General features: G+C 70.9%; 44 protein-coding genes and 6 pseudogenes (1 of these 50 running past the window's edge). 20 read left to right on the top strand and 30 right to left on the bottom strand.

Translation table 11 applies throughout. From position 1 onward, the window contains the following. Positions 1-32 precede the first annotated feature (32 nt). From ABZ924_RS19855 to ABZ924_RS19870, 4 genes and pseudogenes are all read right to left on the bottom strand, one after another. Positions 33-275 carry a protealysin inhibitor emfourin gene (locus ABZ924_RS19855; RefSeq protein WP_361911101.1) on the bottom strand — a complete coding sequence of 81 codons (243 nt, stop codon included), beginning with the start codon at positions 273-275 and terminating at the stop codon, positions 33-35. 775 nt (positions 276-1,050) lie between these two features. Next, positions 1,051-1,895: pseudogene (locus tag ABZ924_RS19860) on the bottom strand (IS5 family transposase). A gap of 277 nt (positions 1,896-2,172) precedes the next feature. Beyond that, complete coding sequence (locus ABZ924_RS19865; protein WP_361911104.1) at positions 2,173-2,343, bottom strand: hypothetical protein; 171 nt, start codon at positions 2,341-2,343, stop codon at positions 2,173-2,175. Positions 2,344-3,076: 733 nt separating this feature from the next. Beyond that, on the bottom strand, positions 3,077-3,535 hold the full coding sequence (locus ABZ924_RS19870; protein WP_361911107.1) for a MarR family transcriptional regulator: 459 nt from the start codon (positions 3,533-3,535) through the stop codon (positions 3,077-3,079). A gap of 63 nt (positions 3,536-3,598) precedes the next feature. On the opposite strand from ABZ924_RS19870, the gene ABZ924_RS19875 reads away from it, so the two are divergent. Then, positions 3,599-3,967, top strand: a complete 369-nt coding sequence (locus ABZ924_RS19875) for a VOC family protein (protein ID WP_361911110.1) — start codon at positions 3,599-3,601, stop codon at positions 3,965-3,967. Between the two features lie 454 nt (positions 3,968-4,421). On the opposite strand, the pseudogene ABZ924_RS19880 reads toward ABZ924_RS19875, so the two are convergent. From ABZ924_RS19880 to ABZ924_RS19895, 4 genes and pseudogenes are all read right to left on the bottom strand, one after another. Continuing rightward, positions 4,422-4,622 (bottom strand): annotated as a pseudogene (locus ABZ924_RS19880) (hypothetical protein); the annotation flags it as partial. A gap of 104 nt (positions 4,623-4,726) precedes the next feature. Then, on the bottom strand, positions 4,727-5,233 hold the full coding sequence (locus ABZ924_RS19885; protein WP_361911113.1) for a hypothetical protein: 507 nt from the start codon (positions 5,231-5,233) through the stop codon (positions 4,727-4,729). Between the two features lie 195 nt (positions 5,234-5,428). Next, a complete protein-coding gene (locus ABZ924_RS19890; RefSeq protein ID WP_361911116.1) occupies positions 5,429-5,992 on the bottom strand; it encodes a hemerythrin domain-containing protein in 564 nt (187 codons plus the stop codon). Positions 5,993-6,460: 468 nt separating this feature from the next. Continuing rightward, positions 6,461-6,742 (bottom strand): hypothetical protein, encoded by a 282-nt coding sequence (locus tag ABZ924_RS19895; protein WP_361911119.1) that lies wholly within the window; start codon positions 6,740-6,742, stop codon positions 6,461-6,463. Between the two features lie 317 nt (positions 6,743-7,059). Between ABZ924_RS19895 and ABZ924_RS19900 the strand changes: the two genes are divergently transcribed. Both ABZ924_RS19900 and ABZ924_RS19905 read left to right on the top strand, forming a co-directional pair. After that, positions 7,060-8,034, top strand: a complete 975-nt coding sequence (locus ABZ924_RS19900; protein WP_361911121.1) for a cytochrome c oxidase subunit II — start codon at positions 7,060-7,062, stop codon at positions 8,032-8,034. 402 nt (positions 8,035-8,436) lie between these two features. After that, on the top strand, positions 8,437-9,141 hold the full coding sequence (locus ABZ924_RS19905) for a DUF2071 domain-containing protein (RefSeq protein ID WP_361911124.1): 705 nt from the start codon (positions 8,437-8,439) through the stop codon (positions 9,139-9,141). A 238-nt stretch (positions 9,142-9,379) separates the two neighbouring features. On the opposite strand, the pseudogene ABZ924_RS19910 reads toward ABZ924_RS19905, so the two are convergent. Next, a pseudogene (locus ABZ924_RS19910) lies at positions 9,380-9,451 on the bottom strand (hemerythrin domain-containing protein); the annotation flags it as partial. Between the two features lie 228 nt (positions 9,452-9,679). Between ABZ924_RS19910 and ABZ924_RS19915 the strand changes: the two are divergent. After that, entirely contained in the window at positions 9,680-9,874 is a 195-nt protein-coding gene (locus tag ABZ924_RS19915; RefSeq protein WP_361911127.1) for a hypothetical protein, read from the top strand. Positions 9,875-10,407: 533 nt separating this feature from the next. Further along, positions 10,408-11,733, top strand: coding sequence for a hypothetical protein (locus ABZ924_RS19920; RefSeq protein ID WP_361911129.1), 1,326 nt, complete (start codon positions 10,408-10,410; stop codon positions 11,731-11,733). Positions 11,734-11,755: 22 nt separating this feature from the next. Here the strand turns inward: ABZ924_RS19920 and ABZ924_RS19925 are convergent, their stop codons facing one another. Then, on the bottom strand, positions 11,756-14,626 hold the full coding sequence (locus ABZ924_RS19925) for an AAA family ATPase (RefSeq protein ID WP_361911132.1): 2,871 nt from the start codon (positions 14,624-14,626) through the stop codon (positions 11,756-11,758). 205 nt (positions 14,627-14,831) lie between these two features. Between ABZ924_RS19925 and ABZ924_RS19930 the strand changes: the two are divergent. The 3 genes and pseudogenes from ABZ924_RS19930 to ABZ924_RS19940 all read left to right on the top strand — a co-directional run. Next, a pseudogene (locus tag ABZ924_RS19930) lies at positions 14,832-15,282 on the top strand (SDR family NAD(P)-dependent oxidoreductase); the annotation flags it as partial. Positions 15,283-16,068: 786 nt separating this feature from the next. Then, the gene (locus ABZ924_RS19935; protein ID WP_361911136.1) at positions 16,069-17,028 is read left to right on the top strand and encodes a helix-turn-helix domain-containing protein; all 960 of its coding nucleotides are present in this window, start codon (positions 16,069-16,071) and stop codon (positions 17,026-17,028) included. Further along, a complete protein-coding gene (locus tag ABZ924_RS19940; protein ID WP_361911138.1) occupies positions 17,025-17,201 on the top strand; it encodes a phosphatase PAP2 family protein in 177 nt (58 codons plus the stop codon). The genes ABZ924_RS19935 and ABZ924_RS19940 overlap by 4 nt, the downstream gene beginning before the upstream one ends. A 204-nt stretch (positions 17,202-17,405) precedes the next feature. Here the strand turns inward: ABZ924_RS19940 and ABZ924_RS19945 are convergent, their stop codons facing one another. From ABZ924_RS19945 to ABZ924_RS19985, 9 genes and pseudogenes are all read right to left on the bottom strand, one after another. Continuing rightward, positions 17,406-18,185 (bottom strand): TIGR03943 family protein, encoded by a 780-nt coding sequence (locus ABZ924_RS19945; RefSeq protein ID WP_361911141.1) that lies wholly within the window; start codon positions 18,183-18,185, stop codon positions 17,406-17,408. After that, entirely contained in the window at positions 18,182-19,228 is a 1,047-nt protein-coding gene (locus ABZ924_RS19950) for a permease (protein ID WP_361911144.1), read from the bottom strand. Before ABZ924_RS19950 ends, ABZ924_RS19945 begins: the two co-directional genes overlap by 4 nt. Before the next feature lie 161 nt (positions 19,229-19,389). Further along, a pseudogene (locus ABZ924_RS19955) lies at positions 19,390-19,567 on the bottom strand (ATP-binding cassette domain-containing protein); the annotation flags it as partial. Between the two features lie 242 nt (positions 19,568-19,809). Continuing rightward, on the bottom strand, positions 19,810-20,373 hold the full coding sequence (locus tag ABZ924_RS19960) for a hypothetical protein (RefSeq protein ID WP_361911147.1): 564 nt from the start codon (positions 20,371-20,373) through the stop codon (positions 19,810-19,812). 843 nt (positions 20,374-21,216) lie between these two features. After that, entirely contained in the window at positions 21,217-22,029 is an 813-nt protein-coding gene (locus ABZ924_RS19965; protein ID WP_361911150.1) for a phosphatase PAP2 family protein, read from the bottom strand. An 81-nt stretch (positions 22,030-22,110) separates the two neighbouring features. Continuing rightward, complete coding sequence (locus ABZ924_RS19970; RefSeq protein ID WP_361911153.1) at positions 22,111-23,091, bottom strand: YihY/virulence factor BrkB family protein; 981 nt, start codon at positions 23,089-23,091, stop codon at positions 22,111-22,113. A gap of 24 nt (positions 23,092-23,115) precedes the next feature. Further along, positions 23,116-24,861 carry a diacylglycerol kinase family protein gene (locus ABZ924_RS19975; RefSeq protein WP_361911156.1) on the bottom strand — a complete coding sequence of 582 codons (1,746 nt, stop codon included), beginning with the start codon at positions 24,859-24,861 and terminating at the stop codon, positions 23,116-23,118. Positions 24,862-25,497: 636 nt separating this feature from the next. After that, positions 25,498-26,331, bottom strand: coding sequence for a PIG-L family deacetylase (locus ABZ924_RS19980; protein ID WP_361911158.1), 834 nt, complete (start codon positions 26,329-26,331; stop codon positions 25,498-25,500). 543 nt (positions 26,332-26,874) lie between these two features. After that, positions 26,875-28,278, bottom strand: coding sequence for a hypothetical protein (locus ABZ924_RS19985; RefSeq protein WP_361911161.1), 1,404 nt, complete (start codon positions 28,276-28,278; stop codon positions 26,875-26,877). Positions 28,279-28,886: 608 nt separating this feature from the next. Between ABZ924_RS19985 and ABZ924_RS19990 the strand changes: the two genes are divergently transcribed. Both ABZ924_RS19990 and ABZ924_RS19995 read left to right on the top strand, forming a co-directional pair. Beyond that, the gene (locus tag ABZ924_RS19990; protein WP_361911164.1) at positions 28,887-29,273 is read left to right on the top strand and encodes a hypothetical protein; all 387 of its coding nucleotides are present in this window, start codon (positions 28,887-28,889) and stop codon (positions 29,271-29,273) included. Positions 29,274-29,556: 283 nt separating this feature from the next. Beyond that, entirely contained in the window at positions 29,557-30,534 is a 978-nt protein-coding gene (locus ABZ924_RS19995; protein WP_361911167.1) for an L-threonylcarbamoyladenylate synthase, read from the top strand. A 210-nt stretch (positions 30,535-30,744) separates the two neighbouring features. On the opposite strand, the gene ABZ924_RS20000 is transcribed toward ABZ924_RS19995, so the two are convergent. Continuing rightward, positions 30,745-31,386, bottom strand: coding sequence for a carbonic anhydrase (locus tag ABZ924_RS20000; protein ID WP_361911170.1), 642 nt, complete (start codon positions 31,384-31,386; stop codon positions 30,745-30,747). Between the two features lie 135 nt (positions 31,387-31,521). On the opposite strand from ABZ924_RS20000, the gene ABZ924_RS20005 reads away from it, so the two are divergent. Both ABZ924_RS20005 and ABZ924_RS20010 read left to right on the top strand, forming a co-directional pair. Further along, entirely contained in the window at positions 31,522-34,467 is a 2,946-nt protein-coding gene (locus tag ABZ924_RS20005) for a tetratricopeptide repeat protein (RefSeq protein WP_361911173.1), read from the top strand. 434 nt (positions 34,468-34,901) lie between these two features. After that, positions 34,902-35,540, top strand: coding sequence for a hypothetical protein (locus ABZ924_RS20010; protein ID WP_361911176.1), 639 nt, complete (start codon positions 34,902-34,904; stop codon positions 35,538-35,540). Between the two features lie 150 nt (positions 35,541-35,690). Here the strand turns inward: ABZ924_RS20010 and ABZ924_RS20015 are convergent, their stop codons facing one another. The 4 genes from ABZ924_RS20015 to ABZ924_RS20030 all read right to left on the bottom strand — a co-directional run bounded on the left by ABZ924_RS20015 (position 35,691) and on the right by ABZ924_RS20030 (position 39,632). Then, complete coding sequence (locus tag ABZ924_RS20015; protein ID WP_361911179.1) at positions 35,691-37,109, bottom strand: DUF1266 domain-containing protein; 1,419 nt, start codon at positions 37,107-37,109, stop codon at positions 35,691-35,693. A 120-nt stretch (positions 37,110-37,229) separates the two neighbouring features. Next, positions 37,230-37,919 carry an SMI1/KNR4 family protein gene (locus ABZ924_RS20020; protein WP_361911182.1) on the bottom strand — a complete coding sequence of 230 codons (690 nt, stop codon included), beginning with the start codon at positions 37,917-37,919 and terminating at the stop codon, positions 37,230-37,232. Positions 37,920-38,121: 202 nt separating this feature from the next. Beyond that, positions 38,122-38,769, bottom strand: a complete 648-nt coding sequence (locus ABZ924_RS20025; RefSeq protein WP_361911185.1) for an NAD(P)-binding domain-containing protein — start codon at positions 38,767-38,769, stop codon at positions 38,122-38,124. 50 nt (positions 38,770-38,819) lie between these two features. Next, on the bottom strand, positions 38,820-39,632 hold the full coding sequence (locus tag ABZ924_RS20030) for an inositol monophosphatase (RefSeq protein ID WP_361911187.1): 813 nt from the start codon (positions 39,630-39,632) through the stop codon (positions 38,820-38,822). A gap of 120 nt (positions 39,633-39,752) precedes the next feature. On the opposite strand from ABZ924_RS20030, the gene ABZ924_RS20035 reads away from it, so the two are divergent. From ABZ924_RS20035 to ABZ924_RS20045, 3 genes are all read left to right on the top strand, one after another. Then, entirely contained in the window at positions 39,753-40,697 is a 945-nt protein-coding gene (locus ABZ924_RS20035) for a LysR family transcriptional regulator (protein ID WP_361911190.1), read from the top strand. Between the two features lie 146 nt (positions 40,698-40,843). Further along, positions 40,844-41,527, top strand: a complete 684-nt coding sequence (locus ABZ924_RS20040) for a hemerythrin domain-containing protein (protein WP_361911192.1) — start codon at positions 40,844-40,846, stop codon at positions 41,525-41,527. Positions 41,528-41,609: 82 nt separating this feature from the next. Further along, positions 41,610-42,521, top strand: a complete 912-nt coding sequence (locus tag ABZ924_RS20045; RefSeq protein WP_361911195.1) for a TIGR03619 family F420-dependent LLM class oxidoreductase — start codon at positions 41,610-41,612, stop codon at positions 42,519-42,521. 10 nt (positions 42,522-42,531) lie between these two features. Here ABZ924_RS20045 and ABZ924_RS20050 read toward each other — a convergent pair whose 3' ends face one another. The 3 genes from ABZ924_RS20050 to ABZ924_RS20060 all read right to left on the bottom strand — a co-directional run bounded on the left by ABZ924_RS20050 (position 42,532) and on the right by ABZ924_RS20060 (position 47,170). Beyond that, positions 42,532-43,725 (bottom strand): hypothetical protein, encoded by a 1,194-nt coding sequence (locus ABZ924_RS20050; protein ID WP_361911198.1) that lies wholly within the window; start codon positions 43,723-43,725, stop codon positions 42,532-42,534. 86 nt (positions 43,726-43,811) lie between these two features. Next, entirely contained in the window at positions 43,812-45,986 is a 2,175-nt protein-coding gene (locus ABZ924_RS20055; protein ID WP_361911201.1) for a BTAD domain-containing putative transcriptional regulator, read from the bottom strand. Positions 45,987-46,231: 245 nt separating this feature from the next. Beyond that, positions 46,232-47,170 (bottom strand): pyridoxamine 5'-phosphate oxidase family protein, encoded by a 939-nt coding sequence (locus tag ABZ924_RS20060; RefSeq protein ID WP_361911204.1) that lies wholly within the window; start codon positions 47,168-47,170, stop codon positions 46,232-46,234. Positions 47,171-49,102: 1,932 nt separating this feature from the next. Here ABZ924_RS20060 and ABZ924_RS20065 point away from each other — a divergent pair. Further along, positions 49,103-50,014 carry a cytochrome P450 gene (locus ABZ924_RS20065; protein WP_361911207.1) on the top strand — a complete coding sequence of 304 codons (912 nt, stop codon included), beginning with the start codon at positions 49,103-49,105 and terminating at the stop codon, positions 50,012-50,014. Between the two features lie 60 nt (positions 50,015-50,074). Here ABZ924_RS20065 and ABZ924_RS20070 read toward each other — a convergent pair whose 3' ends face one another. After that, positions 50,075-50,632 carry a GNAT family protein gene (locus tag ABZ924_RS20070; RefSeq protein WP_361911210.1) on the bottom strand — a complete coding sequence of 186 codons (558 nt, stop codon included), beginning with the start codon at positions 50,630-50,632 and terminating at the stop codon, positions 50,075-50,077. 358 nt (positions 50,633-50,990) lie between these two features. Between ABZ924_RS20070 and ABZ924_RS20075 the strand changes: the two are divergent. Both ABZ924_RS20075 and ABZ924_RS20080 read left to right on the top strand, forming a co-directional pair. Continuing rightward, positions 50,991-52,361 (top strand): annotated as a pseudogene (locus tag ABZ924_RS20075) (FAD/NAD(P)-binding oxidoreductase); the annotation flags it as partial. A 132-nt stretch (positions 52,362-52,493) separates the two neighbouring features. Continuing rightward, positions 52,494-53,615, top strand: a complete 1,122-nt coding sequence (locus tag ABZ924_RS20080; RefSeq protein WP_361911254.1) for a cytochrome P450 — start codon at positions 52,494-52,496, stop codon at positions 53,613-53,615. 201 nt (positions 53,616-53,816) lie between these two features. Here ABZ924_RS20080 and ABZ924_RS20085 read toward each other — a convergent pair whose 3' ends face one another. Next, on the bottom strand, positions 53,817-55,325 hold the full coding sequence (locus ABZ924_RS20085) for a DUF4246 domain-containing protein (protein ID WP_361911212.1): 1,509 nt from the start codon (positions 55,323-55,325) through the stop codon (positions 53,817-53,819). Between the two features lie 356 nt (positions 55,326-55,681). On the opposite strand from ABZ924_RS20085, the gene ABZ924_RS20090 reads away from it, so the two are divergent. Next, complete coding sequence (locus ABZ924_RS20090) at positions 55,682-56,077, top strand: hypothetical protein (protein ID WP_361911215.1); 396 nt, start codon at positions 55,682-55,684, stop codon at positions 56,075-56,077. Between the two features lie 859 nt (positions 56,078-56,936). On the opposite strand, the gene ABZ924_RS20095 is transcribed toward ABZ924_RS20090, so the two are convergent. After that, positions 56,937-57,560, bottom strand: coding sequence for a DJ-1/PfpI family protein (locus ABZ924_RS20095; protein ID WP_361911218.1), 624 nt, complete (start codon positions 57,558-57,560; stop codon positions 56,937-56,939). An 88-nt stretch (positions 57,561-57,648) separates the two neighbouring features. Between ABZ924_RS20095 and ABZ924_RS20100 the strand changes: the two genes are divergently transcribed. Next, positions 57,649-57,671 carry the 5' portion of a PLP-dependent aminotransferase family protein gene (locus ABZ924_RS20100; protein ID WP_361911221.1) on the top strand. 1,315 nt of this gene lie beyond the right edge of the window, so only the first 23 of its 1,338 coding nucleotides appear in the window; its start codon is at positions 57,649-57,651; the stop codon falls past the right edge of the window.

Genomic DNA, 57,671 nt, shown 5'->3' on the forward strand with positions numbered 1-57,671 from the left:
CCGTGGATGGCCCGGCCCTCCCGCGAGTACGATCAGGCGCCCTCGCCGAGCACCCCGCGGATCAGTTCCCTCTGCTCCTCGGACAGATAGGGGTCCTGGACGTCGACCGCCCGGCCGTCGACGGTGATGCGGTAGTGGTAGCCGTCCGCCGTGGACGCGACGGCCCGGTGCGCCAGTTCCTCCCACCGCGGGGCGTCCTTGCGGCCCGTGGTGTCGAGGGCGCGCTCCTTCTCGCCCCCGGCGAAGCCCCCGGAACGGGTGACAGTGATCAGCACGGTCCTCTCTCCTTCCTGGTCGGGTCCTCGCCGCGCGACCCCGCAGGGGGCCGCCGCAGCGACGGCGGCACGGCGGCCGCCACCACCGCTGCTGCCCCGCATCCCGGCCGTCTCCCGGCCCGAAGCCCCGGACACCCCGAAACGTCCGGAAACCGCCACTGCGTGGCTGGCAGACGCGGTGTCGGCGGCCGCACCGCCGATGACCGGCGGCTCGATGCCCTGACAACGAGGCTCATCCCGCACTAAAGCTTCGGCAGCAGCACCCGACTGGTGCGTGGGGTCTGCGCGACCACGGCGAGTAGGTCGTCCCCCTCGACCCCTGCCGGTGCGGCGCCGCAGATCCGACTCCAGGCCTGTGTCGCCCGTACGGCAAGCGCAAGAATCGCCTCCGGGGAGATCAGGTAGAGATGCGGCACCGCGGCGGTTACCCCCTTGTCGAAGACGATGCCCCTGGGTGAGGCGATGACGCTGATGCTGCCGGCCGGCGGCTCGTCGGCTTGCTGGTCCCCAGCGCCTATTCGAGACACCGTACGCGGTGGAGCTACCACCTCCGGGTTAAAGCCGCCGAGGCAGGCCACGTCGAGGCCTTGGCCGCGGTCGCGCGAGTACGGGGGGGCGCGCAGGTGACCTGCACGGCGCCGAAACCCTCGCCCACCAGGCGGCTCCGAGGTCGTATCGGTGCGCACGGCTGCCGGAGACTGGCAGGGCGCGGAAGAACTCGCTCTTGAAGCCCTCGACGCAGGCCGCAGCTCCGAGCTAGGCCGTTTCTTAGCGATCACCTCGCGGCCCAGATGTGGATGGCTGCGAGGTGCAGGGCCGCCCGGTAGATGGTTGCCGTCTTGTCGTAGCGGGTGGCCAGGCCACGCCACTGCTTGAGCTTGTTGATGCACCGTTCGACGGTGTTCCGCTGCTTGTAGGCGGTCCTGTCGAAGGCCGGGGGCCTGCCGCCCTTGCTGCCGAGGCGTTTGCGGTTGGCGATCTGGTCGGCGGGTTGCGGGATCACCGCCCGGATTTTGCGCCTGCCCAGGTGCTCGCGGATCGCGCGGGACGAGTAGGCCTTGTCGGCCAGCACGACCGTGGGACGGGTGCGAGGTCTGCCTTTGGGCCTGGCCACCCGGATCGCGGCCATGACCTGGGTGAACGCCGGCGCGTCACCGGCCTGGCCGGGTGTGACGATGAAGGCCAGCGGCCGGCAGAGGCCGTCGGCAGCGAGGTGGATCTTCGTGGTCAGTCCGCCGCGGGACCGTCCGAGGGCATGGTCGGTCGGCTCACCGGCCGGGGCCCCTTTTGACGGGCCCCGGCGGCGTGCTGGTGGGCGCGGACGATGGTTGAGTCGACGGCGACGACCCAGTCGAGGTCGCCTTCGGCGTCGGCCTGGGCGAGCAGGGCGGCGAAGACGCGGTCCCACGTGCCGTCGATCGCCCACATCCGCAGCCTGCTGTAGGCGCCCTTCCACGAGCCGAACCGCTCGGGCAGGTCCATCCACGGCGTCCCGGTGCGGTACTTGAACGCGATCGCATCGATCACCTGCCGGTGATCACGCCACCGCCCACCCCGCTTCGGCGTCCGGTCCGGCAGCAACGGCTCGACCCGCGCCCACTGCGCGTCAGTCAACGACACACATCAACCAACGATCCGATGATCCGAGAGAAACGGCCTAATGCATCTGGCCCTGCACGTGGACGAGGCCGGGGACCATCATCGCGCCGAAGCCCTGGCCCGGAAAGCCGTCGCCGCGGACGAGCCCTGGCTCTTCAACCGGCTGTCCTGGGCGCGGGAGGACGCCGGGGGCCGAGAGCGTGCCGAAGCCTACGCCGGCGAGGCTGCTGCCGCTGGACGCACCCAAGCGCTGACCGAGCTTGCCATGCTGAGGAAGCAGCAGGCCAACGACTGCAAGTCAGCTGAGGCCCTCTTCCGAGAGGCTGCCGCTGCCGGTGAGGTCCGCGCGCTGGACGAGCCGGCGCGGCTCCATGAGGAGGGTGGTGACCGCGAGGGCGCTGAAGCCCTCTACCGCGAGGCCGCCGCTGCCCGTGAAATCCGCGCGCTCACCGAACTGGCGGATCTTCACAAGAAGGACGGTGACCACGAGGGATCGGAAGCCCTCTATTTACCGGGAGGCCGCGGACACGGGCGGTCTGGATATGGGCACGTCCATGGCGTCACGGGCTGGGTCCGGACGGTACGACCACCGCACCCTGGGATCCGAGCACGGAGTAGGCGGCCGATGCCCGCCTTGCCCCGACTTGCCCAGCAAGCTCATCCGCCATATGGAGTGCACAAGCCCACCCGAGGGTGCCTGAGCGCCGTACCTGGCCCGCCTGGCCAAGTAGGCGCTCAACAACTTGCCGGGGAGGAGAAGCGCGCCAGGCCCTTCGAGGTAAGGCGGGCAGTTTCAAGCTCGGCAGTGGATTTTCGCAGCGTCCCGTCGGCCGGTGCCTGGTGCGCCTGCTGCCTGAGGCATTCGAGCTCTGTGTCGGCCGAGAGCCCGAAGGCACCGCCACGATGGGCGGCATGTAGGACGCGCGGCTCTGGCCGCCTGCTTCCGGCTCGCCGGCTTGAGAAGAAGCGGCTGGCGCCCTTCCGCCGCGGGGCGGGTGGCAAGGGCGCCGGCCTACCGAGAACACACCCCGAAGTGAGACTCGGCCGGGATTCTGTCGGGGACGCGCTCCAGCGGGGAGTTCGGTGGCTCATCGCAGTAGAGGGTGCAGTCGGGACCTGTCGGTTTTCGAGGTCGCGGACACGGATTTCAGGCTCGGCTGCATTCCTGTCCGAGCGCGACGAGACGTGCGCCGCGGAACGAGCTATGCACCCTCGTTGTCACCGCGCAGGGAATGGATCATGCTCTGGAGGATCCGAAACGCCTCTGACTGCTCCGTCTCGGTCAGGCCGGCCAGCATTCTGGCCTCGACGGACCGGACGGCTGCGCTCGCCTTCTCGAGGCTTCGTCGGCCGCGAGGCGTGAGCCGCGTGGGAAGCGCCTTCCCGACGGGTGCCTCCGCAGGCCTGGTCACGTAGCCGTCTCGCTCCAGGGCCTGGAGTAGCACGTTCATTGTCTGCCGTGTCACGAAGGCGCCCCGCGCGAGCTCGGAGTTCGACAAGCCCGGTCGTTGCGCCAGCAGCTCGAGGCAGGAGTAGTGCGTCACGCTCATCCCGAGCGGCCGCAGCACTTCCTCCATGGCCGCGCGCAGCGCGCTCGACGCTTCTTTGAGCAGGTAGCCCAGTGACGTCTGCAGGTCGACGCCGACACCTTCTTGACTCATGTCAGCATTCTGACATAGGTTGCTGCATGTCAGAAAACTGACACGCAAAGAAGGAGTGCCATCATGCCCGCAACCGGCCCCGACTTCATCTCGCTCCAAGTGCGCGACCTCGACGCTTCGCAGGCGTTCTACGAGCAGTACCTGGGCCTCGTCCGCTCGCCGGCCGGACCTGCGCACGCCGTCGTCTTCGAGACGAAGCCGATCGCGTTCGCACTCCGCGACGTCATTCCCGGCACCGACCTCGCATCCGTCGCTCAGCCCGGCATCGGTGCCGCGATCTGGCTCCACGCCACCGACGTCCAGGCCATCCACGACGCGCTCGTCGCCGACGGTCACACCATCGTCTCGGCACCGATCGACGGTCCCTTCGGCCGGACCTTCGCCTTCGCCGACCCCGACGGCTACCACGTCACGCTCCACGACCGCGCTTGATCGACCAAACGCCACCGGACGCTCACGGACGGTTGCGCCCCAGACTCGTGGGACGCCACCTTCTGCTCTGCTGACCCGACGATGTTCTGCCAGCGGGATGACCTCGGCTGGGAAGTGGCCTGCCAACAGTGCGGCGATTTGACTTGGCCATCCGCAGGGCCGGGATGAAGTGCCGCTGCGCGATTCATGGTGTCCGGTGTCCACGGCGCTCCATCAGGCGACGCGGGAGTTCGGCGGTGACCGCGAACAAGCCTCGGCCGACCTCGTCGGTGTCGGGATAGGAGCCGTGCGGGAGCGGCACGGCCCGGCGGGTCAGGCAGCGGGCGACCGAGGAGGCCCGTCAGGTCCCGCCGCCGTACTTCGCATCCCATCGATGTGTTTCGTCGGCGGCCTGCGGTCATCGCCGCCGGCGCACCGCTTCGCGGTCCACGCACTGGCACCTTGATCCACCCGCGTCGGGGTCATGCTCGTCGTCGACTGCGACGAGGGCGTTCGCTGGGACGATCCCGTCGAAGTCCCGGCCCAGCGCCGCCATCCGCGTCAGTGTGTCGGCACGGTCGGCTGCGAGGTGCTCGCGGAGGGTCGCACGGTCTCAAGGGCCGTGCTCGGCATAGACGCGCAAGACGCGCGAGACGCGCAGGGGAGCATCGCTCATGTGTTCGACGTTATGAGTGCGCGATCCGGCGAGTCCCCGCATCTGTTTCGGAATTCGGCAGATGTGGCGGGATGCCCGGGTGCCGCCGGCCGGCTGGTCCGGCTCTACCCCAGGGCGGCGTTCTCGTTGTCCAGCAGATTCAGCAGCTGCGCCCGGTGGAGGGCGGCGACCGGCTCGAGCAGGTCGGGGTGGCGCAGCAGGGGCGCGGCATCGTGTTCGCGGTCGCCGGGGCGGGTGAGACGGGTGGTCTCACCGGCCTGGCCGTGGTCGACGAGGTGCTGGGCGTCGACGGCGAGGGCGGGGGTCGCGAGGAGGCAGGCGGCCCAGCTGACAATGGTTTCGTCCACCCAGGTCCGCCAGCCGCTCTCGGTGTCGTCGGCGCCGTGGTCGGCGCCGGTCAGCCAGTCCAGCCTGGCGCTGCCGCCCGGGCCGAGGAGGTGGAGGAGCTCCGCGTCGAGCGGGGTCGGGTACCGCAGCGCGGCGGCGACGGTGACGGCCTGCCGGGCCTGGGCTTCGGCCAGGGCCTGGCTGAACGCGCCCGGGGCGGGTGGGAAGGCGGTCAGCAGCCAGCGGGTGCCGGCGGCTATGACGGGGGTGAGATCGGCGGACACAGCGGTTTCCTCGGGGGCGTGCTCGCCCTGGCCCGTGCCGGGTCCGCGAGCTGCGGCGCGAAGCTGCGCCGCTCCGCTCGTAGGGCGACCAGCGTAGCCGGAAGCGACAGGCGCGCGGCATGACGCACGTCACCGTCCTTCCCGGGGCGGCGGGCCCGGACGCGTACCCGTGGGCCCGCCGCCCCGGACGGGGGTTCAGGACTTGCCGCGGCCGGTCACGAAGTCGCGTGCCCGGTCCACCAGACCGGCGCCTGGTGCGAGGAGTTTGCTGGCCATGGGGGTGCTCGGTGCGGCGGGGTGCGGGCGGGTGGGTGCCATGGATTTGGCGCGGCGGATCTTGTCACCGAGGTCGTCCAGCTGCTGCGGGGTACAGGCCCTTCTCAGCATCGGGAAGAGGTTGGTCTCCTCGTCCTGGACGTGGGAGGCGACCTCGTCCATGAGCTGCCGGATGAGCGGGCTCATCTGTGCGTCGTCGGGGCCCATCTTCTCCAGCTGCTTGAGCATCTTCTCCACGCGGCCGTGGTCCTCGATCTCCTTGTCCGCCATCGCTCCGCCGCCCTCGACGTGCTCGCGTACCGCAGGGTAGAGGTACTGCTCCTCGGCGACCGAGTGCCGCACCAGCTCGATGGTCATCTCGTCGATGAGATTGCGGAGCTCCTGACCGCCGCCGGTCATCATGCCCTGGATACGGCTGAACATCTCCTCCACCTCGCGGTGGTCGGCCATCAGCTCGTCGATCACATTTCCGCCGTGTCCCATGTCGCCTCCGTGTGTGCTCGGGGTCGGGCCGCTCCGGCCCGATCCGATCGGTTCCCCGCCGGACCTCGATGCGCCCGGCCGCGCGGGGCGTCTCACCCACGTGGAGGAGGCAGTCCGCTTGGGTGGGCGCCCAAGCGGCCAGGTCGTATGACGGTCGCATGACGGCTCCGCCCGGTGTGCTGACCGCCGTAGGAGGACTTCTGGGTGCGCTGAAGCCCTGCCTGCTCGGCACGGTCAGCCTGCGACGGCCGGCTGGAGAGGGAAGATCACAGCCGTGCCGGTCAGGTCGAGCAGTCGCAGCATCCGGTGGCTGGGAGCGGCGAGGCCGAGCGTGTGGCCGAAGGCAGATACAGGCCGGTCAGGGGCTTGATCACGCTCGTTTCCACCCGGACGCATCCGTCCAGGACTCCAGCCACTCCCGCGCATTGACCAAGTCCGTCGTCATCGGCACGAGCTTCCACGGAGCCGTCAGAGCATGGTCGGCAAACAGCTGCTCCAAGAGGTCACGCCGTCCTGGTACGGGCGTTGCAGCAGCTCCTCGCCTTCCTGCTGCAGGACGTCGAAGGCCGGGAAGTAGGCCGGCCACCGGGCACCCAGGGCCGCCCGGGCGCCGCGGGCGCGGGCAGCGGCCCGGCGCTGCAACGCCTCGAACGACATCCGGCCGGCCTTGACGTCCCACACGACCAGTTCGCCGTCGAGGACCAGGCCGTGCGGCCACTGTTCCTCGCCGGCGGCCACAGGTCCGGCCACCGCTCCTGGACCAGCACCCCGCGGCGGGTCTGCACCAGCACAGTGCCGCCGGGCCGTCGGCGCCCGGCCCGGCAGACGGGGCGGGGCCGAGCGGGTGAGAACGGCGCGGCGTGGTCACTCTGTGAGGCTGGTCGGCCGCGGGCGTGCCCACAATGGCCGCTGCACTGTGGTCGGCGGGCCGCCCGAGGGGTCCTGTTCCGCCTGGGCGCCGCCCTTGTCCGCAGAGCAGTCCGTACTCATGTCCGGGTCAGGTCGGGAAACGGCGAGCGGCCGCGGTCACGCGCCCGGCCTCCAGGCAGGCCTTCGGGAGGCGCTACGTGAATGGCAAGGGCTGGACCCGCGAAGGACGGGGCGCGACGCGGCGCAGAGCGGGGCAGGTGGTCCTGGCGTGCCTGGTCCTGTCGACGGTTTCAGGCTGCGAGTACACGTGGAAGAGCTTCCCCCGTCTGGGCATGCCCGCCCCCGCCACGGAGGAAGCGCCCAGGATCCTGTCGCTGTGGCAAGGGTCCTGGGCGGCGGCGCTCGTCGTGGGGCTCCTCGTGTGGGGGCTGATCCTCTGGGCAGTGATCTTTCACCGGCGCACCAGGACCACCGTCGAGATCCCTCCGCAGACCCGGTACAACATGCCCATCGAGGCCCTGTACACCGTGGTTCCTCTGATCATCGTCTCCGTCCTCTTTTACTTCACCGCCCGTGACGAGGCCAAGCTCCTGAGTCTCTCGGCCAAACCGGCCCACACCATCAACGTGGTCGGCTTCCAGTGGAGCTGGGGTTTCAACTACATCGAGGACGTGGACGGCAGCGCAGGCACCGGTGACGCGAAGGCCGACCACAACCTGAGGGTCATTCCTGCCAGGTACAGCACCGCCTTCCCGCCGGGCGCCGAGGGTGTGTACGACGTCGGCATCCCCGGCAGCCGCAACCCCCAGACGGGCAACCCGGGGCCCACCCTCTGGCTTCCCAAGGGCGAGAAGGTCCGCTTCGTCCTGACCTCCAGGGACGTCATCCACTCCTTCTGGGTGCTCCCGTTCCTGATGAAGCAGGACGTGTTCCCAGGGCACAACGTCAATGTCTTCGAGGTGACACCCAGCGAGGAGGGCACCTTCAGGGGCAAGTGCGCCGAGCTGTGCGGCGTCGACCACTCCCGCATGCTCTTCAACGCCAAGGTCGTCTCACCGGCGCGCTACCGGCAGCACCTCGCGGAACTGGCCGCCGCGGGCAAGCGCGGCTTCATCCCCGCAGGCATCGAGGTCGCCGAACCGGTCAAGAACTCCGAACCGCGCAAGCTGTAGACAGCCGGGGCGGCGGCGCATCGGGACCCGGCACGGGCGGCGCGGCGCCGCCGTCACCCCCCTGGCCGTTGGGCCGACCGCGGCCAGGCCCCGGCCCTTCCCACGCCGGGCGGGACACCGGCCTCCTCCTGGGCGGCGCGCAGCGACTTGCCCGCAGGGCGCCGGCCATCGCCGACGATCACGCTGCGGAGCGGAGCCTGCAGCCACAGGGCCGATCGACCGGCCGGGTCGCGGTCGAGGCGGTCAGCTTCGGCACGCCAGGCGTGCTGGTGGTCGCTCCGGGGAGGAGTCCGAAGCGCTCGCAGGAGCGCGGCAGGCCGTGTGTCGCGGGCACCGATGCCCGGTCCGCCGGTCCATCGTGGTCCCATGACCACCACGCGCCTCGCCTGCCTCTGAACGCCCATGCGTGAAACTCGGTACGGAGCTCCGCACGTCACCCCGGCCTTGCTGACCATGCACTGGCGGCAGCAGACGCTGGTGCACTGGCGCTATCCGCCCGAAGCCGTCCAGGCTGTGCTGCCGCCAGGGTTGCTCGTCGACCTGTTCGACGAGGCCGCGTGGGTCAGCCTCACGCCCTTCGTCATGCGGTCCGTCACAGTGCTGCGGGCTCCTCTGCCGCCTCCCGTCTTCCCGGAGACGAACCTGCGGACCTACGTCCGCCTGCCCGACGGCCGCCGCGGTCTGTGGTTCTTCTCGCTCGACGTCACCAACCCGCTGATGCTCGCGGCCCGTGCGATCGGGATCCCGTACCACGTGGCCGCCCTGTCGATCGAGTCCCGGGGGTACGAGGTCGGCTATTCCGGGCGGCGCCGCTACGGCGACGCCTCCTACCGGCTGCGCGTCCGCGCAGGCGCGCCCTTGAAGGCACTGGACCCGCTTGACGACTGGCTTACGCATCGGTGGGCCGCGTTCTCCCGCCGCGCCGGGCGCCTGTGGCTCACCCCGGTGGAGCACGAGCCCTGGCCCCTGCGCCGAGGAACGATCCTGGAACTGAGCCAAACCCTCACCCGTAGCGCGAAGCTCCCCGACCCCGACAGCGAAGCACTGGTTCACACCTCACCCGGGGTGGGACCGGTACGCATGGGGCTGCCGCGGCTCGTGGGATGACACCGACAACGCGGTTGGTCAACGCGGCTGCGCATGGGCGTCCTGCGGGACGTGGCCGGTCATACCGAGGGCCCTGTGTGCTGCTCAGCTGGTGCGTCCGCCCAGGTCGCCGCCCGTCGTCCCGTTCCCTGGCGTCTCCGGTGCGCCTGCCACCGCGGCCGGTGATCATTGAGACAACCCGCGACCAGCGTTCTCTTGAGTGGTGTCCTGCCCGCCAGCGCGGATTCGGCCACCCCGGGAGATAGGGGTGCACGACCTCTTCCTCGGCGGTCTCGGGTACGGCCAGCAGGTGGACCAGGCGCCGGAAGGCGACCGGTGCGTACATCTGCCGGTGCTGTTCGATGACACGGTCGCTGGGCGGCCTCTCACCGTCGTGCAGGCGCTGCTGCATCTGCTCGAACCGCTCGGGGGCCTCGCGGACGTAGCCCCCCAAGAGTGGTCAGATCGATCTGCGTGTGGTCAGGTTCACAGGGCCCGCCAGGCGGGCCGTCCCCGCAGTCCGAGACGTCAAGCTACACGTGTGTGCACTCTCCCGCGCATGAACACCACCAGGGACGGCGAGCCCTGCCCCCTCTGCCACGCACCGCTGCTCCTGGACCTGCTGCAGGTGCGCTCTGCGCAGTCCGACTTCCCCGTCGCCGAGCGCGTCACAGGGCGCCGGTGCTCCGGCTGCCAGGCGGCCCGGTCCGAGCAGTGGGTGGAGGTCATGCGAGACCGCTACGGCGACAGCTGATGGTGCCGTGCGAATGCTGCGCCCGCCCCGTCCCCACGAGCCCGGCCCGCCCCGGAGTTCCACTCCAGCCGACTCCACTGTCATCGAGCGCACATCAGCGCACGACTGCCCCAACCACCCGCCACCGCCGAGCACACCACGTCACCGACGCCCTTCAAGACGAACAGCCACCCTCGCCCCCGGCCACCGGGCCGGGGGCTTCGTGCTTCCCGGAGGAACTCACCGTGCCCACGTACGAGGCCCTGCCCCGCTTCACGGCCGACCTGGACCGCCTCGCCCCAAAACACCGACGCCGCTCCCGCCGGACCGTGACGGCCTTCGTCGGCAACCTGCGTACCGGCCGCTTCCGCGCCGCCTCTGCGAACACGTCGCGTCGATGTGTGCCGTGCAAGGCCCACACGCGCGGCGCGCAGAACGCGACGCCGAAGCGAAGGTGTAGGGGGTTCCCTCATGCTTCGGCCGGTCCGACACCGCACGCTGATCCGGGCAACAGGCTGCCTCGGCGGCGAACAGAACAGAACAGAAGGACACCCATGAGACGTCTCTCCGTAATCCGCAACGCAGGGCGCGCAGTGCTCGCGTCGGGAATCGTCGCGGTGCTACTGCCGGGCGGCGTCGCGCATGCCACGGATGCCGGACCGGGGCCGGCAGGCACGGCACCGATCAGCAACTCCGCCAACGGTGCGCCGTCGATCTCCGCCGACGGCCGCTACGTGGCTTTCGCTTCGCCGGCAAGGGATCTGGTGGCCGGCGACACCAACCGAGCCGACGACGTGTTCGTGCGCGACCGGCAGACCGGCGTCACCACCAGGGTCAGCGTCGACTCCGCGGGCAACCAGGCCAACGACGCGAGCCGGAATCCGTCGATTTCCGCCGACGGCCGCTACATCACGTTCGAGTCCTTCGCGACGAACCTGGTGGCCGGTGACACCAACCGCTACCGCGACATTTTCGTGCACGACCTGCAGACCGGTGAGACGACCAGGGTCAGTGTCGGGAACCACGGTGAGCAGAGCGACAGCGAGAGTTTCCATCCGTCGATCTCCGCCGACGGCCGGTTCGTCGCGTTCGACTCTCCCGCGTCGAACCTGGTGCCCGGCGACACCAACAACATCCACGATGTCTTCGTGCGCGACCGGCAGACCGGTGAGACGACCAGGGCCAGCGTCGATTCGAACGGTCGCCAGGGCGACGGCATCAGCCAACTGCCGTCGATTTCGGCAGACGGGCGTTACGTCGCCTTCTCCTCCGGGGCGAAGACACTGTCCCTGTTCCCCGACACCAACCGAGCGGACGACGTGTTCGTGCACGATCAGCTGACCGGGCACACCGACCGGATCAGCGTCGGTCCGGACGGCAACGAAGGCAATTCCGCCAGTCGCACGGCAACCATCTCGGCCGATGGCCGCTACGTCGCGTTCGAATCCACGGCGTCGAATCTGGTGGCGGGCGACACCGGCGGTCCGATCGACACCGACATCTTCCTCTACGACCGGGTTACCCGGACGACGACGCAGGTGAACCTTGGTCCCGATGGCCTGAGCGACAGCGGAACCCCCGGCCAGGAGCGGACGACGCTCTCCGCCGACGGCCGCTACATCGCGTTCGTGTCCGGCGAGGACAAGCTGGTGGCCGGCGACACCAACTCACGCTGGGACGTGTTCGTGCGCGACCGGCTGACCGCCACCACGACGAGGGTCAGCGTCGCCCATGACGGCTCGCAGAGCGATGGGTACAGCTACAGTCCCTCGATTTCGGCCGACGGCCACCACGTCGCCTTCACTACCGACGCGACGAACCTGGGCGGTGACGGCACCAGCCGGAAGCCCAACCTGTACGTACGCGACCTCGGCAACTGAGGTGGCGGCCGCCGTGGCGTGCTCAATCACGCGCCGCGGCGGCCCAAACGCCGGCCAGAGCAGCACGACCGGAGACGCCGACCTTTGCGTAGACCCGGCCCAGGTGGACTTCGATGGTCTTGGGACTCAGATGCAGCCGGAGGCCGATGTCCCGGTTGGTCAGGCCGTCCGCGACCAGGTTGACGATCTCGACCTCGCGGGCGGTCAAGTCGAACCGCTCGGCTCCGCTTTCGGGCCGGGGGCCGCGCGCGTTCAGGCGCCGCTCCTCGCGCGCGACCTGCGGCAGGAACAGTTGCGCATCACACCGGGTGAACAACGCGCGGGCGGATGCGAGGTGTGCGCGGGCCTGGTCGGTCGCCCCGCTGCGGCCGAACGCCGTCGCGGCGAGCAAGTGCGCCCGCCCGGCCTCCACGGCCACCCCGATCCGGCCGAACATGCCGGCAGCGGCGACAGCGAGCGGTGCGGCTGCCGCCGGGTCCGTCGGCAGCATGGCGATCGCGCGGGCCTGCTGTGCGATGGCGGTGCGCAGGGGAAGCTCAAGCCGGCCGGCCGCGACCTCCGCTCGTCCGGCCCATGCCGCGGCCGCGGCAACCCGGCCGGCCGCGACCTCCGCCTCCGTGAGGATCAGGTACACCAATGGCCTGGTGCGCACGCCCACCGCGGGCAGCTCGGCCCCACCGCCACTGGTGAGCAGCAGCTCGATGCAAGCGTGCGGATCACCCGAGTGCAACATTGCCTGCGCAAGCATCGCCTCTGCCTGGCCACTGCGCCAGGAACTCATGGCCGTCACCTGGTCGTCGGCGACGACGGCTTCCTTGCCCAGGCGGACCGCCTCGGCCAGGTCACCGCGCCAGGTGGTGATCCAGCACCCGAAGGTCAACGCCATGACCCGCAGCTCCTCGCTGCCGGTGAGTTCCGCCGACTCCAGGCTGTCGTCGAAGCAGGTCGTCGCCGCCGCCAGCTCGCCGAGGTAGGCATGCACCATCCCGCGGAGCGCGGTCAGCAGCGCGATCTTGTGGGACTGTCTGCTCGCGCGAGCCAGTTGCAGGCCACGGCTCATGTGCCGGCTCGCCGCCGTGAGCCGGTCGGCGGAGACTTCCGACCAGCTCAGCCAGAACGCCGCATCGATGTCGCGGACCAGGTCGCTGTCGGGCAGCGCGTCCAGGAGTGCGGCCGCCTCGTCCAGCCGGTCCGCCCGCCGGTCGATGAGCGTTGCGGCCGACAAGGCCGTCGCCAGCAGCATCGGATCCCCGACTTTCCGCGCGGCGGCGATCGCCTCGGCCACCCGGTCCTGGCCGTGCTCGCGTTCGACACTTTCACCGGCAACGAGCGCGACGAGCAGGACGGCCGCCGAGTGGGCGTCAACACCTTCGACGCGTTTCCACTCGCTGTGCAGCATCGCCCTGGCCTCGGTGTAGCGCCCGAGGATCTGCTCCACCGTCGCACAGGCCCGCGCTGTCTGGGCCCGTATCCGGGTGAGTTCGGCAGGCAGGAGCCGGAGCACCTCCTGCATGGTTTCCCTGGCCTGCCGCAGATCGCCCGTGGCGCCGAGTACGTGTGCCAGCCGGCCGAGCAGGATCAGGCGCTGCGGCGTGGCCGACTCCGAATCGGGGAGCAACCGGATCGCCGCCCGCAGGAAGTGCCCGGCGGTCGCCGGCGTGGTGTGCATCGTCGCCTCGGCCGCCTCCGTGAGCGCCGCCACCGCCTCGAGGTCACCGCGGACGGCGGATCGCTCCACGTGCCGGGCGAACTCGGCCGGCGGCGCGCCCCGGCTCCGGAGCGCCGACGCGGCCCGACCGTGTGCCTGAAGCCGCCAGCCAGGACCGGCGTCCTGGTAGGCGACGCTGCGCACCAGCGGATGCCGGTAGCGGAACCGGCCGGTCGCGCCGTCCAGCCGGACCAGGTCACGCTCGGCGAGCCGGTCGAGCGCGGCGAGCACGGACCCGGCGTCCATTTCCGCCGTTTCGGCGATCGAATCAGCCTCGAAGTCGTCACCCACGACGGCGGCGGCGTGCGCGACGACTCGCTCTTGCGGGGTCAACGCGGCCAACTCGGCGGCGAGCACCGCGTGGACCGCCACCGGGATCGCCCCGTCGGGGTGGAGCGCCCCATCACCCACGGCGATACCCCGCTCACCGGCCCGCACCAGGGCTTCCAGGTAGAACGGGTTTCCGCCACTGGCCTGGTAAAGCTCTTCCCGCCGGGAACGGCCCAGACCTTCCGGCATGAGGTGGCCGGCATCGGCTTGGCTCAGCGGCCCGAGTTCCAGCAGCTCGACCACCCCGTCGGTCGCGGCGCGGGACAGCGCGTGCCACAGCCGCAGCGACGTCTGCCGGGGCCTGCCTGCCAATGCCAAGAGCAGCCGGGCCTGGGGCGGGTGGCGCAGGAGGTGGTCGAGCAGCTCGACCGAACCCTCGTCCGCCCAGTGCAGATCGTCGAAGACGAGCACCAGCCCGGACGGCTCGGCGACCAGCTCCAGCAACGCCCGAACCGCCCGGTGTAGCCGGTACCGCTCCGCGTCGACCAGGTCGGCGGGGCCGGCGGCGGAAATCGCCGGGAAGACGGTGGCGAGAAGTGCGAGCTGCTGTTGCCCGAGGGTGGCGAGACGCTCCGGACCCAGCTCGGCGAGCTGGTCGTCCAGCGCGTTGACGAACACACCGAACGGGATGTGGGACTCGAACTCCGCCCCGCGTGCGCTGCGGACCGTCCAGCCTGCTGTGCCCGCGAGCTTCCCCAGCTCCGTCAGCAGTCGGCTCTTGCCGATCCCCGGTTCGCCGGTGATCGCGACGCACCAGCCGGCACCTTCGCCCGCCAGCATGGCGCGCAGGAGCGCGACTTCTCGCGCCCGGCCGGGAAATCCTTCGACGGGCTCCCTTCTCGCTTCGTCAGTCATGCTGGCGTCGACTCACTTTCCCTTCGCGACCAGGCGATGGTATCGACGCTCACTCGCCCTCGGCAGGCGGCCCAGCCGATCACCTCGTCCACATCGGACGGATGACGTGCTGGCCGAAGCAAGTTCCCCAACCCACGATCCCGCCAACGACCCACCCGCCGCGGCACATACCGTTGTAGTACCGGCCCCGTCTCAAGGGGAGCATGCGCGGGTGTTCGTGTCAGCGCGTTCTCTGGCAGCGGCGCAGAAGGTGGCCGATGAGGTGGCGGTGGACAGCGGCGCGAGAGTCGGGGCGTCCGCCTGCGATCTGGCCGACCCGGCCTCCATACGGGCCTTCGCGGAGGGGATCGCCGCCCACACGGACCGGGTGGACGTCCCGCTCCCGGGCGGACCCCGCGTTCTACGCGGCCAAGGCCGCCCAGGCCGGCTTTGCCGATGTCCTCCTCGCCCATCGGCTTCGGCCCGAGGGCATCCGTGTCATCTCGCTCTATCCGCCGGACTTCACCGACGGTGACCCGCTCCACCCCGCCTGGGATCACGCTGCCCGGAGCGCAGACAACCCGCTGACCGCCCAATCCGTGCTCGACTGCGTCCTGTTCGCGGTCGGGCAGCCGCGAGACTGCTTCATCCGCTCCTTCCACTTCAAGCAGATGTAGGCGCCCGCCCAGACCCCAGCACCCCCAGCGGCCCGCTGCGCGGCGGGCGGCCGGTGCGGGACAGACCCCCGTCCTATCCCCCACCGGCCGCCGGTGAACCTGCTTGGCCCTGTGCCCCGCTACGGGCGCGGTCGGTGATGTCCGGCTGCGTCTTTCGCGGCAGGCCGCCCGCGCGCAGGGCCTCGGCTGCGTGCTCCGGCATAGGGCCGGTCAGCGCAGGTCTGCCTCTGCCGCGCTGGTGGACTCACGTGTACCGGACGGCCTTCGTGGCTCCTGGCAGCGCTTCCTTGAGCCTCGTGCTGTGGTAACGGCAGGTGTGCACAGCCCTGTCGCTCTCCTCGAGGGTCTGCCGGTTGTGCTAGACGGGAGGAGTGCTATCGTCCGGCCGTCCCGAGGGCACTGTCGTTCAACGCGTCGGCGGTCTGAATCCGCGCCCGGCACGGCGATGACGCGGCCGTCTCTGCCGCGGCTGTGTCGGGGCCGACCGCGACGGCTAACGGCGCACCTGCCAAGGACGCAGCCGGCACGATCGCCGCAACGGCGACCCCTCGTCCGTTCGTCTTCGTCATCTCCAGCCTTCTTCGAACGCCCAAACCCATGCCCAGGCGAGTTCGGGCATACTGCCCGAACTCTGTGCCGGCTCCCCGGGAGCCGGGGCCGGGCTGGCCACCGTGAGTGACCTGGTGTGGGCCTGATCAGTGTTTCCGGGGTGAGTGAAACAGGGCGACGGTCCTGCGAGAAGATGTTTCGACCAGATTCGAAACGAACCTCGCCAGAGGCGGCAGCATGACCAAAATCTCTTTGAGCGCCCGCTCCCTGGCCGAAACCAGGTTCGTCATATCCCCCGTCATGCAAGCGGCTGCGATCCTGCACCCGCAGCGCCCGTCCGATCTGGTCCTGCCGGTCCAGCGACTACCGCTGCTCGAAGCAGTGCGCAGCGACATCCGCAGCTACGTCCCCGACTTTCTGACCCCGGCGCTTCCCGCAGCAGCCAATACGGGCGTCGCCGATGTGGACGCAGAGCTGCACCGCATCGCCACCACTCCCGCAGCCACCGTCGCCCGACAGCTGTCGAAACTCATCGACGCACAGGGCATCGCACCGACAGCGCACGTGCGACACCACCTGGAACAGGGTGAGCGGGCCATCGCTCAGCAGGCAGCCGATGAAATGGACGCCTTCTTCCGTACCGCCATCGCCCCGCGCTGGCCCGGCATCATCGCCGCGGCCGAAGACGACATCGAGCGCAGGGCCCGCCTCACGATGCGCCAAGGTCTGGGCGCTGCCCTGTGCTCCCTGCACCCGGGGATCCGCTACGACGGAGCCACATTGAGCCTGGCCAGCCCGGCCGCCCTCGATACGGAGCCCCACCTGGCGGCTCCGCTCATCCTTTTCCCTTCTCCCCTGGCGTCCCACTGGCTCCTCAACGCCGACCCCTGGCAGGAACGGCCGGCCTACCTCATCTACCCGGCAGGACGAACGATCGGCAACCCCACCCCGCATGGAGCGAAGTCCGCAACGCTCGCCCCCGTTATCGGACACACCAGGCTTCACCTGCTGACATCACTCGAGGCGCCCCGCACGACCACCGAACTGGCCGACAGCCACCGCCTGGCTCCATCCACTGTCTCCCACCACCTCAAAAGCCTCCTGCAGGCACGGCTCGTCTCACGTACCCGCACAGGAAAGCGCGTGTACTACCAGCGCACACCGCAAGCCACAGCCCTGATTCAGGCACAGAGGTGACGACGCCGTGGGCGGGCGCCGCGTGCGCGGTCCCGACGGTGCTGGTGGCCATCGAGCGGGTCCACAGCGGCGCCCACTACCGCTCCGACGTAGCAGCCGGCGCCGTGATCGGTGACGCGGCCGCCGCCATGGTCCGTGCGGCGCGCCGCCTCGTTCTCCGCTGCCGGCGATGACCAGGCCCGGTCGCCGGCCTACGAGCGGGTTGAGGGGAACAGTGAGCGCCCTGGAGCCGCCGTGTCGCGGCAGCGAGAGTCGGTGGCGGGCTCGCCCTCGGGCCATGGTGGGGAGGGCAGGAGAGACGGCGCCATGCTGGGGTCGTGCAGGGTACGGAAACGAGCCTGCGCGCGCATGCGCCGACGCCAGGGAGTCGAGGAGACTCAGCCGTCCGTGGGTGGCGCGTCGTGGTAGGGGTTACGCGGTTGGCCGACGGGCTTCAAGGCATCGACCTGCATCGTCGGGACGGGGTTCTCGGCAGCGACTTCATCGCCTGTCCACACGCCCGTGACCTCGACCCAGGTGTCGTTGTCGGGCGGCTTCACGCCGCGCATCTCCACCCGCAGGGTCCGCGCGTCGGCCGCGCAGCAGCTGAGCTTGAGGCGGTTGAGGTACCAGGTGTCCGGGGTCTTGCCGGCGGAGACGAATCCGAGCAGCCGGACCGTGCGGCCGCGGAGGGTCTTCGGCGCGTGCACGGAGCGTCCGATGAAATCCTCCAGGGCCATGGGTGTGGTCGGCGCGTCCGGCAGTTCCTCGTAGGCGGCCTGCTCGACGCCGGCCGCGGCCCCGTCCCGCGAGGCCGTGTACGAGCCGAGCGCCGGCGGGGCGATGAACATCAGGGTGAGGGCGGGCACGGCGAGGAGCCAGGCGACGTGCGGGGCACCCCCGTGCCCGTGGTCGACGTGCCCTTCTGCCTGAGGGTCCAGCGGCTGCCGCACGCGGCGCACCAGCTCGGCTCCCAGCCCCGCGAGGCCCAGGGCGAGCAGCAGGAATCCGGACGCGACGAGGTACGGCCGCAGTCCTTCTTTCACGTACCTGAGGTACACGTCGCTGCGCAGGGTGGTGTGCAGCAGTCCCGTGCCGGTCAGTGCCAGCAGGACGGGCGGACCGAGTCCGCTCAGCAGGCCGGGCTGCGCCACGTGGGTGGGGGGTCGTCCGGTCACAGGAGTACGCCTCCTACGAGTACGCAGCACAGGATCGCCACGACGAACGTGCCGGCGCAGAACCGCGCCGCGAACGCCCGTCCGAATGCCCCTGACTGCAGGGCGATCAGCTTCATGTCGACCATCGGGCCGACCACCATGAAGGTAAGGCGGGCGGTGGGCGAGAAGCCGGTGAACGAGGACGCGACGAACGCGTCCGCCTCCGAGCACACCGACAGGAGGACCGCGAGCGCCGCCGCCACCAGGACGCCCAGCCATGGAGAACCGGAGAAGGCTTCCAGGACGGAGGGCGGTACGAGGACGTTGAAGGTCGCGGCGGCCATGGCGCCGACCACCAGGAACCCGCCTGCCTGCAGGAAGTCGTGCTGCAGCCCGCGCCGAAAGGCCTCCAGCCGGCCCGCGCCGGGTGCGTGCTGCGCATGCCCCGTCGGCAGCCGCAGCCACTCCTCGCGACCCCACCGGATCCACAGCCAGCCCATGACGACCGAGGTGACGAGCGAGGCACCGAGCCGCGCGGCCACCATCTCCGGCTTTCCGGGGAACGCGATCGCCGTCGAGACGAGCACCACCGGGTTGACGGCGGGCGCGGCGAGCAGGAACGTCAGGGCCGCCGCGGGAGCCACGCCCCGGCGCATGAGACTGCCGGCGACGGGCACAGAGGCGCACTCGCACCCCGGCAGCACCACTCCGGCGGCACCGGCCACCGGAACGGCGAGGACGGGGTTGCGGGGCAGGATCTTGGAGAAGGCCCGGGCCGGGATGAACGCGCCGATGGCCGCCGAGACGACGGTGCCGAGGAGCAGGAAGGGTACGCCCTGCACGACGATGGCCACCAGCAGCGTCCGCCACGCCTCGAACGCCGAAAGCCCGAACCGCCGCTCCAGCCACGGTCCGGCGAGCACCGCGACCACCACGGCCCCGACCAGCACCGAGCTGACCCTGCCGCTCGTCACCCGGCGCCGTCGCCCCGAGTCGTCCTCGCCGCCATGCGGGCCGAGAGGACGGGGTGGTGCCATCGCCGCACTCGCTGAGCCCTCAACCATGCTGCGCCCTTTGCTCTTCATTCATCGAGGCGCGGGGGAATGCGCCCGGCCCGACCGGCAGGAGCCCGGCGCGAGCGGGGCTACAGTAGCTGACGAAAATCATATTCATCTACGGATCGGCGGTTTGAGCTGGACAAATGCCGTGTGCCCATGGTTTTCGACGCGGCCAGTTCCGCACGCGTGCGGGTGTGGATGCGGAGGCTGCGCGGGAGGGGGCTGCCCTCGAGCAAGGCCGTCCCGTCGCACACGGAGTGCAGGCCGGCCAGGCGCCGGCCCAAGGTGGTCTTGCCTCAGCCCGCGGCCGACCACGGCCAGGCACTCCCCCGGCGCGAGCGCCACAGTGACGTCGTGCAGCACTGGGACGGTGACGCGCGCGTTCCTCTGCCAGGCGGTCGGGTCCGCACCGCCACCCTGGTGCCACCCGGCCGGGGCATGGCGAGCCGCGCGGGGAGCGCGGGCCTGCCATCCTGAAGATCACGGCTTCCCGCCCCGAACATTGGCCGGGGCACCTGCCGAGGAGCGTCTCGGCGGGTGCCCGTCTCGTGCCCTGGTCGGCCGGCCGTGGGCGGGGGCGGGTGCCGCTACTCGGCGGCCTTGGCGCAGGTCACCTTCGCGAACTTCGAGGTGACGGTGTACGTGTCGTTGGGGACGCCGGTGAACTCGAAGAACCCGTCTTGGATGGTTTGGGTGGTCTTCACGACGGCGCCGGAGGAGTTCTTCAACGTGACCGTCTCTGCCACCGGGAATCCTCTGCCGGACACGCCGTAGGTCGTTCCCGGGCCCTTGGTCACGGTGCACTTGATCGCGGCCTCCTCGTCCGACACCCACTTCGGACAGATCGCCGTGGCCCGACGTCCCGTGGCGCTGTAGGTGTCGTTCGGCAGCCCCGTCACCTCGAAGAAGCCCCCTGTGATGGCTGTGGTCGTGCGCACCGTGGTCCCCTGTGAGTTCTTTACGGTGACGCGTTCGCCGGACCTGAACCCTTCGCCCGACACGCCGAACGTGTTGTTGGGGCCTTCCGAGAGGAAGCAGGTGGCGCTGGGTGCGGCCCGTTCCGCTGCGTCGGCCGTCATCACGGTGACGGTGGTCCACCCGCTGAACGCCACAGCGGCCACGACCGCGGTGGACAGGGTCTTGCTTCGCATGAGATGTCCCTTCCCTCAACTGAAGGCAGTCGCTTCGCCCGACGAGGGCCCCGCCCGCGCTCGCTCCCGGTCTCGCGGAGGAGTGTCGGCGGTGAACGTGTCTTCTTCAGGGAGCTCACTTCGGATCGGCAAGCCTCAGAGCCGACAGGTAATGTTCAGGGCCCCGGTTCCTGCCGGTGGCGGTTGAGGTGTCGGCGTCTTCGACCTCGGCGCGAGGAAGCGGAGTTGCTGACGACACGCGGAGGTCTGTGATCGCCCACACCCCCAGGGGCGGCCTCCATCCGCTCCCTACTATTCCACCGGGCGGGGCGGGTCGCATGTGGGCGTGGTCGGCGGCGCCGGGGAGCGCACCACGCACCGCAGTCGTACCGCCTGCACGCGCAGACCTCCCCAGGACCCGCGTGCGCCGGCCCGTGGCGGACCACTCCCCCGCCGGCCCGTCCGCGGCCGCATCCCGAAGGGCGACAGGCCACGCCAGTGTCACCCGCAGCCCGCCGGATCCCGACCCCAAACCGGTCGATCACCCGGACCTCGCCCGGCACGGCGAGCGGACCTGTGCCCGGCGGTCAGCCAGCGCAACAACGCCCCGAACGGACATGGCGCTCCCTTGTTCGAGACGGTTCTCCCTTGTTCGAGACGGTTGAAGGAGAGCCCCCTGGTCTGCGGGCCGGCTCCTGGTTCGGGTGGGCCTGTTCCCAGGCGGGCCGGAATGTGGGCGTCGAGGAATCCCACTCGGAGGCGGGGGCGTGGCGCAGCCGGGCGGCCGTGACGAGGCCGCCTCGGGTCGGCAGTTCGGCGGGCCGGTCCACCGGCAAGCTGCAGGCGGGCGTCGCCGACGGGTGGTCAGCGGCGGTCCCGGGGACCCACCGGCGGCTCGGGGTGTTCGGAGCGGATCTCCGGCTCCAGGCCCTGCGCGGGCGTGGTGCGGAGCCGTCCGACGTCCGCACGCCAGGCTTCGAAGGCCAGCGTCGTCCCCGTCACCACGGCCAGCCCGAGCAGCCAGCCCCCGACCACGTCGCTCACCCAGTGCACCCCGAGCGCGACGCGGGTGTAGCCGACACCCACCACCGAGACCGCCGCGAGCGCCCACGGCAGCAGACGCCAGCGGCGGGGCACCAGCGGCAGCAGTGCCAGCAGCAGCACCGCGCAGGAGGTGGTGGCCGTCATGGCGTGTCCGGAGGGGAAGGAGAACCCGGGCGCGTGGGAGACGGGGTCGGGCAGGTGCGGCCGGGCCCGTGCGACCACGTTCTTCACCAGCAGGCCGAGCAGGCCGCCGGCCGTCGCTGTGACGGCCGCCCACAGGGCCAGCCGTACGGCGCCGCGCACGAGGAGCCACACCACCAGCACCGCCACGAGCAGCCGCATCGTCACCGGATCCCACACCACGTGGGTCAGAAAGTCGAGCACCCGCACCCACCCGGGATGCTCCATCGCCGCCGTGTGCAGCCGCTCGGCCGCCCCGTGGTCCAGTCGGCTCAGCGGCGCCCACTGCGACTCGACCAGCACCACGGCGAGTGCGAAGGGCACCGATGCGAGGGCGGTCGCGGTCACCGTCGTCAGCAGCCGTGCGCCGAACCGGGCGTCGGGTCCCGAGCGGACGGAGGCAAGTCGGGCAAGTAGACGCCTCGGGGTGGACGGCCGTGCCGTGCGTGCCATGGTCGTGGTGCTTCCTTTCAGGTGTTCTCCGCCACGCGCCAGGGGCTGCCGCGCCCGGGGGTGTCCGGGCACGTCGCGCGTTCAGACGCCCGGATCCTCCGTGACCGGTTCGGTCACCCCGGCCCGTACGGCCTCCAACTGCGCGGCGAAGGCCAGCCCCAGGAACAGTGCCACGGAGGTCAGGTAGGACCACAGCAGCAGAGACACGAAGGCGCTGAGGGGCCCGTACACCGTGGCGAAGGAGCCGCTTGCACCGACGTACAGGCTCAGCCCCCACGTCGCCAGCAGCCAAAGCACCAGGTACACCGTCGCACCGAAGGCCAGCCAGGTGTAGCCGGGCTGGGTGCGGCGGGGTGAGAGGCGGAAGATGGCGCTGGTGGCGAGGAGGGCCAGCAGGATGCCCACGGGCCAGCGCAGCAGGTCCCAAGCGCGGAGGGTGACCGGGCTGAGGTGGTACACCTCGGCCACGGCGCGGCTGAGGTGGGCGCCGAGGACGGTGACGGTGAAGCTGAGCCCGAGCGGAAGGCCGGCGAGCAGGGACATGACCAGCCCTCGGGTGTACTTGCGCAGGAACGGCCGGTCGCGTTCCGTTCCGTAGATGCGGTTCGCACCCCGTTCCACCTGGCACAGCGCCGTGGTCACGTTCACGGTGGAGAACAACAGGCCGAGCCAGAGGGCGACTTGGCTTCCGTCGCCGGGCTGGTGCCGGCTCTGCGCCAGGGCGTCGTCCACCACTTCCTGGCTCGGCCCTCTCGCCAGCCGCCGTATCGTCAGCTCCGCTATCCGCCCGATGGCCTCGGTGTGCAGCGTGTCGGACAGTCCGATGACCGCGATGGCCAGCGGGACGATGGACAGCACGGTCTGCAGGGCCAGCGCTCTGGAGTGGCTGAAGCCGTCGGCGTACCGGAAGCGGATGAAGGAGTCCCGTACGAGGCTCCAACCGGCGTGGCGCCGCAGCGCAGCCACGGCCTCCTCGGCGGACAGCTCCTCGCCCTCCACCTCAGGCTCGGCCGGCACGGCCGCCACGTCCTGGCGTTGCGGTACGCGTGTCGCGGTTCCCATGCTCGTCACCCCCTGTCGAAGTCGTTACTCCATGACCCGGCGACCCGGCTCGGCCGCCGAGGGCGTGCGCGGCGGGAGCCAGATGCGCAGCGCGCCCGGTTCCACCTCCGCGCTGAGACGGGTGCCGGCGCCGATGACGTCGCCGTCGAGCTCGCGCGGCTGGGGCCGGGCGAAACGGATGTCGACGCGTACGGCGCTGAAGTACTCCAGCGCGCCGCCCGCCACGGTGCCGTACGCGCCGCCGGGCCCGGACACCGCCCGGCCGGGCAGCATGCGCGCCCCCAGATGTTTCGCCGCCGCGAGCCAGCCGCGGACTCCACGAGGGTCGAGCAGCACCACTTCCAGCCGACCGCTGTCGGGCCGGGCGTCGGGCAACAGGGGCAGCCCGCCCTGCAGACTGCTGACGTTGCCGATGACGACCATGCGGGCGCGGCGCTCCCGTACGGGGCCGCCGTCCAGGCGGATCGACAGGCGCATGCGGGAATCGCCGAGGTGGCGGGCGGCGGACAGGACATAGGCTGCCCAGCCGAGGCGTTCCTTCGCCCGTTCGGAGGCGTCGCCGACCATGGCGGCGTCGAAACCGGCTCCCGCCATGACGGTGAAGCGGGCCGACCCGAACCCGTCGGCCCGGATCCGGCCCGCGTCGATCCGCGCGGTCTGCCCGGACAAGGCCGCCTCCAGCGCCGCGCCCGGGTCGGCGGGCAGCCGCAGGTTGCGCGCCAGCAGGTTGCCGGTGCCGCAAGGAACCACCGCGAGCGGAATCCCCGTGTCGGCCAGCAGGTCGGCGCAGGCACGTACGGTGCCGTCCCCGCCGCAGACCACGACGAGGGCGGGGTCCTCATCGGCGATCCGCTCACCGAGGCCGCCGGCGGCGTGTTCGGCGGACGTCGCCGTCCACGTCTGGTCGGCGTAGCCGTGGCGGCGCAGGATGTCCCGCACGCGCTCGGCCAGTTCCGCTCCGCAGCCGTGCGGGTGGCGGACCACCACCGCCCGCCCGGTCGCACCGTCGTGGGAGGCGGCGCGGGCGGCCGGGAGGCTCTCCGTCGGGAGGCAGCCCGCCGGGACTGCGCCGAAGTCGGCACGCGCCGGCGGGCGTGGCCGGGCGGGCAGCAGCAGCGCGTGCGTCATGACGAGCAGGATGCAGGCGCCGTTGAGCAGGCCGCCCACCACGTCGGAGGGGTGGTGCATCCCCCGGTAGACCCGGGAGAACGCCACGAGCAGCGGAATCAGAAGCAGGGCGGTGACCAGGGCATGCCGCAGCCATCGTCGTTCGCCGCGCACACGGAGCGCGACGAGGACGGCGAGACCGCCGAACAGGGCCACCGACGCGCCGACGTGCCCGGACGGGAAGCTGGAGGTCGGCGGGGCGGCGTCCAGTTGCGGTACGTGCGGACGCGACCGTTCCACCACCATGGTGACCAGCAGGAAGACCGTCGACTGCGCGGCGACCGCTCCGGCCAGGAACACCGCCTCCCGCAGCCACCGCCCCCGCGAGCACGCCAGCATGGTGGCCACGGCGAGGAGGGTGAGGGCGATGACGCTCTGGGTGCCGGACAGCAGGGACAACCACTCCGAGAAGGGTGTGGCGGGCCCGCCGCGGTGCGCGGCGAGGCTGCGGTTGAGGCCGTCTTCCGCCGCCACGGGCCACTGGTCCGCCAGCGGACCGGTGACCATCAGGCCCACACCGACCATGAGTGCGGTCTGCAGGGGCAGCAGCCACAGTACGGAGAGGCGGCCCGGTCCCGCGGGCGCGCCGCGTTCAGTTCTCATTGACGGCGTGTTACCGGCCGCGGGCCGCTCATGCGTGTCGATTCACGACCCGTGGCCTGCCGCCGCGTCGGCGCGGGCAGTGCGCCCGATCAGTTCGGCGTTGCTGAGGTCCAGTGCCAGAGTGCCGGCCAGAGCGGCTCGGCGGCCGGGAGGGGCCGCGTTCCACGCACGGCCGCCCGCCCGGCGACCCGCGTACAGCGGGGTCCAGACCGCGCCGAACGCCCGGCCCGGAGGCTGCCAGCCAGGCCGGCATGCGCAGCCTCCGGTACCAGGAGCTGTCGGGGTCGACGGCGACGGAGCACACCCCGGCGGCCGCCGCGACGAGGACGGCGGATACGGCGTAGGACCGCCAGGCACCTGCCCGGCGCGTTCCGCGCCGGACGGGCGGACCGGACTCAGTGGATCGGCGCCGCGCCTCGCCGCAACCTCCCACCTCTCCCGGCCCGGGCAGCGTTACCCCGGGCTGCCCTTGGCGCACGCAACGCCCTCAATCTGACCTGGCTCCGCCCCAGCCATGCGCGGCACCTCCTCCCGGCGGCCTCAGTCAGCCGGAGGCCGGGTATGCAACGAGCCGGCGGGGGCGGGCGGCGGCCCGTCGGGCGAGCGGGCGAGCGGGCGGGCGGGCGGGCGGGCGGGTCAGCGCAGTCCGGCGAAGAGATCGTTCTCGGGTACGGGCGCGCCGGTGGAGTCCTTGACGCGTACGAAGGTCTCCATGCCCATCAACGCGCCGAACCTCTCCTTGCCCATCTTGAGGAAGAAGATGTTCTCGCCCTGACTGGCGTGCGCAGCCAGCGCATCGAACTTCTGGCCGCTGAAGGCGGTGGTGTCCACCCAGGTGGTGATCTCGTCGTCGGGGAGGCCGATCTCCGCCAGCGCTGCGGCCTCGGCGGGGTCCGGCGCCGGCATGTCCTCGTGGAACTCGCGCATGACCTCCCCGAACCGCTGCATCGTCGAGCGGGGCACCGTCGTCCAGTACACCTTCGGTGTCAGCGCGGTCATCTCCAGCGCCGCCATCGTGATGCGGTGGGCCTGGATGTGGTCGGGGTGGCCGTAGAAGCCGTTCTCGTCGTAAGTGACGACCACATCGGGTCGGTAATGCCGCATCAGTTCGGCAAGTCGGGCTGCGCCCTCCTCCACGGGGGTCTGCCAGAAGGATCCGGGGGCGTCATTGCTCGGCCAGCCCATCATCCCTGAGTCCGCATAGTCCAGCGTTTCCAGATCGCTGACCTTCAGAACCTCACAGCTCGCCTTCAGTTCTTCACCGCGCATCAGGGCGACGGCCGCCGGATCGTGCCCGGGGTCACCGGGCTTGACACCTTCCGGACCGTCACCGCAACGGCCGTCGGTACACGTGACGAGAACCGTGCGGATGCCTTCCGCCGCGTACCGCGCGAGGACCCCTCCGGTTCCCGTGGCCTCGTCGTCGGGGTGGGCGTGCACTGCCATGAGCGTCAAGGGTCGGTCAGTCATGAAAAACAATCCTCCTGCAGGGATACTTCTTCGTCCGAGGACGCGGCCGGTATGCCGCGATCACTTCACCTCAGTCGATGCAACCGCGTTCGCCGGCCCGGCTGTTCCCCGGTCCCGCCTCATCGGCGGCACGGCCCCCAGGCGCGCCGTGGTTCGCAGGTGCCGTTGGTGCAAGAGCGGAGCAAGCGGCCGGCCGAGACGGTCTCCAGGAGGCCCATCGCCCAGCACATCGGGCAGCCGCGCAGAACGGCCAGGGCGGCGTTGGCGAGGAGCAGACTCGCCGGGCCGACGAGCGGCAGCGGGGCCGGCGATCCGATGAGCGCGCCGTTGCGGGGCGGGGTTTGCCGTCGTGGTCGCCCTCCCGCCGACCAGCGGCCGGTGCCGTCACCGCGGCTCCGACGCGCTCGGCTCTCAGGCGCAGCAGACACCGTCCTCGGCGGACCGCACGGTGCCGCCGGACGCGTCGTTCCCGTCCGGCGGCACCGTACCGGCCCGGTCCGTCCTGCCGGTTCGGTCCGCGCCCGCCCCAAGGTGGAGCGCAGGCTAGGGGCGGGCCAGGATGTCGGTCACCCGGTGCGCGTAGATCACCCGGCCGCAGGGGGAGCCGGCGTCCGTGCAGGTCGGGTCCGTGGTGTCCATGCGGTGTTCGGTCAGCGACCACAGGTACTGCGTGCCGCCGCCCGGCACGCTCTGCCCGTGCTCGAAGGACAGGTCCTCGGGGCCGACCGCATTGGTGATGTTGGCTCCGTAGTCCACCAGCCGGCCGCCGGAGACGGTCGCCCGGCGCAGGCTGCCGCTGTGGGTGGTCCAGCTGCGGTTGAAGTAGTACATGCCGTCGTAGCGTGCTGCGCCCTGGGTGAGGTCGCGGGGCAGGTAGAACGCGCCCGTCGCGGCGACCACGCCGTTGGCCGACTTCAGGAGGCCGGTGGCGTCATCGATGGGCAGGGTGCCGACCCGGCCCTTCTCGGGGTGCGTGTCGTCGGAGTCGCAGTACTCGCCCATGATCAGGGCCGGAGTGGTGGTGGCGCTACGGTCGACGGAGATGTACGACGCCTTCGGCGCTCCGGTGGCCGCGCAGGTCGCCGCGGAGGTGTTGCCCTGGGCGCTGACGAACTTGTACGAGGCCACCTGCGGCATCACGTACCGGTACGTGTAGCCGTAGTAGACGTTGTTCTGTCGGCCGATCTGCGTGTCGTCCCGGACGTTGCTCTTCAGGCCGTCCAGCGTGGTGTCGTCCACCGAGGCGTTCTGGTCCGGGTTGAGGTCCAGGATGGAACGCATGTCGAACACGCGCAGGCCGTTCAGGGTATCCGCGACGTAGAGGTAGTACTTGTACCAGGCGATGCCACCCGCGTGGATGTCGACCGCTTTGTAGGAGACGTGGTTGTAGCTGTTGTAGTACGGCTCCACCAGCAGGACGTGGCGGTAGCGCCGACCGTCGGGGTCGCCCGGTATCGCGGTCTGCGGGTCGAGGAACGACAGCCGCACGCCCTTGCCGCCGGCCTTGTCGTACCAGGCGGTGACCAGTGGCTTGCGCGAGCCCCACAGCTCGTCGGTCTGGGCGTCCGAGACACCGGTCATACCCTGGGGGATCCATTCGTCGGTGGCGGAGTCACCGGGATCCCAGCAGAGCTTCTTGGCAGGAGCGAGCACATTGCCGTCGTCGCCCGAGCCGAACGGGTCCGTGGTGCAGGACGCGCCCGTCTTCGCGACCCGGTTGCCCTGGTCCAGGAGGTCCTGAACGCCCTGTGTGGGCAGGGCCGCTTTCAGGTCGGCAACTTGGGCGCTCAGGTCGGGTCCGGACTTGAGGTTGAACGAGGACGCGGTCGCCGGGTCTCCGGGAGCGGCGTGAGCGGGGGAACCGATCAGGGGAACCGCAAGGACCGCCGCCACTGCTGCACTGGCGACCCAAGCGGCGTACCTGCCGCGGGTTTTACGGGGTGGCATCGGTGATTATTCGCCCTTCACTGGGGAGAGAGCGATGATCATACGGATGGCCACCGGGCACCCCTTGCGCAGGGAGAGGCGACCCGCACCCCGGCGGCTCCTCATCAGGAGGCAACGGCGCGCTGGAGGGTGGCCGGCGACAAACCCGTGCGACCGCCGGGTCCTCGTAGGTCAATCCGGCTCGTCGACTCAGCCCGCGCAGGACCTCGGGGCCCACGGGGAGTTCGGGACGCCCCTGTCTCCGCCCCCTGTACCGGCCCAACTGCACAGCAACCCGGACCACCGCGGCCAGGTGCCCCGCCCACCCGGCGGGAGGGTGAACCTGAGCGACGTCAGCATGCCGAAACCGGCATCGCCACCCAGCTCGCTCCGGCCGGTCGTGGTTCTCGTTGCGGGACCGCCCTCCGTGCACCTCAACAATCCTGCGACAGGAGGAGCGCGAACGCGCCCAACAGCGCAGGGAAGATGACCTCCTCCCACGCCAACTGCAGGGCCGGCTGCCCGCTGCCTGGGGCGAAGCGGCCAAGGCGAACGACGAAGAGTCTCGATACCGTACGGGATATCGGGAAAGTGCCCCTTCCTTCAGGCTGTTGTGCTGCCATACCGGGATGGCTGACACACGGTTTCCCCGGCTGGGGTACGGCTCCGAAGCCTGGCTTGCAGCGCGGGACAGGATGGTCGAAATCATCAAGGACTGGGCGGCTGAAGGGCGGACCGGTTACTACAGCACACTGAGTGCGCTGTTGAGGGAATCAAACTTCTCGGTGCCCCCTCGCGGCACGCTGATGAGCCATCTCCTTGAGGCCGCGTGCCGAGTCGAGGCGGACAGAGGGGTCCCGGTGATGCTGACCGCCATCGTGGTGAACAAGCGCACCAGGCGGCCCTCCGACCAGTTCCAGACGCTCGCCGAGAGGGAGCCGTTCCGGCGCGGGGACGTACCGGGCTGGACGTGGGAGGCAGAGAAGGCCGCAGTGTTCGCGCACTACAGTCGGTGACGCCGGCTTGGTTGCCGGTCAAGCCGGCGTCGCGCCGCCGCCCTACGCCGGCCGCCGCGACCTCCTTCGTCCAGTGGCTGACGGCGTGGTGCCGCCGCGCCTGCCTGGACCATGGCCCTGTCGTCAGGTCCGGGCAGAAAGAGCGCCGCTCGCTCCCGGGCGCCCAAAGGCACGGCCGGATGGTTGCGGCAGGCGCTGACCACGGTCTCGGCCCCGTGAAGCGCTGGTGGGCGTTGAGATCGACAAGGGCGTCGCGGCTCTTGAAGCACCCTAGGATGGCCGGGTGACAGCAAGCACCCATGACATCGAGAAGGCGGCCGGCGTGCTGCGCGGTGGCGGGCTCGTGGCCCTCCCGACCGAGACCGTCTACGGACTGGGGGCCAACGCCGAGGACGCCGCTGCCGTCTCACGCATCTTCCAAGTCAAGGAGCGCCCGCCCACCCACCCGCTGATCGTCCACATCGGCAGGGCGGAGGACTTGGAGGACTGGGTCGCGGACGTGCCCCAGGCGGCTCGCCTGCTGGCCGAGCACTTCTGGCCGGGACCCCTCACGCTGGTCCTGCGCCGCGGTCCCCGCGTCCCTCTCGAGGCGACCGGTGGCCTGGAGACGGTCGCCGTGCGCGTGCCCGACCATCCCGTCGCACTCGCACTGCTGACTGCCTTCGGCGGCGGCGTCACGGCCCCCTCCGCGAACCGCTTCGGCTCCGTCAGCCCCACGACCGCAAACGACGTCCTCGCCGAGCTCGGCGACGCCGTCGACTTCGTACTGGACGGCGGCCCCTGCGAGGTCGGCGTCGAGTCCACCATCGTCGACGCCACCGGCGGCATCCCGACCATCCTGCGCCCCGGCGGGGTGACCCGCGAGGACCTCGAAGCGGTGCTGGGATACCCGCCGGCAGTCCCCTCGACCAGCTCCATCCGCGTACCGGGCCAGCATCCGTCCCACTACGCACCGCGTGCGCGGGTCGTCCTCGTCGAGCCCGAGCAAGTCGTCGCCGAAGCAGAACTCGCTCAGGAGCTGGGCCACCAGGTGGGCGTCTTTCTGCCTGCCTCCTTCGCCGACGCCCCGGTGAAGGCACACTCCGTGGTGGCGGTCCCGCCCACCATGGCCGCCTACGCGCGCGGGCTGTACGGGTTCCTGCGCGAGCTCGACCGGCAGGGCTGCGACCTCATCGTCGCTTCCTTGCCGGCGGAAGAGGGGCTGGGGCTGGCGATCGCCAACCGGCTCCGCCGCGCCGCAGGACCCCGCACCACTGCGTGACGGTGCCGGCGCCGTATCCCTGCTCCAGGCGGGGCCGGGCCGGATCAGGACGGACTTGCCTGAACGCCGGCCGCCCTGGCAGACCGGACACGGCTGCCGCCTCCGGGCGTCGATGACGAGCGATCCATGTCTGCGGGCCGGCCCTGTACCCCGCGCCAGGTCGGGGCAGGGTACGGGGCTGGGTGCGCGGTTTCTCCCTGAATGGGGCGGTCAGGACGCCGTGGTAACCGCCGCATCGAAGCCGCGGCTGGCGACCAGCTGTGCAGTGCCGTCCGCCAGCCGGTAGGAGAGCCCCACCACGCCGAGGCGGCCGGCGGCCACCCGCTCGGCCAGGACGCGGGAGCGCTCGAGCAGCAGGTCCACGGTGTTCTCGATGTGCTCGGCCAGGATCTCCTCGGCCGTCTCGCGTCCGGCGGCGCGGGCCGCCAGCACGCTCGGCGTCACTCGTTCGACAACGTCCCGGACGAAGCCGCCCGGCGTCCGCCCGTCCTTGAGGGCGGAGCAAGCCGCGGCGACGGCGCCGCACGAGTCGTGGCCGAGGACGACGACCAACGGCGCGTTGAGGACGCTCACGCCGAACTCGATGGAGCCGAGTACTTCCGTACCGGCGACATGTCCGGCGGTACGCACCACGAACAGATCTCCGAGGCCGCGGTCGAAGATTATTTCGGCGGCCAGCCGGGAGTCGGAGCACCCGAACAGCACCGCGAAGGGCTGCTGGGACGGCGCGGTCTCGGCGCGGCGGACCGCGTCCTGGTTCGGGTGTTCGGGGGTTCCTGAGACGAAGCGCTGGTTACCGGCCAGCAGCAGCTCGTAGGCGTCACGGGGTGTCGGGTTCTGAATCTCGGCCATGCCCGCAGCCTACGATCCGACACCAGCAGTCACACCACCCGCCCTGTGGGCTCCACGCGCCCTGTTCCCCGCGGCGCGCGGGCCCATTCCCGTGCCGACCCGCCCTCGGCATACTGGCCACCGGGGGTGGGGCGTATGGCCGAGCAGAGTCCGTCGCGCCGCGAAGTGATCCGTCGGCGGCGGAGCAGCGGCTTCGTGGGGCGGCGGAGCGAGCTGAATGTGTTCAGGGACAACCTGGCCCGCAAGCCCGGTGACCCCGACTACCAGTTCCTCTTCCATGTGCACGGCAACGCAGGCGTGGGCAAGACCTGGCTGGTGCGCCAGTGGGAGGATGCCGCGGCGGAGGCGGGCGCGGCGACCGCGTACCTCGACGACAGTGTGCACAGCCCGCTGGGCGCGATGGAGACGATCAGTGCGCAGCTGGCCCGGCAGGGCCTGGAGCTGAAGCGGTTCGACAGGCTGCTGGGCAGGTTCCGGCAGAACGCCCACGAGGCGCAGATCGCGCTCGCCGCCGAACAGGCGGCACCCAGGGACGGTGCGGGCGGTGAGGCTCCGCAGGCCTCGGGGTCCAGCACGCTGCTCGCACAGGCGGGCCTGGCCGGCCTCGGGATGATTCCGGTGGTGGGAGCCCTGGCGGACGCGATCGATCCGGCGCCGGTGGCACAGGCCGCCGACCGGATGAGAGCGGCCGTCGGGGCGCGGATGAGATCCCACGAGGACGTCCGGCTCGTCCTCGACCCGGTGGGACACCTGACCCCGGTGTTCCTGGAGGATCTGGCCGGGGTGGCCTCGGGCCGGCCGTGGACGGTCTTGATCTTCGATGTGTACGAACGCTCCGGGCCGGCCCTGGACGACTGGCTGTGTGCCATCGCGGCTGCCGAGTCGACCGTGGAGCTGCCGCTGAACGTGCAGATCGTGGTATCCGGGCAGGGACCGCTCACGCCGTTGTGCTGGGAAGCGGCGCGCGACCTGACGGTGGAGGTGCCTCTGGACGTGTTCACCGAGGCGGAGGCGAGGACCCTGCTCGCACACCAGGGCATCTCCGACGAGCTGGTCGTGGAGGTGATCCTGCGGCTTTCGGGCAGACTGCCGGTTCTGGTCCACATGCTGGCCCAGAGCCGCCCCCACTCGGCCGGGGACGTGGACGACCCGTCGGGAACGGCGGTGGGACGGTTCTTGAAATGGGAGCGGGAACCCGCGCGCCGGGCGGCGGCGAGCCTGTGCGCCCTGCCCCTCCAGTTCGACGAGGACGTCTACCGCAGGATCGTGCCGGACGAGTCGGCGGCCCCGTACCACTGGATTCGTAGCCTGGCCTTCGTCAGCGATCGCAACGGCCAGTGCCAGTACCACCACGTGGTCCGCGCGTCCATGCTCCGCCTGCAGCGGTCCCGGTCACCCGCCCGCTGGCGCGCCGCGCACGAGGCGCTCCAGGAGATCCACCGTGAACGCCGGAAGGCACGGGAGACCGCGTCCTTCGACGGCGACCACTGGGAGGACACGGAGTGGCGGACCCACCGCCTCAACGAGACCTACCACCGCCTGTGCGCCGATCCGCAGCGCGCACTGCCCGGCGCGCTCCTGGAGACCGCACAGAGCTGCGAGCTGAGAGACGGCTCGGTGCGCCGCTGGGCCCAGATGATCCTGCAGGCGGGCCAGGACACCGACGACGTCCGGCTGACGGAATGGGGCCGCCGTCTGACCGAAGCCTCCGGCGAGGCGCACACAGTGGACGCCGTCCCCGTCCTCGACGCCCTCCTCGGCCACCCGGGCCTGACGACCGGTGGTGAAGCAAGCACCCGTGCCGTCCGGGGCCAGGCACATCTGGAGGCGCACCGCCCTGAGCAAGCACTCGCCGACTTCACCGCCGCGCTCACCCTGGAACCGCAACGGAGCAGCTTCTTCATCGATCGGGCCTTCACTCACATCCGGCTCGACCGCCACGACGAGGCACTCGGAGACATGGACCGAGCCGTCCGGCTCGATCCGGATTCGCCCAGGGTGTATCTGTGCCGGGGATACGCACGGCGGTGGGCGGGCGATACCGGGGGCGCGGTCGAGGACTTCACCACCGTCATCGGGCTCGATCCCGAAAACGACGTGGCATGGGCCATGCGGGGCAGCCTCCTCCGCCTGAACGAGCGGTACGAAGAGGCGCTCGCCGACCTGGACCGGGCGCTCGCGCTCGACCCCCGGTACGGCTGGGCGTACCACGAGCGGTCCCGCTGTTTGCGCATGCTGGAGCGTTGGGACGAGACGATCCGCGACCTCCGCCGGTACGTCGAGGTGGTTCCGGACGATGTATGGGGACGCGTCGGGCTCGCTGACACCCTGCTGGCCACCGGACGCTACGCCCAGGCGCTCGAGGAGATCGACTCCGCGCTGGCCGCCGCGGGCGAGGACCGAGCCGACGACGCGGCATGGCCCCATGTCATCCGGGCCTGGGCCCTGCACTGTCTCGGGCAGGACACGGAGGCCCTGGAAGCTCTGGATCGCGCCGAAACCCGGGACGACCCGAGTGCGGAGATCTTCGCCCAGAGGGGTTGGCTCCTGTGGGAAGCGGGCCGCCTGGACGAAGCGGAAGCAGCATTCAACCGGGCCCTCTCGAGCAGCCCGAGCTACCCGTGGAGCCTGGCCGGCCGCGGAGTGGTCCAGTTGTACGGGCGTCGGTACGAGGAAGCCACCGACTCGCTGGCCAAGGCGTTCGCGATCCAGTTCGGCCTCTCCGAAAGCGATGCAGAGATCGACCTTGCCCGGCCGGCGGTCGCCCTGCTCCAGGACCATCTCGCGGCCAACCGGGAGGCCATCACGGCGGCGGTACGGCTCATCGCCCAACTGGCCTGGCAGCAGCAGTGGCCCGGCCTCACACGGCAGATCGCCTCCGTGCTCGCCCTGCGTCCCAGCCCGCGCCTGCTCTTCGGTGGAGTCCGACTCCTGCGCCGGATCGTCACGGTCCTGAACGCCCGGCCCGAGCAGGGCGACTCGCGCCGGATCGCTTGGTCGCTGCGGTTCCTCGGACCCGTCCAGCGGATCCTGGACCGCCTGCCGGAGGCGAGGAGGCAGACGCAGGGCGGGGATGAATAGGCCGGCCGCGGCTGCACGGGGTGTCCTCGGCAGCCGGTCGGCTCGGGTGGGACGGGGCGGCAGGTGGAAGATCGACGCCCGCACCGCCCGTTCTGCCACTGGGCCAGGCGGGAGTCCATCACGACCAGCGGAACAGCCGACGCAGCCTCATGTGTTCGTTCGTAGATCGCGGCCCCCGTACGCCTGGACAGGACCTGCTGTCGGCGGCGGCGCCCGCGGGAGCCTTGCTCGCCAGGGCCGGCTGCCGGCACCGGCGTCGAAGGCGACATACTCTGGCCCCACACCGAGCTGGATCGTGCTGCTGCCCCGTTCGCCGCCGCCCTCGACCAGTCCGAGCAGCAGGGGGCGTTCGTCGGGGATCGCCACCAGCACTGACGGTCGGCTACTCGTCAGGGCCACGTGTGTGTTCCGCCCCGCCAGAAGAAGGAGTCTGCGTGATAAGTCGTACCGTCCCGGTTGCCGGCCTTGCCGCCGCGGCCTGTCTGTTCGCGCTTGCCGGTTGCGGCACCACCCGGGCGGGGGCTGATACCGGCGTCGGCGCGTCGGCGTCCGCCTCCGCTCCCGCCACGCCCGACGGGGTGAAGTCAGCGGAGCGCGCGGCCGCAACGGAACGGCAGCAGCACGAGAAGCAGTTCCCCGAGATCGCCGCCCACTGCGCGGACACTGCCTCTGCCGCACCGAGTAGCGGGCCGAGTCCGTCGCAGGATCCCCAGGCGGACAAGTATGCCGAGAACCACGCCTACAAGATCAAAGGCAGGCTGAGCGCCCGGGCCGAGTGTGAGGGGCGGGCACACGCCGCCCGAATCACCCAAGCCTTCACCCTGGCCGGCAAAACCGCGCCCACGACCGGCCCCGCGCTGAAGAGGGCCTTGGAGGAGCTCGGCTATCCGACCACGGAGGCCGATATCAACGATCCGGGTCTCATCCTGGAGTTCGCCTTCATGGTCAAGGGCACCGGCGCCTGCGTCAGCGGCACCCTGGCCATCCCCGGGCAGCCCGGCACGAAGACTCGAGTCGAGGCACACGGCCCGTACATGGAGGGCGGCTGCGTCGAGCCGCGCGGCGGCCACTGACTCGCGCCCTGGCCACGGATGCCCCAAGAATGACCCAGCAGGTCCGCAAGTACCTGCTCGCAGCCCCGGCGATAAGGGCTGCCCACCAGGGATCCCATCGTCCAGTTGCCGATGCCCCTGGGCGGGCGGTTGGATGGACTGCGTCCACACTTACACCCAGGGCAGGGTGTGCCAGGGGCTGGCGGGGTCGGTGGTCAGGACTCGGTGGGTGGCGAGCACCGTCTCATAGCACTCGCCGCACTCCTCCTCGTCGAAGTGGAGGCAGCGGCCGAGGACGTACGCAGCGGAGAAGTCTTCCCACGAGCGGTAGTTGGCCTGGACGAGGCGTCCGGCGCGGACCACCGCCGCTTCCGCCTCCGCCGGCGTGCACAGGCGGGCGGCGAGGCCCCAGCGGGCCATGCCGGAGGCACGGCCGTAGTCCCACGCCTCGACGCTGCGGACGTAGCCGCCCTCGGGCAGCAGCCCGTCGGCCCGGAAGCGTGCCTCAGAGCGGGTGATGCGGCCGATCAGCCGCTGCACGCCCGCCGGCTGGCCCTCCAGCTCGGACGGGAAAACCGGCCTGCCCTGGGTGACGCCGTCCGGGGTCAGCCGGGGCTGCACAGCCGCCTCGGCCCGGCGGCGCACCACGTTCTCGGCGGCCCGGCGCCAGTGGTCGGCCTCGACGGGGCCGGCGAACTCCAGGGCCATCCCGCGGCGCAGTTGCAGGACGAACTCCCAGACCGAGCTGACCATGTCGGCTGCGAGCAGTCTGTGCTGGCTTTCCTGCCACTGCTGGCGGGTGGTGACGCCCCACCACCGCTCCAGGGTCCGTTTCTCATTGCTGTAGCCGCAGCCGTGGTAGGCCATAAAGTTCCAGAACTGGCCGTTGGCCACGGCGATGTGGGCGCCGGCCGCCAGGCCGAACGCGACCTGGCCCGAGAGGGGACCGCCCCGCTCCAGCGTGTGGATGGCGTCCGGGGCCGGCCCGTGGCTCTCCACCGCGGCGTAGTGCTGCTGCCACAGCTGCCGGCCCTCCGGCCCGGCAGGCAGGACGCCCTCGCAGGGGCTGCCAGGGTTGACGACGAGGTACGGGGGGTCGTGATGCTCCCACACCCGGGCGAACCAGCCCAGGGTGTAGCCGTTGTAGACCGGGTCGGGCTGCGGCTCGGGCAGCATGCCGGCCGTGTAGACGGCCAGGCACATGGTCTGGGTCCGGGGGTTCCAGTACGGGTGGAAGCGGCTATGGCCGGAGCTCGTGTCGATGTAAGCCCGGGACTGCATCATGTAGAGATCCGCATGGGCGACGACACCGTAGTACGCGGGCCAATCCCCGCGCGCCTTCGCCTCGTACAGCCCCCGTTCGATCGCTCTCGGCGCATCCCAGCCCTGCACGCCCTGCCAGGCCGGCAGGGCTCCTCCCGGCAGCGTCCGTGCGCGCAGCTCCGCCGCGGAGGCCGCTGGGTCGGAAACGTCATCGTACGGTTCCTCGCCCGGCAGATACGGGGCCGGTGCGCAGGAGAGGGCCAGGGCATCCAGCGCGGCGCCGTCCTCCAACAGGTCGCCGGGGGCTTCCATGGCAAGGACGTTCACCTGGACAGGACGGCGTCTCGTCCATGGGCGAACCGTTCTCGGTGCCCAGCGGGGGTCAGCTCACTACGTCAGAGTGCTCATCGTCTCGGTTGCCGGACCGCACGATCCCGGAGCCGTTGCTCACAATGATGCTTCGTAAGCCTCACGGAGGGGGCCAGGGATACGCCCGCGGTCGTTTACGAGATAGCCGTTCGCACGTGCCCAGAGGCGTATGGGCTCGTCCTCAGAACGAGGATCGAGCCCGCGGGCCCCCCAGTCACCCGAGGAAGCTCCTTCCAGCTGGTCTGCTACGTCCTGGAAGAAGGCGAACAATGACGGGTATTCGTCATCCTCGGGGGAGGAGCCCTCGGTCCAGAACCCCACGGTGCCGGTGCGGGTGTTCAGGAACTTCCCGGAGAAGCCGTCCCTCTCCGCGGTGATCGGCACCCACTCCCTGCGCCAGGACGGGTGCTCGGGGTCTCCAGACGGTTCCATCTCCTCCATGCCGATCTTGTGGAGGTAGACGCGTTCAATATCTGTGAGCCCAAGGAGGAGTCCACCATTGGCCATGACTCCCGGGCACCCCAGCGTCACCAGACACGACGTCATAACGGGTTGCCTGCCGGCATCGATGTCGTTCGCCAGAAGCCACTGCCGAATCTCTCCTGGCAATTTCAGGCCCATACGCAGTTCCGTTTCGCTGATGGCCACGGGGCTTCCCGGACCGCCGAGGGCAGCGAACACGGCGGGGGCATGATGTTCAAGCCACGCGGTTACCCGGCCCCACGCCTCCCGCGTGTCTCCGTCTTTGGGCCTCAGCGTCTCGCTCACTGGCGATGTCCGGTTCTGTCGGACACAGACAGCCGCGGAACACACCCACCTGCGCTGCCGGCCGCCCGAGAGTGCTGGCCGATCGCCCAGGCTGTGGAGTCGTCGTACGTCAACGAAAGCGGCGAATGCTGATCCATAGGCAGACCGTACCTGGGACCACTGACAACGCTGCTTGGCTCGGCCTGGACCCGGTCTTGCCGGTTCAGCGGGCGAGGGAGACGGCGAAGGGCTCAAAGCCGTGTCGGCGCATGATGTGGGGCACGACCAGGATCATGGCCTCGGTGGCGCGGGCTGTGGTGATGTCGCCGAGGTTCTCGATCCATGCGGGCTGCCAGCCCAGGTCGCGGAGCAGGCCGGTGACGGTCTTCTTCGCGTGTTCGTCGTTGCCCGAGAGATAGGCGGTCGGTGGGGTGGCCAGGATTTCGGGAGCGGTCATGACCATGAACAGCATGGTGTTGAGGGTCTTGACCACATGGGTGTCGGGGAGGGCGGCCTGGAGCTTCTCGGCGAGGCTGCTGCCGGGATAGCACAGGTCGCCGGGCAGGCCGTCGGCGGCGTCGAGGGTGGCGTTGGAGACATCGATGAGGATCTTGCCGGCGAGTTCGGTGCGCAGGCCGTCCAGGCGGTCGAGGGCACTGTCGCCGGGCGTCGCGTTGATCACGATCTCCGCGGTGCGGGCGGCGGTGCGCTGGTCGGCGTAGGAGATGCGGGGGACTGTGCCTTCGTCAGCCGCTGTGGTGTCTTCCGTAGGGCTCCGGCGGCCGAGGATGACGTCGTGTCCGGCTTCGGAGAGCTTGCCGGCGAGGTTGGTGCCGACGCGGCCGGCGCCCAGGATGCCGATGCTTGCCATGCGGTGATGCTCCTTGCGGTATCGGGGTGGGGAAGAGCGGAGATGTCCGGTCAGGCGATCGGCGAGAGGACCTTGAGGGCGGCGCCGTGGATTCCGGGGGCGGCCGCCAGGAAGTCGCGGCTGCCGGTGTTCCAGGGTTCGCCCGTCAGGTCTGTGACGGTGCCTCCGGCCTCGGAGACCAGCAAGGCGCCGGCGACCAGGCCGGAGCGGACGTCGGAGAACTGCCAGAACGCGTCCATGCGTCCGGCGGCGACGTGGATGAGCTGCATCGTGGCGGGAACGGACACGCGCACGACCAGGCCGTTGATGAGCATGGCGGTGACCGAGTCACCGATCCGCCGGAAGGTGCGCTCGTCCTCGCCGGGCTTGGCCTGGCCGGTGCCGATGAGCGCGGCGCCCAGGTCGGTCTTGGCGGACACCTTCAGGGGCCGGTCGTTGAGGCGGGCCCCGCCGCCGGCGACGGCGGTGTAGGTGTCGCCGGTCAGCGGCAGGTGGACGACGGTGAGTACCGGCTGGTTGTCGCGGACCAGGGTGGCGGTGACGGCCCAGTCCTCCATGCCGTGGACGTGGTTGATGTTGCCCTCGGCGGGGTCGACGACCCACCACTCCCCTGCCGGGAGCGCGCCGCCGGCCAGCTCGTCCTCGGCCCACTGCGACCCCGGGCGGGACCGCAGCAGCGGCTCCCGCAGCACGTCCAGCACCGCGTCGTCGTTGGCGTGGATCTCGCCGACGACCTCGTCCAGACTCACGCCCCGGGCGTGCGAGGTGTAGCGGTCTCGCAGCGTGGCGCCGGCGGCCTTCACCGCAGCGGCCACGTCGGACAGGAGCGTCGTACCGGCGTCGAAAGGCAGGGCAGTGCTCATGGTGGGCTCCTTGGGATCGATCGGTCGAAGCGGGGTTTTCTACCTCGCCCCCGCACTTCGAAGGTAGGTCGCCTGACCATTAACAACAAGTGCATGCTTGTCACTTGTAGAGTTACTCCCATGCAATTGGATCTGAACCTGCTCACCGCCCTGGACGCCCTGCTGGAAGAGGGCAGTGTCACCGGCGCGGCAGCACGCCTCCACGTCACCGCACCGGCGATGAGCCGCTCCCTGGGCCGCATCCGCAAGGCGACCGGCGACCAGATCCTGGTCCGCACCGGCCGCAGCATGGTCCCCACCACCCGCGCGCTGGCCATGCGCGCCCAGGTCCACGCCCTCGTGCAGCAGGCCCACCAACTTCTCTCCGCGCAGCAGGAACTCGACCTGGCAACCCTGGACCGGGTGTTCACCGTGCGCTGGCACGACGCCCTGACCGCAGCCTGCGGCACCGCCTTGACCACGGCCGTCCACCATCAGGCCCCCGGCGTCCGGCTGCGCCTGTCCGCCGAACCCGCAACCGACGACGCCGAGCTACGCCGGGGTGAGATCGACCTCGAATCAAGCTCCAGCGCTCCGACGCTCCCCGACATAGCCCACCGCCTCGTCGGCAGGGACCGGCTGGTCGTCGCCGTCCGCCCAGGCCACCCGCTCACCGAGGGCCCGCTGAGCCTCAAGCGCTACGCAGCCGCCGAACACCTCACCGTCTCGCGGCGCGGAAGCCTGCGCGACCCGATCGACGACGCCCTGACCACACACGGCCTCGAACGACGCGTCGTCGCCGCCGGACCCACCGCCGCCTTCGCCCTGCAACTCACCCTCGACACCGACCTGGTCGTCACCCTCCCGGACGCGGTCACCCGCACGGCCCGGGAACAGCTCGGCCTGGCCACGCTGCCGCCACCACTCCCGCTGCCCGACGTCCCCCTGTACCTGCTGTGGCACCAGCGCTACGACGACGACCGCGCCCACACCTGGCTGCGAGACCTGGCCACCGAAACCATCCAGGCATTGTTCGCACCACCGACCGCCTCTCAACAGCCCCTCACCAACCGGACCGGGCAGTGACGGAATACGCCCGGGGTAAGGCCGGCGGCAGCTGGGGCCCGGCGTTTGCGGGCGAACTTCAGCGGCCGCCGCCGAGAGCCGGTGTGGAGCCGGCATGGCAAGTGGCGTGCAAGTGCTCGGCAACCGTGCTCCGAAGACTGGGTCACATGACCACGAGCAATGTTTCCGACCCCACCGTCCACCCTTACACCCGCGAGATGGCGATGATCCACCAGGTGTTCCGCCGCGAGTCGCGTCTGCTGGCCGAGCTGGTCCAGGAGGTCCGGCCCTCGGACACCGCACGGGCCCGGATCCTCGCCGAGCACTGGCGGCAGTACACCGTCGGCCTGCACGCCCACCACACCGGCGAGGACGAGATGCTCTGGCCGGTCCTCCTCCCCCACTTGGACCTCGACGCCGAGCAGGTGCTCGCGATGGAGGCTCAGCACCGCGAGCTCACCGAGGGGATGGACGAGGTCCAGGTGCTCATGGACCGCTGGCAGGCGCGGGCTCTGCCGGCGGACCGGGACGAGCTGGCCGAGGCGCTGCGCCGGCACCACCGGCAGCTGTGCGCGCATCTCGACGAGGAGGAGCGGGAGGTCATGCCGCTGGTCGCGCTCCACGTGGGCGAGGAGGACTGGCAGGCGGTCGGGGAGCGGGGGCTGGCCGAGACGCCCAGGGACCGGCTGCTGATCGCGCTGGGAGCCATCCTGGAGGACTGCCCGCCCGAGGAGCGCCGGGAGTTCCTGGCCCGTCTGCCCGTCCCGGCGAGGGTGCTGTGGAAGCTGCTCGGGCAGCGGCAATACCGGCGCGAGACCCGTCGGATCCGCGGCCGGCGCACGGCCACGTGAGCTGCGGTGCCGTCCGGCGCGGCCCGGACGTCCTGTCCCACTTCGCTCCCCGTACCCGTACCGATCGAGGAACCCCGCACCGATGCGCATCGGATTCTCCGTCCCCCAGTTCGGCCCGTTCGCCGATCCCGGCCGCGCCGCCGGCATGTGTACCGCGCTGGAGGCGCTGGGCTGCCACAGCCTTTGGGTGGCCGACCGGCTCCTGGCGCCGCTGACTCCGCCCGAGGGCTACCCGGGCGGGCGGATGCCCGTCCGGTACGGCACCCACCTCGATCCGCTGCTCACGTTGGGCATGGCGGCCGCGGCGACCGAGCGGGTGCGCCTGGGCAGCAGCACGCTCAATGCCCTGTGGCAGCCGCCCCTCGTGCTCGCCCGGGCGCTGACGACCCTCGACCTGATCAGCCGCGGACGTCTGGACGTGGGCCTCGGGCTGGGCTGGATGCGTGAGGAGTACGAGGCCGCCGCGGTCCCGTGGCAGGGGCGTGGCGCCCGGCTGGAGGAGACCCTGGACGTCCTCGAGGCCGTGTGGCGGTCCGGCACGGTCGTCCACACCGGCCCGCTGTGGACGATCCCGCCCTCGACCGTCCTGCCCCAGCCCCACCAGAGCCCGAGGCCTCCGCTCCTGCTGGGCGGGTTCACCCCGTTCGCCCTGGAGCGGGTCGGCCGGCGTGCGGACGGCTGGCTCGCGGCCTCGATGCCGCTGCCGTACCTCGAAGGGCTCTGGGCAGTGGCGCGCGAAGCGGCCGAGCGGGCGGGGCGCGACCCGGCGGCGCTGCGCCGGGTGTTCCGCGTCAACGCCCACGTCACCACGGCCGAAGCGGACCCCGAGGAGACCCACCAGCGGGGAACCGTGCGGCAGATCTGCGACCACCTGCGGACGATGTGCCGGGCTGACACCGACGAGGTGCTGGTGGACCTCCAGCTGACGACGGACTCGCCCGAGGAGTTCCTCGATCTGGCGGCGCAGTTCACGGCCGAGCTGACCGGCGGCTGACCCCGGCGCCCTACCCGGACGCGGACGCCGCCGGCAGATCGGCGAGGGCGGCCCGGGCGGCGGCCTCCCAGTGGGGGGAGTCCCAGGCGGCGGCCACCCGCACGGCGTCGTGGTAGTGGTTCCGGGCGTCGTTCGGGCGGCCCAGGAACCGGGCGAGGTCGCCCAGGGTCTGGGCGACGGGCCGGAAGACGAGGCTGAGACTGCTCGCACCGCCCGCCAGCCCCCGCAGGGGCAGCAGGTCCGCGTAGACCTCGGCGGCCGCCTCGCGGTCGCCGAAGGCGATGGCGGCCGCTCCGCGCAGCCCGGCGAGGATGGAGTAGGCGAAGTCGCGCAGGAGCGGAGCGCGCCGGCCGAAGACCTCGCGGGCTTCCTCGGGGCGGTCCGCGGCGAGCAGGGCGAGTGCCGTGAGGGCCTCGTTGTGCGGCTGGTACTGCTCCCACACCGCGAGGAGCACGGGGAGGACCTCGGCGAGGCGGCCCTGCTGCAGCCGGATGCACCCGATGGCCAAGCCCGCCAGGCCGCTGAGGTCCACCGCCCCTCGGGCCCGCAGTTCCGCCACCGCCGATCCCAGTTCCCGTTCCGCCTCCTCGAAACGCCCCTGCGCCATGGCGAGCATGGGGCGGCGCAGCCGGGCCACGGCGAACGCGCCCTGGAGCTCGTAGGTGCGGGCGATCCCGTCGGCACGTACGAGGCACCGCTCCATGTGCTCCGGGTCGTTGCGGGCGGCTGCGATGCGGGCGGCGGTGTAGGCGCTCATCCAGGAGTACTCGGGGCCGTCCTGGGCGGCCGCGACCTCGGTGAGTTCCTCGTGGAGCGGCAGGTAGGCGGCGGGGTCCAGTTCGCAGTCGATCCGGCGCAGCAGCGAGGTGAGCGTCAGGCCCCGCAGGCGTGGCTCGCCCACCGTACGGGCGAGCTCCACGGCCTGATACGCGACGGTCAGGGCGCGCGGATCGGTGTCGTCCAGCGCGTCGGCGAGCTGGTCGAGGAGCAGGCACCGCTGCCGGTCGGCCAGGTCCCGGGTCTCCAGGAGCCTTCCGAGTTCCTCGACGGCCTCGGGGTCGGAGTCCGCGTACGCGCGGACGCGCCAGGGGGTCGGTTCGGTCCAGGTCGTGTAGGCCGCGGTGAGCAGATCGGCACGTCCTTCCGCGCGGGCGACCCGTACGGCTTGCTGCTGTGCTTCGCGGGCGGGCACGATCGCGCCCATCCGGATCCGGCAGTCGACGAGCCGGCCGAGCAGCTGGACGCGCAGCAGGGAGGCGTCCTGGCCGGCGAAGGCGGCCGGGTGGTCGGTCAGCAGGCGGAGGGCCTCGCCGAGGAGGGTCTCGGCGTTCTGAGGTGCGTAGCGGCGTACGGCCTGCTCGCCCGCGAGCCGGGCGTGGTGGACTGCGGGCGCGGGGGGGGGGGGGGGGCGGCCCGCGCCCCCCCCGCGCGGCGCAGGAGGTGGTGGGCCGTGGCGGCGACGTCGTCGGAGCCGAGGGCGATCAGGCTCCTGCCCAGCCTGGAGTGCATGCGGGCCAGCCGCAGGCGGGTGAGGTCGGCTTCCAGGGCGTCCCGTACGAGGGCGTGGCTGAAGCGGACCGTGCCCGGTCGCGGTTCGGTGAGCAGTCCCGCGGTGATGCCCGCTTCCAGGGCGTCGATGAGCTGATCGGCGTCGTGGTCCGCGGCGTGGACCAGGAGGGCGACCGGAACCTCGCGTCCGGCGACGGCCGCCAGGCGCAGTCCGGCGGTGACGGTCGGCGCGAGCAGTGCCAGCCGTCGCCGCAGCACGTCCTGGACGCCCTGCGGGATGCTGGCCAATGCCTTCTCCTCGCCCTCGCCGGCCAGCAGGAGCGAACTCTCGCGCAGGTAGAAGGGGTTTCCGCCGGCCCGTTCGGCCAGGGCCGCCGCGGCCCGGTCGCTCATGCCGGTCGCCGTGCGCCGCAGCAGCGCCTTCGCCTGGGTGTCCGACAGTCCGGCGAGTGCCAGTCGTACGGGCGGGCGGGCGGCGAGGCGGGCCAGTGCCGCGGTCAGGTCGCCCTCGCCGGTGCGGTACGAGCCCACCAGGAGCAGGGGCACGTCGCGCAGTTGCTCGGCGCAGAGCAGGAACAGCTCGACGCTCTCCTGGTCGCCCCGGTGCAGGTCGTCGAGGAAGACCGCCAGGGGCTGCCGCAGGGCCGTCTCACGGAGCCAGCCGAGCAGCGCCCTGTGGAGCCGGAAGCGGCGGGCCGGGCTGCCGTCCGGCTGCCCGGGGCCGGTCTCGCTGCCGGGGGCCAGGAGCGGGGCCAGCTCCTCGGCGTACGGGCCCGGCGGGGCGGCCTGCGCGAGGGTCGGCAGCATGTCGAACCAGGCCCTGCCGGGCGGGGCGCCCTCGCTCTCCGGGCACTGCCCGAAGGCGGTCAGCCAGCCCTGCGGGGGAAGTTGTCGGAGGGCGGCCTCCAGGAGGCTCGATTTGCCGATGCCGGCTTCTCCGGAGACCAGGACCACCTGTGCCCGGCCGTCTCGTGCCCGGTCCGCGGCGGAGGCGAGCCGGGCGAGCTCCTCGTCGCGGCCCAGGAGCCGGTCCGCCGCCAGCACCGTCGGTGCAGCGGGCCTCCCGTGTCCAACGGCCCCGGCCGGCTCCTGTGCCGGCTCCGCGGCAGAGGCCGCCTGCGGCTGCGCGGCGGCCATGGCGGGTACGCCGGCTTCACCGGCTTCACCGGCTTCACCGGATTCGCCGGTCTCCCGGTGGAGCAGGTCGAGTCGCTGGTGCAGCAGCGACTGTTCCAGCTCCAGCAGGGTGGGCCCGGGTTCGACGCCGAGTTCCTCGCCGAGGAGGCGCCGGGCCTGCCGCAGCGCGGCCAGGGCGTCACCCTGGCGGTCGCGGGCCCACAGCGCCAGGGTCAGCAGCCGCCAGCCTTCCTCGTGGAGCGGCTGCTCCCGGGTCAATGCCCTCGCTTCGGCGAGTGCCTGCGCCGCCTGTCCGCAGCGCAGCTGTGCCGCGGCGAGCCGTTCGCGCGCGCTACGGCGCATCTCCTCCAGGCGGGTGCGCTCTCCAGCGGTCCACGGCTCGTCCGCGAACTCGGCGTACGGCTGCCCGCCCCACGTGGCGAGCGCCCGGGTCAAGCCCTCGACGGCGGCGTGGGCGGGCAGCCCCGCTTTCGAGCCGGCGGCGACCTGGTCCTCGAACACCCAGGCGTCCACCGCACCCCGTTCCACGGCGAGGGCGTAGCCGTAGGGTGCGCTGACCAGGATCCGCGCCGGGGTCCGGGGCGGCCGTTCCGGTTCGAGGGCTCGCCGCAGACGCGCGACGTAGGCATGGAGCGATGCGTGCGCGCTCGGCGGGACGCGCGTCGGCCACAGCCTCTCGATGATGCGCTCCGTGGGCACGACCGTTCCACGGGCGACCAGCAGTTGGACCAGGACCATCCGCGCGAGCCGGCCCCGCGTATCAACCGGACGGCCGTCGACCTCGAGCCGGAACGGGCCGAGCACCTTCAATGTGATCATGACAAGAACATCGTAGACGGGTGAGCGGACCAGGAGCCGACCAGGAGGCGTCGCCCGCCGGGGTGGGGCCCCTGTCTTGTCAGTGATGGGGGGACCGCATCACCGTCAACAGCCGTGAGCGGCCGACCGCCGCCGGGAGCGCGGGACGGCAGGAGGGGCGCCGGAGCCGGGCGAAGGCCGAGGCGAAGCGGCTCACCACGGTACGCACGCAGGCTCCTTCCGGGCAGGACCGTGGCTCGGCACCTTCAGCTCCCGTCCGTCTGCGACGCCGGCTCCGCCAGGGCGCGGAACCGGTCCCACTGCACCTTCGGGCGGCGCAGCCCGCGGCGCCGGAGGTAGCGATCGGTGGACCGCTTCGTGCGGCTCAGGACCCGCAGGGCGTCGCTCGCGCGGCCCGAGCCCATGGGCTCGACCACGGTGGAGGGCACCAGGAGCCATCCGGCACCCGTCTGCCGCAAGTTGCCGCGCACGAGCGCGTTGTACATGTGGTTGAGCAGTTCGTCGTGCCGGTGGACCAGCAGGCTGGCCGGCCCCGGCTCGACGGGGCAGTCCGGCGGCACCTCGACCAGGTAGCCCGACCTCGTCGGCTGCGGGCGGGTGCGGGCCAGGACCGGCGCCCCCGAGGCGCTGCGCGCGGCCAGGACCGCCGAGGGCATGCGCCCCAGCTGTTCGGATCCGGGCAGTCGCGGCGTGCCGGGCGCGGTCGTCGGCAGGTCATGGTTCAGCAGCTCTTCCAGGGGCGGCCGCACGATGACCTGTTCCGGTTCTACGGTGATGAGCAGGCGCAGGTAGTACCAGGACATCATCGGCCTCATGGGAAACCTGAGGTACGAGCGGCTGTGCGGCTGCCGCTCGAACAGCATGCGCCAGTACTCCTCGGCACCTCGCGGGCCCGCCATGACCCTGTCGGGGCACTCGGCGCGGCCGCTGACGAAGATCTGCGGGGCGTGATCGAGACCGCTGCCCGTCGGGTCGGAGAAGAGGAGGGCCACCCGGCCGTCGCGCCGTATGTTCAACGCCTTCTGCGCGAACGCGAGGGAGGTGGTCAGCAGAAGCGTTCCGTCCTCGCGGTGTGCGACCGCCGTCGGCCAGACCAGCGGTGTTCCGTCCTTCGCCAAGGTGACGAACTCGCAGGTGCGGTAGGCGTCCAGGACACCGGGCGGCGCGGAGTCGAGTAGCGTCATCGCGTCGCTCCGGCACCGAGCGCCGACGTGGCCTTGTGCGTGCGGACGCTCGCCGGGCCGCGCCGTCCCGTGCGGTCGATGATCGCTGCGGCGCGGTCCGTCGCTCCGTCCGACACGACCGTGACCGGCCGGGGCAAGGGGGCGGAAGCCGGACGGAAGACGCGGTGGACCACGCCCGTCTGGGGGATGTGGGGACCTCGGGGGGCACTACTGGGGAACACGCTCGCTTGCTCCAGGATCGAATGCCGACGGCGGACACGACAACCGTGCCCGCTCCCCCTTGGCGTGGACTTGGCGCCGACTTGCCACACGGCCCGGCAGGCGACGGCGAGCCGCTCCATTCGCACGGCCGGGCCGCGCCGCTGCGATGCATCACCTCTTCCAAAGGTCTCCCACGCCGCCCCCGCCCGCTCTGGCCCGCGCCATGCGAGGCCTTGCCGCGCCCGTCACTCGCGAAGACCCTGGCGTCAATTCCGGGGCCTGCGAACCACACCGGGCGTCTGGACGCGGAACCGGCCGTGGCCGGGCTCCGGAACGCCCGGGGAAGACGGCCCCGTGCTGCCGTTCGTAGGCCTCGCCCGGGTCTTCCGCCGCGACACCCCGGCTCTGGCGGCCGGGCCCGACGGTGCAGATCTGATGCAGATCTTCCGCTGCCCGTGCACCGCGCTGGGAGCACGAACTCCCCGAGCCGTGTGTCCTGCATCCCGAAACGGTGGACACCTGTCCCTGGACGAGGACGACACGCTGCCTGATTCTCTGATCGCCCGCATCGACGCGTGGGACGACGCCCAGGCGGCGGAACACGGCGCCGTGGCCCCCGCTACCAGTTCGACCTGTCGATCCCGCCCGGCTGGCGGGTGGGCGGTTTCCGAGCTGGTCGTCGACGGGCCCGATGGCCATTGGCTGCGCATCCTGCGCCATCCCGATACGGTTGCTGCTGACCGCCGCCGGCGACGAGATGGACGCCGGCTCGCACAGCCGGGTGCCTCCGGAGGACCGCGACCCGTCCCTGCGGGCGAAGGCCTCGACCCAGGGCAGCCCGTCCGTTGCCCAACCGACCCGACTCCGTTTCGGACGGGAACGGGACCTGCACGTCTTCACCTGCCCGGCCGACCCCCGGCCACCCACCCCAATGGGCTCTGTCCCAGCCAGCGGGCAGAGCCCTTCCAGGCCCCTCAGACGGGCTCAGCGCGTGTTCGCCCAGCTCAACGGAGTTCGGCCCGCACCTCGCATCCATGCGGGCAGCCAATAATCCGAATGCGGCAATGTACCATAGATCACATATGGGGTATTTGGGGTATTTGGTGCTACCGGGAACTTCTTCTGTGAGCCCTTGGCTGGAGGACTCAAGAAAGGTGAAAGGAGTGCATCGTGATCGCCAAGCTGCTTCGCAAGCTGTCCTTCACCCGCCACTACGGCGCGTACGGACTGCATGACTGGGAGGTGTACGGCGACGACTCTGTGTGACCGCATTGCTGGCGGACGCCCCTTGGCGCCCGCCGGTTCCCGGTCCTGGTGCCGACGACACCGGGGGGCGATCTCATGGGCCGAAGGAATGAGCCGCCGCGGTTGCCCGGAGGCAGCTTCGCGGCCTGGAGCCGCGATCGGCTGGGAGTGGCGCGTCGTGGCGCTGAAGAGTGTGGGGACGTCTGGCAACTGGAGCCAGGTGTCTACGTAGCCGCTGCCGCCGGGCCGTGTGAAGCGGTTCTGCGCCGCACGCAGGACTTCCCCAAGCCGTCCTCGCCTCTGTTCCCGCCGTTGAAGCGGTCGAGCGGAGCGCCGACGCCCGAGGAGCGTGCCCACGCTCATGCCGCCCGTATGCATGGATTGCGTGCGCAGGCGGTTGCAGCACGGCTTGGTGAGATTGCGCCCCGGACCGCTCGGTTTGCCGACGAGTGGCCCACCGGCCGGGACGTCGAGGTTCTTCCCCTGGTGCGGCACGCCCTGGCGGAGATCGGCGTGAGCTATCTGTTCTCCGAGGACGCTCCCGCTCTGCTGCCCCATGCCGCGCAGCTCTTCTTGGTCCGGGAGGTACTCGTACACCCCTCGCGCTGGGTGTGGCCGCGCTGGGTCCCCACGCCGACACGGCGGTACCGCACCCGGCAGCAAGTCGCCTTCACCGACGCCTTGCGGCCCGTCATCCGTCGACGTCGTTCCTCGGGCCGGCTCGGTGACGACGTGCTGGGGCAGATGCTCCGGCCCTCCCCCCGCTACGGCCTGCTGCCGGAAGAGGCCATCCTCGACTCGCTCCCCGGCATCACGGTCGCAACCTTCGAGACCCCTTCCCGGGCAGCCGGGTGGATCCTGCTCCACCTGGCCCGGCACCCGCAGGCGGCGAGCCGCGTGGCGGCCGAAGCCGCCTCCCTGCCCGCGGACCCGGCCTCGACGACCAGCGCCCACCTCGGCAGCCTGCAATACACCCAGGCCCTGGTGAGTGAGGTGCTCCGGATGTATCCCCCGAGCTGGCTGCTGGCGCGCCGCGCCCCGCGGCAGACTCAGCTCGGCGACTACACGATCGACGCCGGGTCCACCGTTCTCGTCTGCCCCTACACCGCTCACCGTGACGCACGGGAGCATGCCGACCCGGACCGGTTCATGCCGGAGCGCTGGCTCGATGATTCGGGCTCGCTGGCGAAGCCCGGGGCTTTCCTCTCCTTCGGTACCGGTCCGCACGGCTGCGAGGGGACCGCTCTGGCCATGGCGGTGCTGACGCTCCTGACTGCGCAGACCGCCTGCCGCTACCACTTGAGCGAGCCGCCCGGGCCGGAGCCCGGCTACCAGGTCACCACCCTCGAAGGTCTCGCGACTGCCGGTTTGCGCCTGCGCGCCACCGCGCGCGGCTGAGGGCGAACAGCGAACGTCCTCAGAGTTCGAGCGGCGTTCGCACCCGCCTGGACGACCGGCTCATGGTCGGCTCGCCGTGTGGCGCTGGTCGAACTCGTCGGCGAGCATGCCCATCATGACGAGGTCGTGGTGCCGGTCGGCGAAGAAGACGTGTTTCCGCAAGCGCCCTTCCTCGGTGAAGCCGAGCCGACGGAAGAGTGCCAGCGATGCCTCGTTGTCGGCGAGGATCGCTGCCAGGCATTTGTGATACCGCCACTCGGCGAACATGAAGCGCAGCAGCAACGCCACGGCTTCTGTCGCGTAGCCCTTGCGCCGGTGGTCGACGCCGACCGTGACATCAAGCTCGAACCAGCCTGAATGACAGCCGGTGCGATGCGAGGCGACCGTGCCGACCAGCTCTCCCGTGGCCGTCGCTTCGACTGCCAACCGGAAGCGGTCGCCGTCGCACTCCGCAACGGATTGCTCCTTCGCCCAGACACGGTAGCTCTCGGCGGACCGCGGCAGATCCAGTCGGCTCCCTCGCCGCCCGTCGTCGTCGGCCAAGCGCATGAACGCTGTCCAGTCGTCGGGTTCGACAGCGCGCAGGCGTACCCGATCACCGGTCCAGGACGATGCCATGCCCCCATTTGATCACGCTGTCCTGCGCACGGGACCGAGAGGCACACCGCAGTTGACTCGCCGGTACGGGTGCCGCTGTTACGCTGATTCTCTGACGGTATGAGCGCCGCTCACTCAACGAGCACGGTGCAACCCCTCGCGCTCCGCGGCGGTGGGCAGCGGCCGGATCCCCCGCGCTGCGCGCCGCAGCGGCGCCGCCTTCAGGCCCTTCAGCTCCCAGCTCCCAGCCCCCTGTGGAGGTCGGGGTGAAAGTGGTCGTTGGTCTTTCCCGGACGTTCCGCATGTACGGCGAGCAAGCGCTCGTGTACGGCCTGAACCCCGACGACGTACGGTACGCACCCGCCGAGGTGTCGGCGTCATGACCGGCGCCGACAGCCTGCGTGCGTTCAGGCGCGACGGCCGCATCGTGGTCGTCGGGGCGTCGCTGGCGGGGCTGCGGGCCGCGGAGGCTCTGCGCAACGAGGGTTTCACCGGATCGCTGACCATGATCGGCGACGAGCCGTGCGAGCCCTACGACCGGCCTCCCCTGTCCAAGCAAGTCCTGACCGGACGGGTGCCGGCCCGGGGCACCACGCTGCCACGCCGTCGCGGCATCGACGCGGAGTGGCTGCTGGGCGTGCCCGCCGACGGGCTGGACCTCGCGACGCACCACGTGCGTCTCACCGACGGACGCGAGATTCCCTTCGACCGGGTACTGATCTCCACCGGGGTACGGGCCCGGCCCTGGTTCGTCGAATCCGAGGCGGCCCTGGAAGGCGTGTTCGTCCTCCATACGCGCGAGCACGCCGAGAGCCTGCAGCGGACCCTGGCCGCCGGGCCCTTCCGGGTGCTGGTCATCGGTGCAGGATTCACCGGCTCCGAGATCGCTTCCGTCTGCCGCGAGCGGGACATCCCGGTGACCCTCGCCGAACTCGCGTCGGCCCCGCTGGTCAGTGCGCTCGGCACCGTGATCGGCGAGGTGACGGCCGACCTGCAGCGCGCGCACGGCGTCGACCTGCGCTGCGGTGTCAATGTCACCCGACTGGAAGGCGACGCGCAGGGACGGTTTCGCCGCGCCCACTTCGACGACGGCAGTACGGTCGACGCCGATGTCGCGGTGGTGGCACTCGGGAGCATCCGCAACACCGAGTGGCTCCAGGGCTGCGGACTGGCGGCGGGCGCGTGGGGAATCACCTGTGACACGGGCTGTCGCGCCCTCGACATCAACGGCCGCGTCACCGACGACGTCTTCGCCGCAGGTGACGTGGCATGTTGGCCGCACCCCCTCTACGATGATCGGCTCGTCGCACTGGAGCACTGGGCCAACGCTGTGGAACAGGCCGAGGTCGCCGCCCACAACATGGTCAGCGCCCCGGCCGACCACCGGCCCCATCTGTCCGTCCCGCGGTTCTGGTCGCTCCAGTTCGGCGTCAACATCAAGTCCGTCGGCCTGCCGACCTTCGCCGACGAGGTGGCCATCGTCCAAGGATCGCTGGACGACCACCGCTTCGTCACCGCCTACGGCTACCAGGGCCGCGTCACAGCCGCCGTGAGCTTCAACAACGGCAAACGACTGGACCACTACCAACGGTTGATCGAGACGGCCGCGCCCTTCCCGCCGCCCTTCCCCACGCCCGACCAGCCGGCCGACAGCAAACCGGTGCCCGTCGACTTCCCCGACCCCGCCCTGCTCGCGCGAGACGCCACGATGGCCGTCACAGCCCGTACCCCCGGTGAACCCCGCGTCACGGCCGCGGACCGGCATCGGCGGAAGGTGGCCCGGACGGCAGCGACCGGGACGGCCGACACGCTGCGACGCATCTACGACTACTCCGCCCGGGCCGACCCCTACCCGCTGTACGCCGAGTTGCGCAGGGCACCGGTGGCCCGGCAGGAAGACGGCAGCTACGTCATCAGCACCCACCGCGAGATCACGGACGTACTGAACGACCCGCATCTGAGTTCCGACCTGAGCAATCTGTCGCCCCCGGTGCCACCCGCCGACGGAAGGACCCCGGCGTCGTTCATCCACATGGACCCGCCCGAGCACGACCGCCTGCGGCGGATGGCGACACGCCAGTTCGGCCCCCCACACACACCCGGGCTCGTGACCGGGCTCGACGGCTTCCTGACCGCCACCGTCGGCAGCCTGATCGACGACCTGGCGGCCAAGAAGCGGATCGACGTCGTCGACGATTTCGCCAACCCGTTTCCCGTGACCGTGATCTGTCACCTGCTCGGTGTGCCGCGCGCGGACGAGCCGAGGTTCCACCTCTGGGTGAACGACATCATGAACTCGATCGACTACAACCCGGAGACCGACCCGAAGGCAAAGCTGGACAAGGGTGTACAGGCACGCAAGGACCTGCCCCAGCGCCTCGGCGAGCTGGTGGAACAGCGCCACGGCCGGCCGGGAGACGGCTTGCTGTCACGGCTGGCCGACGACGACGGGCCCGACGGGCGGATGACCGACGCTGAAATCGTCGCCACCGCCAAACTGCTCCTCATCGCCGGCCATGAGACCGTCGCCAACCTCATCGCCAACGGCATGCTGACGCTGCTGCGCCACCCGCAGATCCTGGAACGACTGCGCGGCGAACCGGACCTCGCCGCGCCACTGGTCGAGGAACTGCTGCGCTACGAGCCCCCCGTGCAGATCATTCCCTGGCGGGCCGCGTACAGCGACATCACCGTCGCCGACACCGTGATCCCCCAAGGCTCGCGGATCATGCTCATGCTGGCCTCAGGCAGCCGCGATCCGAAGCGCTTCCACGATCCGGACCGCTTCGACCCAGACCGGCGCGACAACCAGCACCTCGGTTTCGGCAGCGGCATTCACCTGTGCTTCGGCGGCCCGCTGGCACGCCGCGAGGCCCAGATCGCGCTGACCGAGCTGGTACGCAGACTCGACCGACCCAGGCTGGTCACCGACCCACCGCCGTACCGGCCCAGCCCCGTGCTGCGCGGGCCGATCCATCTGGACATCGAGCAGGGTGACGGTTGACGCGGCAGCCGAGGGCAGCAACGACGGTGCCACTACCCCGGCACCGGCCGGCTGCCTGCATGACCAGCCGCCCGGCCGGGGGCTTCGTGCTTCGTGCGCGGACGAGGACGCGGGCGGAAGAGCGGGCGGCTGATTGAGAATGGGCCCCGTCGACTCCGCCCGGGCTCCGGGCTGGGGCCTTGACCGGGCCACCACGGCGGTTCAGTGCTCGCAGAGGGAGAACTCCCGTTCGTAGAGCTGCTCGTTGTGTTCGTCGACGAAGAACTTCCTTTCCTTCATGAGTTCTTCGCGGTACGTCTTGGCCTGCTCGAGCGTCATGGTCGAGGTGTCTGACCAGGGCTGCTGCGGCGGCACGTCGGAGGTCGAGACGATCCGCTCCGACGGGTCGACCAGAAAGAACGCGAGGATCTTGCGGTGTCCCGGGCGGGTGGGGTCCGCGAGGCGGAACGCGTCCACGCGGTGCTGCAGGACGTTGGGGAACGCCAGGCAGCGGCCCTCAGGGGTCGGTACCGAGCCCAGCACCTGGTTCAGCGCGTCTTCGTCCTCAAGGCCGTAGACCTCGCGCAGCCCGGCGTCGTCGTTCTGTTCGTAGTGCGGGTCGTCGAGTGCGGCCCGGAATCCCAGCCGGCTCTCGGTGATGTTCTCGCTGTCCCAGTAGTAGATGCCGGTCGAGACGATCCGCTCGTTCAGCATGCCCTCGACGTGCCACGAGCCGCCGGGGTATGCGGGGTTGTCCGGGGTGAGGTGGACGGTGGCGAGCTTGACGATGACCTGGAGTCGGCGGCCGCGCAGGTCGACCCGGGCGGATGCGTCGGGCAGTGCGGGCGGAGTGAAGGCCGGGGCGTCCGGGACGATCGGGCGGCGGTTCTCCCACCAGGCCTCATAGGCGTCGGACCATGCAGCGCGGGCCTCCATGTAGGCCGCGTTGTCACTGTAGGACGACTGGCGCGGATACTCCGGCTCCGCGTCGTACCAGCCGTAGGGATCGGCCTCGATCCGCAGGGGCCGCGGGTGCCGCAGATCGGTGAGCACGTTCTCGAACAGCGGGCGCAGGCGCGCGAACACATCCGGCAGGACGGAGGCCAGTGCGCGATGCTCCTCGGGGTGGACGTTGTTGACGTACGAGCGGAAGGCGACGGCGCCGTCGTCACTGACGTCGACGTCCGTGGGCAGCCACTGGAACCTCTCCGAGAACTCGTACTTCGCGTAGTGCTTCGTCGGGTTCTGCCAGGCCCGCTCCGGCCCTCCGCTCACATCGCGCACCAGGCAGAACAGTGACGGGTGCACGAGATCCAGCACCTGGCCCTCGGATCCGGGATGCCAGTCCCGCTCCGCTTCGGGGACTTCCTCCAGGACCCGGACCGCCTCCCGCAGCCGGGACCCGAGCTGCTCGTCGATGAGGGTGTCCGACTGCCAGACCCCGTCGACCGCGGACACCTCGATGCCGGTCCGCGCGTCCCGCAGCACGGCGTAGTGCCCCAGTTCGGCGAGCACGTAGCGCACCTGCGCTTCGGTCAGGCCCTGCGCCACCGCTTCCTGCGTCCATCTGGCGACGATCTCGGCGTCGTTCATCTTGTCGAACCACGCGGGCTTGGCACGCAGGTGCGAGCTGCACTGCATCATCTGCAGTTCCCGCAGCGTTCGGGGCGTTGCGAACGCCGGGGAACGGGAGCTCTGGAAGGGCAGCGGGAAGGCGGACAGGCCGGTCACTTCTGATGATCCTCACGGTCGGTGTGCGGTGCCGGGAAGGATAGCCCGCCCCGCTGACACCACAGCCGCGGCCCCGGGCGGGACGACCGTCACTCTCTCTGACCAGCCCAGCTCGGCACCCCGCCACCGGTGAACGGCACTGCCGCCCAGGTGAGTATCGGCTGCAGCGTCGGTGGCCGCCGGCTACAATCGCGTGCAACGCGCCCCGGTGCACCTACCTGGCAGACTCCAAAGGGCTGGCTGCCCCCACCCCTTCAAGAAGGCGCGGCAGACGGATGCCTCCGAGGCGAGAAGTTTGGGCGACGCTGGTGCTGCACCAGCGCCCGCGCAGATCGCGGATGCTGCATGATCGAACGATGCTGGTCGAACTGGTGAAGGTCGCAAAGTTTCCCTGGAGCCCCTGGCTGGCCCAGATCCGGACCCCGTTCGGAGGGACCATGGTCCGCTGGTGCGGTGACCAAGCCGCGAAGCCGGGTAAGTACCACGTCGAATGGACGGTCGACGAGGACATAGCCTGGGGGCGGAACGCGAAGCCGGCCGTCGGCGTTGGACCGGGAGTCCGGCCTGGTGGCCACTGCGTGGTCCTGCGCGGTCAGCTGAACCTCACAGTGGACGGCGCCGCCGTGCTGGACTTCGATGGCACGCATATCCTGCTGGACCTTGCTCATCCGCTGCCCGAGGGTGTCGCAGGCACATGGGCCGAGCTCTTCATCGAGCGCGAGGAGATCGCTCTCTACCCGTACGAACTCTGACCAGACGTCAGTCCTTGGTCGTTGCCCACTCAGCCCAACGGGTCTCATCGATGCGGTCGGACAGATAGATCACGATGGCCTCTGGGTGCATGCCGAACGCGGTGCCCGGCTTCGGAGGCCGCAGGTGCCAGCAGCTGCTCCGGCACGCCGCCTGCTGGCGGGCAACGACGTCGTACACCCGGCCCTGAAGGGCGGTGGCGTCGCTCGTACTGCGGCGGGATGCGGGGTATCTCCCGCTCCCCCGCGTCCTGGCCCGGGGTCGGGGCGCAGCTGGCTCGCCGGTATCGGCCGGGCCACCGGGCGGTGCAGAGGCAGTAGCCGGACTCCAGGCCGTGCACCGTCTTCGGCTCACTGATGTCCAAACGGTGCGTGGAGATTGCGGCAGCCACCATCCGGTCGTCCAAGCCCGGCTCGCGGCGGCAGCCGCGCAGAAGGGCGAGGTGCCGGCGGTGAAAGCGGCCGCCGTCGTTCATCACGAACACCGTCGCGGTGACGTCGACGGCCGCACCGGAGGTCAGGATCGTGCTCGTCTTCCACCACGCGCGCAGCTGCGTGAGCGGCCGGCGCTGCTGATTGGGCGGGCGAACCTTGCGGGCGGCGAACAGCACCCACGAACCAGGCATCGAGCCGGAGGCGTACGACCCGAAACCGACGTCGACTTCGCAAACAGCGGCCTGAGCAGTGGTACTTGCCCGAACCCCAGCCCGGCGGTCCGACGAGACGGCGTGGGAGACGGCAGCCGCGGAGTTGTCGAGGGAGGGTCACGTCGCCGCTGCGGTCGCCCCGGAGATCCTGCGCCGTCCGGATGCCGTCGCGAAGGTGGCGGCTTCCTGGCCGGGCCGTTGCCTGCGACTGGCTGTCAGACGAGCACCTGGGCGGGAGCAGGCAGGTAGGGGGTGATGTTGCGCCAAGCGCGCTCGATGTACTCCTCCTTCTCACCGACCGGGGCGACATAGTGCAGCGCGGCTTCGGCGGCGTCGTTGCCCTCAAGGCGGGCGATGATCCAGGCGGCGAGGTAGTGGGAGGCCAGGCATCCGCCGGCGGTGGCGATGTTGTCCTTGGCGTAGAAGGGCTGGTTGAGGACCTCGACGCCGGCGGCGACGACCCACGGCTTGGTGATGAGGTCGGTGCAGGCGGGGATGTCGTTGAGCAGGCCGAGCCTGGCCAGCACGAGCGCACCGGAGCACTGCGCCGCGATGAGCTGGCGCGAGGGGTCCAAGCCCCGCAGGATGTTCATGATCGCCGGGTCTTCGGTGACCTCGCGGGTGGCGATGCCGCTGCCGACGATGACGGCGTCAGCGCCGCACGCCTCCTCCAGCGTGGACATCTGCTCGATGACCACCCCGTTCATCGACGTCACCTTGGGGCTGGGGGTGGCGATGGTGACACGCCAGTCGTCGGTCTTGATGCGGTTGAGCACACCGAGCGCGATCAGGGAATCGAGCTCGTTGTAGCCCTCGAAGGTGAGGATGGCGATGTGCACGACGGCTGTCCTTCCGGATGAGTAGGACTCAACGGTAAGAACCCGAGAGCAGGACAGTCAAAGAATTGTCATGGATACAATCCGGTGCATGGCAGCCTCGCGGTACAAGAA

This window comes from Streptomyces sp. NPDC046876, assembly GCF_040645035.1.
GTDB lineage: Bacteria > Actinomycetota > Actinomycetes > Streptomycetales > Streptomycetaceae > Streptomyces.

Bases quoted from the DNA above. Each gene is read 5' to 3' on its own strand.
- ABZ924_RS19870 (WP_361911107.1), bottom strand. From the start codon at position 3,535: ATGAGTCAAGAAGGTGTCGGCGTCGACCTGCAGACGTCACTGGGCTAC.
- ABZ924_RS19875 (WP_361911110.1), top strand. From the start codon at position 3,599: ATGCCCGCAACCGGCCCCGACTTCATCTCGCTCCAAGTGCGCGACCTC.
- ABZ924_RS19890 (WP_361911116.1), bottom strand. From the start codon at position 5,992: ATGGGACACGGCGGAAATGTGATCGACGAGCTGATGGCCGACCACCGC.
- ABZ924_RS19905 (WP_361911124.1), top strand. From the start codon at position 8,437: ATGCGTGAAACTCGGTACGGAGCTCCGCACGTCACCCCGGCCTTGCTG.
- ABZ924_RS19915 (WP_361911127.1), top strand. From the start codon at position 9,680: ATGAACACCACCAGGGACGGCGAGCCCTGCCCCCTCTGCCACGCACCG.
- ABZ924_RS19920 (WP_361911129.1), top strand. From the start codon at position 10,408: ATGAGACGTCTCTCCGTAATCCGCAACGCAGGGCGCGCAGTGCTCGCG.
- ABZ924_RS19925 (WP_361911132.1), bottom strand. From the start codon at position 14,626: ATGACTGACGAAGCGAGAAGGGAGCCCGTCGAAGGATTTCCCGGCCGG.
- ABZ924_RS19935 (WP_361911136.1), top strand. From the start codon at position 16,069: ATGACCAAAATCTCTTTGAGCGCCCGCTCCCTGGCCGAAACCAGGTTC.
- ABZ924_RS19950 (WP_361911144.1), bottom strand. From the start codon at position 19,228: ATGGTTGAGGGCTCAGCGAGTGCGGCGATGGCACCACCCCGTCCTCTC.
- ABZ924_RS19960 (WP_361911147.1), bottom strand. From the start codon at position 20,373: ATGCGAAGCAAGACCCTGTCCACCGCGGTCGTGGCCGCTGTGGCGTTC.
- ABZ924_RS19965 (WP_361911150.1), bottom strand. From the start codon at position 22,029: ATGGCACGCACGGCACGGCCGTCCACCCCGAGGCGTCTACTTGCCCGA.
- ABZ924_RS19970 (WP_361911153.1), bottom strand. From the start codon at position 23,091: ATGGGAACCGCGACACGCGTACCGCAACGCCAGGACGTGGCGGCCGTG.
- ABZ924_RS19975 (WP_361911156.1), bottom strand. From the start codon at position 24,861: ATGAGAACTGAACGCGGCGCGCCCGCGGGACCGGGCCGCCTCTCCGTA.
- ABZ924_RS19980 (WP_361911158.1), bottom strand. From the start codon at position 26,331: ATGACTGACCGACCCTTGACGCTCATGGCAGTGCACGCCCACCCCGAC.
- ABZ924_RS19985 (WP_361911161.1), bottom strand. From the start codon at position 28,278: ATGCCACCCCGTAAAACCCGCGGCAGGTACGCCGCTTGGGTCGCCAGT.
- ABZ924_RS19990 (WP_361911164.1), top strand. From the start codon at position 28,887: ATGGCTGACACACGGTTTCCCCGGCTGGGGTACGGCTCCGAAGCCTGG.
- ABZ924_RS20000 (WP_361911170.1), bottom strand. From the start codon at position 31,386: ATGGCCGAGATTCAGAACCCGACACCCCGTGACGCCTACGAGCTGCTG.
- ABZ924_RS20005 (WP_361911173.1), top strand. From the start codon at position 31,522: ATGGCCGAGCAGAGTCCGTCGCGCCGCGAAGTGATCCGTCGGCGGCGG.
- ABZ924_RS20025 (WP_361911185.1), bottom strand. From the start codon at position 38,769: ATGGCAAGCATCGGCATCCTGGGCGCCGGCCGCGTCGGCACCAACCTC.
- ABZ924_RS20030 (WP_361911187.1), bottom strand. From the start codon at position 39,632: ATGAGCACTGCCCTGCCTTTCGACGCCGGTACGACGCTCCTGTCCGAC.
- ABZ924_RS20035 (WP_361911190.1), top strand. From the start codon at position 39,753: ATGCAATTGGATCTGAACCTGCTCACCGCCCTGGACGCCCTGCTGGAA.
- ABZ924_RS20040 (WP_361911192.1), top strand. From the start codon at position 40,844: ATGACCACGAGCAATGTTTCCGACCCCACCGTCCACCCTTACACCCGC.
- ABZ924_RS20045 (WP_361911195.1), top strand. From the start codon at position 41,610: ATGCGCATCGGATTCTCCGTCCCCCAGTTCGGCCCGTTCGCCGATCCC.
- ABZ924_RS20050 (WP_361911198.1), bottom strand. From the start codon at position 43,725: ATGGGCGCGATCGTGCCCGCCCGCGAAGCACAGCAGCAAGCCGTACGG.
- ABZ924_RS20055 (WP_361911201.1), bottom strand. From the start codon at position 45,986: ATGATCACATTGAAGGTGCTCGGCCCGTTCCGGCTCGAGGTCGACGGC.
- ABZ924_RS20060 (WP_361911204.1), bottom strand. From the start codon at position 47,170: ATGACGCTACTCGACTCCGCGCCGCCCGGTGTCCTGGACGCCTACCGC.
- ABZ924_RS20070 (WP_361911210.1), bottom strand. From the start codon at position 50,632: ATGGCATCGTCCTGGACCGGTGATCGGGTACGCCTGCGCGCTGTCGAA.
- ABZ924_RS20090 (WP_361911215.1), top strand. From the start codon at position 55,682: ATGCTGGTCGAACTGGTGAAGGTCGCAAAGTTTCCCTGGAGCCCCTGG.